Source organism: Pantoea sp. PA1 (genome assembly GCF_056856975.1).
In genome coordinates, this window is record NZ_JBXGEE010000005.1 from 55,713 (window position 1) to 112,442 (window position 56,730).

General features: G+C 59.0%; 52 protein-coding genes (2 of these 52 running past the window's edge). 21 read left to right on the forward strand and 31 right to left on the reverse strand.

The genetic code is table 11. From position 1 onward, the window contains the following. Together envZ and ompR are read right to left on the reverse strand one after the other, a co-directional pair. Positions 1–398, reverse strand: the 5' end (the start) of a protein-coding gene (gene envZ, locus AC1V0D_RS17845) for a two-component system sensor histidine kinase EnvZ (RefSeq protein ID WP_009087704.1). The gene continues 973 nt to the left of window position 1, outside the view; 398 of the gene's 1,371 nt are visible here — the first part of the coding sequence; the start codon lies at positions 396–398; its stop codon lies beyond the left edge, outside the window. Continuing rightward, positions 395–1,114, reverse strand: coding sequence for an osmolarity response regulator transcription factor OmpR (gene ompR / locus AC1V0D_RS17850; protein WP_003853014.1), 720 nt, complete (start codon positions 1,112–1,114; stop codon positions 395–397). Before ompR ends, envZ begins: the two co-directional genes overlap by 4 nt. A gap of 536 nt (positions 1,115–1,650) precedes the next feature. Between ompR and yjbE the strand changes: the two genes are divergently transcribed. The 4 genes from yjbE to AC1V0D_RS17870 all read left to right on the forward strand — a co-directional run bounded on the left by yjbE (position 1,651) and on the right by AC1V0D_RS17870 (position 6,797). Next, the gene (gene yjbE / locus AC1V0D_RS17855) at positions 1,651–1,899 is read left to right on the forward strand and encodes an exopolysaccharide production protein YjbE (protein WP_009087705.1); all 249 of its coding nucleotides are present in this window, start codon (positions 1,651–1,653) and stop codon (positions 1,897–1,899) included. A gap of 179 nt (positions 1,900–2,078) precedes the next feature. Next, positions 2,079–2,552 carry a transcription elongation factor GreB gene (greB, locus tag AC1V0D_RS17860; RefSeq protein WP_009087707.1) on the forward strand — a complete coding sequence of 158 codons (474 nt, stop codon included), beginning with the start codon at positions 2,079–2,081 and terminating at the stop codon, positions 2,550–2,552. Positions 2,553–2,655: 103 nt separating this feature from the next. Then, entirely contained in the window at positions 2,656–4,983 is a 2,328-nt protein-coding gene (locus AC1V0D_RS17865) for a Tex family protein (RefSeq protein WP_482907834.1), read from the forward strand. Between the two features lie 128 nt (positions 4,984–5,111). Then, the gene (locus AC1V0D_RS17870; protein ID WP_482907835.1) at positions 5,112–6,797 is read left to right on the forward strand and encodes an alpha-amylase family glycosyl hydrolase; all 1,686 of its coding nucleotides are present in this window, start codon (positions 5,112–5,114) and stop codon (positions 6,795–6,797) included. Here AC1V0D_RS17870 and AC1V0D_RS17875 read toward each other — a convergent pair whose 3' ends face one another. Together AC1V0D_RS17875 and bioH are read right to left on the reverse strand one after the other, a co-directional pair. After that, the gene (locus tag AC1V0D_RS17875; RefSeq protein WP_009087712.1) at positions 6,798–7,067 is read right to left on the reverse strand and encodes a YdgH/BhsA/McbA-like domain containing protein; all 270 of its coding nucleotides are present in this window, start codon (positions 7,065–7,067) and stop codon (positions 6,798–6,800) included. 170 nt (positions 7,068–7,237) lie between these two features. Continuing rightward, positions 7,238–8,014, reverse strand: coding sequence for a pimeloyl-ACP methyl ester esterase BioH (gene bioH, locus AC1V0D_RS17880; RefSeq protein WP_482907836.1), 777 nt, complete (start codon positions 8,012–8,014; stop codon positions 7,238–7,240). A 34-nt stretch (positions 8,015–8,048) separates the two neighbouring features. Here bioH and gntX point away from each other — a divergent pair, with 34 nt between their 5' ends. Together gntX and nfuA are read left to right on the forward strand one after the other, a co-directional pair. Next, positions 8,049–8,729: a DNA utilization protein GntX gene (gene gntX, locus AC1V0D_RS17885; RefSeq protein ID WP_482907837.1), complete on the forward strand. Its 681-nt coding sequence runs from the start codon at positions 8,049–8,051 to the stop codon at positions 8,727–8,729. 58 nt (positions 8,730–8,787) lie between these two features. Further along, the gene (gene nfuA / locus AC1V0D_RS17890) at positions 8,788–9,363 is read left to right on the forward strand and encodes a Fe-S biogenesis protein NfuA (RefSeq protein WP_009087718.1); all 576 of its coding nucleotides are present in this window, start codon (positions 8,788–8,790) and stop codon (positions 9,361–9,363) included. Positions 9,364–9,411: 48 nt separating this feature from the next. Here the strand turns inward: nfuA and malQ are convergent, their stop codons facing one another. The 5 genes from malQ to glpE all read right to left on the reverse strand — a co-directional run bounded on the left by malQ (position 9,412) and on the right by glpE (position 16,029). After that, on the reverse strand, positions 9,412–11,493 hold the full coding sequence (malQ, locus tag AC1V0D_RS17895; RefSeq protein ID WP_482907838.1) for a 4-alpha-glucanotransferase: 2,082 nt from the start codon (positions 11,491–11,493) through the stop codon (positions 9,412–9,414). Positions 11,494–11,502: 9 nt separating this feature from the next. Then, positions 11,503–13,908: a maltodextrin phosphorylase gene (malP, locus tag AC1V0D_RS17900; RefSeq protein ID WP_426607743.1), complete on the reverse strand. Its 2,406-nt coding sequence runs from the start codon at positions 13,906–13,908 to the stop codon at positions 11,503–11,505. Between the two features lie 154 nt (positions 13,909–14,062). Next, positions 14,063–14,821 carry a DeoR/GlpR family transcriptional regulator gene (locus AC1V0D_RS17905; RefSeq protein WP_009087722.1) on the reverse strand — a complete coding sequence of 253 codons (759 nt, stop codon included), beginning with the start codon at positions 14,819–14,821 and terminating at the stop codon, positions 14,063–14,065. A 30-nt stretch (positions 14,822–14,851) separates the two neighbouring features. After that, complete coding sequence (glpG, locus tag AC1V0D_RS17910; protein WP_009087724.1) at positions 14,852–15,673, reverse strand: rhomboid family intramembrane serine protease GlpG; 822 nt, start codon at positions 15,671–15,673, stop codon at positions 14,852–14,854. Between the two features lie 29 nt (positions 15,674–15,702). Then, positions 15,703–16,029, reverse strand: a complete 327-nt coding sequence (glpE, locus tag AC1V0D_RS17915) for a thiosulfate sulfurtransferase GlpE (RefSeq protein ID WP_009087726.1) — start codon at positions 16,027–16,029, stop codon at positions 15,703–15,705. A 225-nt stretch (positions 16,030–16,254) separates the two neighbouring features. Here glpE and glpD point away from each other — a divergent pair, with 225 nt between their 5' ends. The 9 genes from glpD to mdcH all read left to right on the forward strand — a co-directional run bounded on the left by glpD (position 16,255) and on the right by mdcH (position 25,121). Further along, positions 16,255–17,760: a glycerol-3-phosphate dehydrogenase gene (gene glpD / locus AC1V0D_RS17920; protein WP_009087728.1), complete on the forward strand. Its 1,506-nt coding sequence runs from the start codon at positions 16,255–16,257 to the stop codon at positions 17,758–17,760. Between the two features lie 301 nt (positions 17,761–18,061). Next, entirely contained in the window at positions 18,062–19,717 is a 1,656-nt protein-coding gene (gene mdcA, locus AC1V0D_RS17925) for a malonate decarboxylase subunit alpha (RefSeq protein ID WP_009087730.1), read from the forward strand. Then, on the forward strand, positions 19,718–20,578 hold the full coding sequence (locus AC1V0D_RS17930) for a triphosphoribosyl-dephospho-CoA synthase (protein WP_482907839.1): 861 nt from the start codon (positions 19,718–19,720) through the stop codon (positions 20,576–20,578). Between the two features lie 8 nt (positions 20,579–20,586). Continuing rightward, the gene (mdcC, locus tag AC1V0D_RS17935) at positions 20,587–20,886 is read left to right on the forward strand and encodes a malonate decarboxylase acyl carrier protein (protein ID WP_009087734.1); all 300 of its coding nucleotides are present in this window, start codon (positions 20,587–20,589) and stop codon (positions 20,884–20,886) included. After that, on the forward strand, positions 20,879–21,712 hold the full coding sequence (locus AC1V0D_RS17940) for a biotin-independent malonate decarboxylase subunit beta (protein WP_009087736.1): 834 nt from the start codon (positions 20,879–20,881) through the stop codon (positions 21,710–21,712). The genes mdcC and AC1V0D_RS17940 overlap by 8 nt, the downstream gene beginning before the upstream one ends. Next, positions 21,712–22,512, forward strand: coding sequence for a biotin-independent malonate decarboxylase subunit gamma (gene mdcE / locus AC1V0D_RS17945; RefSeq protein ID WP_167429074.1), 801 nt, complete (start codon positions 21,712–21,714; stop codon positions 22,510–22,512). The genes AC1V0D_RS17940 and mdcE overlap by 1 nt, the downstream gene beginning before the upstream one ends. A 131-nt stretch (positions 22,513–22,643) precedes the next feature. Next, entirely contained in the window at positions 22,644–23,603 is a 960-nt protein-coding gene (locus tag AC1V0D_RS17950) for an AEC family transporter (protein WP_312828601.1), read from the forward strand. Position 23,604: 1 nt separating this feature from the next. Further along, positions 23,605–24,222: a malonate decarboxylase holo-ACP synthase gene (locus AC1V0D_RS17955; protein ID WP_482907840.1), complete on the forward strand. Its 618-nt coding sequence runs from the start codon at positions 23,605–23,607 to the stop codon at positions 24,220–24,222. After that, on the forward strand, positions 24,219–25,121 hold the full coding sequence (gene mdcH / locus AC1V0D_RS17960) for a malonate decarboxylase subunit epsilon (protein WP_140925639.1): 903 nt from the start codon (positions 24,219–24,221) through the stop codon (positions 25,119–25,121). Before AC1V0D_RS17955 ends, mdcH begins: the two co-directional genes overlap by 4 nt. Here mdcH and AC1V0D_RS17965 read toward each other — a convergent pair. The 6 genes from AC1V0D_RS17965 to glgB all read right to left on the reverse strand — a co-directional run bounded on the left by AC1V0D_RS17965 (position 25,102) and on the right by glgB (position 35,666). Next, on the reverse strand, positions 25,102–26,037 hold the full coding sequence (locus AC1V0D_RS17965; RefSeq protein WP_009087744.1) for a LysR family transcriptional regulator: 936 nt from the start codon (positions 26,035–26,037) through the stop codon (positions 25,102–25,104). The genes mdcH and AC1V0D_RS17965 overlap by 20 nt on opposite strands. A gap of 199 nt (positions 26,038–26,236) precedes the next feature. Next, positions 26,237–28,684, reverse strand: coding sequence for a glycogen phosphorylase (glgP, locus tag AC1V0D_RS17970; RefSeq protein ID WP_009087747.1), 2,448 nt, complete (start codon positions 28,682–28,684; stop codon positions 26,237–26,239). Between the two features lie 19 nt (positions 28,685–28,703). Beyond that, positions 28,704–30,137 carry a glycogen synthase GlgA gene (gene glgA, locus AC1V0D_RS17975; protein WP_009087749.1) on the reverse strand — a complete coding sequence of 478 codons (1,434 nt, stop codon included), beginning with the start codon at positions 30,135–30,137 and terminating at the stop codon, positions 28,704–28,706. A 63-nt stretch (positions 30,138–30,200) separates the two neighbouring features. Next, positions 30,201–31,493: a glucose-1-phosphate adenylyltransferase gene (glgC, locus tag AC1V0D_RS17980; RefSeq protein ID WP_009087751.1), complete on the reverse strand. Its 1,293-nt coding sequence runs from the start codon at positions 31,491–31,493 to the stop codon at positions 30,201–30,203. A gap of 10 nt (positions 31,494–31,503) precedes the next feature. Beyond that, complete coding sequence (gene glgX, locus AC1V0D_RS17985) at positions 31,504–33,486, reverse strand: glycogen debranching protein GlgX (RefSeq protein WP_426607727.1); 1,983 nt, start codon at positions 33,484–33,486, stop codon at positions 31,504–31,506. Continuing rightward, positions 33,483–35,666, reverse strand: a complete 2,184-nt coding sequence (gene glgB, locus AC1V0D_RS17990) for a 1,4-alpha-glucan branching enzyme (RefSeq protein ID WP_009087753.1) — start codon at positions 35,664–35,666, stop codon at positions 33,483–33,485. Before glgB ends, glgX begins: the two co-directional genes overlap by 4 nt. Positions 35,667–35,784: 118 nt before the next feature. On the opposite strand from glgB, the gene AC1V0D_RS17995 reads away from it, so the two are divergent. Next, positions 35,785–35,925, forward strand: a complete 141-nt coding sequence (locus AC1V0D_RS17995) for a hypothetical protein (protein ID WP_160297543.1) — start codon at positions 35,785–35,787, stop codon at positions 35,923–35,925. Positions 35,926–36,026: 101 nt separating this feature from the next. On the opposite strand, the gene asd is transcribed toward AC1V0D_RS17995, so the two are convergent. Next, a complete protein-coding gene (gene asd / locus AC1V0D_RS18000) occupies positions 36,027–37,136 on the reverse strand; it encodes an aspartate-semialdehyde dehydrogenase (RefSeq protein ID WP_009087755.1) in 1,110 nt (369 codons plus the stop codon). Between the two features lie 217 nt (positions 37,137–37,353). On the opposite strand from asd, the gene AC1V0D_RS18005 reads away from it, so the two are divergent. Together AC1V0D_RS18005 and AC1V0D_RS18010 are read left to right on the forward strand one after the other, a co-directional pair. Continuing rightward, complete coding sequence (locus AC1V0D_RS18005; protein ID WP_009087757.1) at positions 37,354–37,947, forward strand: YhgN family NAAT transporter; 594 nt, start codon at positions 37,354–37,356, stop codon at positions 37,945–37,947. Between the two features lie 143 nt (positions 37,948–38,090). Further along, a complete protein-coding gene (locus AC1V0D_RS18010; RefSeq protein ID WP_482907841.1) occupies positions 38,091–38,600 on the forward strand; it encodes a hypothetical protein in 510 nt (169 codons plus the stop codon). Positions 38,601–38,790: 190 nt separating this feature from the next. Here AC1V0D_RS18010 and gntU read toward each other — a convergent pair whose 3' ends face one another. The 4 genes from gntU to AC1V0D_RS18030 form a co-directional block, all read right to left on the reverse strand. After that, the gene (gntU, locus tag AC1V0D_RS18015) at positions 38,791–40,131 is read right to left on the reverse strand and encodes a gluconate transporter (protein WP_058956969.1); all 1,341 of its coding nucleotides are present in this window, start codon (positions 40,129–40,131) and stop codon (positions 38,791–38,793) included. Positions 40,132–40,133: 2 nt separating this feature from the next. After that, complete coding sequence (gene gntK, locus AC1V0D_RS18020; RefSeq protein ID WP_009087761.1) at positions 40,134–40,670, reverse strand: gluconokinase; 537 nt, start codon at positions 40,668–40,670, stop codon at positions 40,134–40,136. 140 nt (positions 40,671–40,810) lie between these two features. After that, positions 40,811–41,806 (reverse strand): gluconate operon transcriptional repressor GntR, encoded by a 996-nt coding sequence (gntR, locus tag AC1V0D_RS18025; RefSeq protein ID WP_009087763.1) that lies wholly within the window; start codon positions 41,804–41,806, stop codon positions 40,811–40,813. 103 nt (positions 41,807–41,909) lie between these two features. After that, on the reverse strand, positions 41,910–42,605 hold the full coding sequence (locus AC1V0D_RS18030) for a pirin family protein (protein ID WP_009087765.1): 696 nt from the start codon (positions 42,603–42,605) through the stop codon (positions 41,910–41,912). A 350-nt stretch (positions 42,606–42,955) separates the two neighbouring features. On the opposite strand from AC1V0D_RS18030, the gene AC1V0D_RS18035 reads away from it, so the two are divergent. Further along, positions 42,956–43,450, forward strand: coding sequence for a GNAT family N-acetyltransferase (locus tag AC1V0D_RS18035; protein WP_482907842.1), 495 nt, complete (start codon positions 42,956–42,958; stop codon positions 43,448–43,450). A gap of 237 nt (positions 43,451–43,687) precedes the next feature. Here the strand turns inward: AC1V0D_RS18035 and ggt are convergent, their stop codons facing one another. Beyond that, complete coding sequence (gene ggt, locus AC1V0D_RS18040; RefSeq protein WP_482907843.1) at positions 43,688–45,439, reverse strand: gamma-glutamyltransferase; 1,752 nt, start codon at positions 45,437–45,439, stop codon at positions 43,688–43,690. A 206-nt stretch (positions 45,440–45,645) separates the two neighbouring features. On the opposite strand from ggt, the gene AC1V0D_RS18045 reads away from it, so the two are divergent. Next, positions 45,646–45,933, forward strand: a complete 288-nt coding sequence (locus tag AC1V0D_RS18045; RefSeq protein WP_009087771.1) for a DUF2756 domain-containing protein — start codon at positions 45,646–45,648, stop codon at positions 45,931–45,933. On the opposite strand, the gene ugpQ is transcribed toward AC1V0D_RS18045, so the two are convergent. The 10 genes from ugpQ to AC1V0D_RS18095 all read right to left on the reverse strand — a co-directional run bounded on the left by ugpQ (position 45,930) and on the right by AC1V0D_RS18095 (position 56,173). Further along, on the reverse strand, positions 45,930–46,673 hold the full coding sequence (gene ugpQ / locus AC1V0D_RS18050; RefSeq protein WP_140925634.1) for a glycerophosphodiester phosphodiesterase: 744 nt from the start codon (positions 46,671–46,673) through the stop codon (positions 45,930–45,932). The genes AC1V0D_RS18045 and ugpQ overlap by 4 nt on opposite strands. Next, complete coding sequence (locus tag AC1V0D_RS18055; protein WP_325974866.1) at positions 46,670–47,743, reverse strand: sn-glycerol-3-phosphate import ATP-binding protein UgpC; 1,074 nt, start codon at positions 47,741–47,743, stop codon at positions 46,670–46,672. The genes ugpQ and AC1V0D_RS18055 overlap by 4 nt, the downstream gene beginning before the upstream one ends. 1 nt (position 47,744) lies before the next feature. Further along, positions 47,745–48,590 (reverse strand): sn-glycerol-3-phosphate ABC transporter permease UgpE, encoded by an 846-nt coding sequence (gene ugpE, locus AC1V0D_RS18060; protein WP_046100748.1) that lies wholly within the window; start codon positions 48,588–48,590, stop codon positions 47,745–47,747. Next, on the reverse strand, positions 48,587–49,474 hold the full coding sequence (gene ugpA / locus AC1V0D_RS18065; protein WP_009087778.1) for a sn-glycerol-3-phosphate ABC transporter permease UgpA: 888 nt from the start codon (positions 49,472–49,474) through the stop codon (positions 48,587–48,589). Before ugpA ends, ugpE begins: the two co-directional genes overlap by 4 nt. A gap of 57 nt (positions 49,475–49,531) precedes the next feature. Further along, on the reverse strand, positions 49,532–50,848 hold the full coding sequence (ugpB, locus tag AC1V0D_RS18070; RefSeq protein WP_482907844.1) for a sn-glycerol-3-phosphate ABC transporter substrate-binding protein UgpB: 1,317 nt from the start codon (positions 50,846–50,848) through the stop codon (positions 49,532–49,534). Between the two features lie 404 nt (positions 50,849–51,252). Beyond that, positions 51,253–51,966 (reverse strand): high-affinity branched-chain amino acid ABC transporter ATP-binding protein LivF, encoded by a 714-nt coding sequence (gene livF / locus AC1V0D_RS18075; RefSeq protein WP_033736083.1) that lies wholly within the window; start codon positions 51,964–51,966, stop codon positions 51,253–51,255. Between the two features lies 1 nt (position 51,967). Continuing rightward, positions 51,968–52,735 carry a high-affinity branched-chain amino acid ABC transporter ATP-binding protein LivG gene (gene livG, locus AC1V0D_RS18080; RefSeq protein WP_009087785.1) on the reverse strand — a complete coding sequence of 256 codons (768 nt, stop codon included), beginning with the start codon at positions 52,733–52,735 and terminating at the stop codon, positions 51,968–51,970. Continuing rightward, positions 52,732–54,003, reverse strand: coding sequence for a high-affinity branched-chain amino acid ABC transporter permease LivM (locus AC1V0D_RS18085; protein WP_009087787.1), 1,272 nt, complete (start codon positions 54,001–54,003; stop codon positions 52,732–52,734). Before AC1V0D_RS18085 ends, livG begins: the two co-directional genes overlap by 4 nt. Then, positions 54,000–54,926, reverse strand: a complete 927-nt coding sequence (gene livH, locus AC1V0D_RS18090) for a high-affinity branched-chain amino acid ABC transporter permease LivH (RefSeq protein ID WP_009087789.1) — start codon at positions 54,924–54,926, stop codon at positions 54,000–54,002. The genes AC1V0D_RS18085 and livH overlap by 4 nt, the downstream gene beginning before the upstream one ends. Before the next feature lie 134 nt (positions 54,927–55,060). Further along, positions 55,061–56,173: a branched-chain amino acid ABC transporter substrate-binding protein gene (locus AC1V0D_RS18095; RefSeq protein WP_009087791.1), complete on the reverse strand. Its 1,113-nt coding sequence runs from the start codon at positions 56,171–56,173 to the stop codon at positions 55,061–55,063. Between the two features lie 395 nt (positions 56,174–56,568). Here AC1V0D_RS18095 and panM point away from each other — a divergent pair, with 395 nt between their 5' ends. Further along, positions 56,569–56,730, forward strand: the 5' end (the start) of a protein-coding gene (panM, locus tag AC1V0D_RS18100; RefSeq protein ID WP_167429066.1) for an aspartate 1-decarboxylase autocleavage activator PanM. The gene runs 261 nt beyond the window's last position; only the first 162 of its 423 coding nucleotides appear in the window; its start codon is at positions 56,569–56,571; its stop codon lies off the right edge, out of view.

A 56,730-nucleotide genomic window follows, 5' to 3' on the forward strand; every position in this document is an offset into this window, starting at 1 on the left:
ACCACAGGCGAGTTTTTGTTGACCTCGACCCGCACATCGGTGGGCCCGCCCAGCTGCTGCCCCATCTGTTCACTCAGGAATTCATAGTGCTGCGCCCAACGCAATCCGCTCTCCTCTGCTGCTGCATTGGTGTAGAGCGAGATCCCCAGTTCGCGGTAGATTTCCCGGCGAAACGCCGGAGGCACTTCCAGCTGCGTGCCATCCTCCAGCTGCAGCCGGTCGGTCATCAGCATACGTACTTCGTATGCCAGCACCTTATTGAACTGCTGCAGGCTGGGAAGGATGGCAAAGTTCAGCACCACCAGATAGGTCGTGACCAGGCTGACAAACAGCAGGGTCACGATCAGCAGCAGGGTGCGCGCAAACGAACTGCGTGGCGAGAAGCGCAGTCGCCTCATGCTTTACTGCCGTCCGGCACGAAGACGTAGCCCAGACCCCAGACGGTCTGGATGTAGCGTGGATGTGCCGGGTCCTCCTCCACCATGCGACGCAGGCGGGAGATCTGAACGTCAATCGAACGTTCCATGGCACTGTATTCACGGCCACGCGCCAGGTTCATCAGCTTGTCGCGCGACAGCGGCTCACGCGGGTGGCTCACCAGGGCTTTCAGCACGGCGAACTCACCGCTGGTCAGCGGCATCGGCTCATCTTCACGGAACATCTCGCGGGTTCCGAGGTTAAGTTTGAATTTACCAAAGGCGATAATCGCCTCTTCCTGCGACGGTGCGCCTGGCAGTTCATTGGCCTGACGACGCAGCACCGCGCGGATACGCGCCAGCAGTTCGCGCGGGTTAAAGGGTTTAGGAATGTAGTCGTCCGCGCCGATCTCCAGCCCGACGATACGATCGACCTCTTCACCCTTGGCCGTCACCATAATGATAGGCATCGGGTTGCTCTGACTGCGCAGACGACGGCAGATAGAGAGGCCATCTTCACCTGGCAGCATCAGGTCGAGCACCATCAGATGAAAGGATTCACGGGTTAACAGACGATCCATCTGCTCGGCATTAGCGACACTGCGCACCTGAAAGCCCTGCTCGGTGAGATAGCGTTCAAGCAGAGCACGCAGACGCATATCATCATCGACGACCAGAATTTTGTAGTTCTCTTGCATTTTCAACTCCCAAAGGCGCTATTGCCTGAGCCAACATTGTTAAAAAAAGATGCCTTATAGTGACAGTCATTAATGGTTTATATTCTAGCCAAAATTGTTACAAAGCATATTAAACAGGAGCTTATATTTAATTTCGGGCCAGTTTCGGGGCCAGGCTCACCCTTTTTACCGGCGACAGGGCAGGATACGGCAAATCTGAAAAAACGGCCCTGTTTCTCAGAATCGCTGGCGTCAGAAGCGGACCGGCATTTATTCGATTAAGAAATTCAGCGGCTTAGCAGTTAATTTGGCTTAAAACCGAGTCATCATTATGGATAAGCTCCAGATAATCTACCCTGCCCGCATTCAGACAGCATAATATTCCAGCAAAAGCGTCCGGGACGCCATCCTCATCTCGGATTAATTTCAGTGCTTCTCACAGCAAGGCCAGTTGAAATTAAAGTCCGATAAATCAATCAGTAAAGCCAACTTTTCGCCTTCTCCGTTTTCAACCAGACTGCTCAGGCACCATTCGACGTCTCAACGGGGATTACACTATGAAAAAAACGATTTTACTGCTGAGCGCGCTGGCATTAGGCAGCGTCAGCCCAGGTTATGCTGCCACAGCGACCGGTGAAGCGGCCGGTGCAGCGGCAACCTCAACCGCTAAAGGTAACTCTGACGCCATTGGCGTTGGCGCAGTCGCAGCCCTGCTGGGCGTTGCGCTGGCGACCATGGGCGGCGGCGGCGGTGACGGACATGGCACCGGCACCTCGACCACCACGGCGACTCACGCCGGAAAATAAGTCTGTTTTATTGGCCAGCGTCCTGTGACTGGCTCCAGATTACGCTTCAGCAGCACCCCTTTCGCCGCCGGGGAAGTCAACGCGGGTTTTTAGCTTTAAAAACCCCTTCCCCGACTCTTTTTTGCCGCGCCCTGTTTGCCTTACACTGTTTCTCTTTTGATTTGGCTGGCCGGATTAGCATGAAAACCCGACTGATTACCCGCGAAGGCTTCGATAAGCTGAAAGCGGAACTCGACTACCTCTGGCGTGAAGAGCGACCGGAAGTGACCAAAAAGGTGACCTGGGCTGCCAGCCTTGGCGATCGCAGTGAAAATGCCGACTATCAGTACAACAAGAAACGGCTGCGGGAAATTGACCGTCGCGTTCGCTATCTGACCAAAAGTCTTGAGCAGCTGCGCATCGTTGACTACTCGCCTCAGCAGGATGGCAAAGTCTTCTTCGGTGCCTGGGTGGAAATTGAAAACGATGCGGGTGACCTCAAACGCTTCCGCATCGTGGGCTACGATGAGATTTTTGGCCGCAAGGATTACATCTCCATCGACTCACCGATGGCGCGGGCGCTGCTGAAAAAAGAGGTGGGCGATGCCGCCACCGTCGAGACGCCAGTGGGTCCGGCGCTCTGGTATGTCAACGCGATTGATTACCCGCAATAACGTTTCAGATTATGGCTGAAAGCCGCCCGCGTCTCTGGCAATTTTGACCATCAATCCGTATAACTGTCCGCTATTTCTCAACCCGGAAAGCAAGACAGTCCTGATGATGAACGTTCTGAGCCAGATAATAGCCAGTGAGCTGCAGGCGCGTCCCGAACAGGTTGACGCCGCCGTTCGCCTGCTGGATGAAGGGAATACCGTGCCGTTTATCGCACGCTATCGTAAAGAGGTCACCGGCGGGCTGGATGATACCCAACTGCGCCAGCTGGAAACCCGCCTCAGCTATCTGCGTGAACTTGAAGAGCGACGCCAGTCGATTCTGAAGTCGATTGACGAGCAGGGAAAACTCACCGACGACCTCGCCCGCGCGATCAACACCACCCTCAGCAAAACCGAGCTGGAAGACCTCTACCTGCCCTACAAACAGAAGCGCCGTACGCGTGGACAGATCGCGATTGAAGCGGGTCTTGAGCCGCTGGCGGACACCCTGTGGCAGGATCCGTCTCACACCCCTGAGCAGCTGGCTGCACAATATGTCGATGCCGACAAAGGGGTGGCTGACGTGCGTGCCGCGCTGGATGGCGCCCGCTACATTCTGATGGAGCGTTTCGCTGAAGATGCGGCGCTGCTGGCGAAAGTGCGTAACTATCTGTGGAAAAATGCCCACCTGGTGTCGCGCGTGGTGGAAGGGAAAGAGGAAGCGGGCGCGAAGTTCCGTGACTACTTTGACCACCATGAAGCGCTGAGCAGCGTGCCGTCACACCGTGCACTGGCGATGCTGCGCGGCCGTAACGAAGGCGTTCTGCAACTCTCGCTGAATGCCGACCCGCAGTTTGATGAAGCGCCGCGTGAAAGCCACGGCGAAACGCTGATTGCGGAACACCTGAACCTGCGCCTGAACAACGCCCCGGCAGACAGCTGGCGTAAAGCGGTCGTGAGCTGGACATGGCGCATCAAAGTGATGCTGCATCTGGAAACCGAGCTGATGGGCACGGTGCGCGAACGCGCAGAAGATGAAGCGATCAACGTGTTTGCCCGTAACCTGCACGACCTGCTGATGGCCGCGCCTGCGGGCATGCGGGCCACCATGGGACTGGACCCGGGCCTGCGCACCGGCGTTAAGGTCGCCGTCGTTGATGCCACCGGCAAGGTGGTCGCGACCGATACCGTCTATCCGCACACCGGTCAGGCTGCGAAAGCCGCCGCCGCCGTTGCGGCCCTCTGCGTTGAGCATCAGGTGGAGCTGGTGGCGATTGGTAACGGCACCGCATCCCGCGAAACCGAGCGCTTTTTCCTCGATCTGCAGAAGCAGTTCCCGCAGGTCACGGCGCAGAAAGTGATTGTCAGTGAGGCGGGCGCGTCCGTCTACTCCGCCTCTGAACTGGCGGCGCAGGAGTTCCCGGATCTGGATGTCTCTCTGCGCGGCGCGGTGTCGATTGCCCGACGTCTGCAGGACCCGCTGGCTGAGCTGGTGAAAATCGATCCGAAATCGATCGGTGTCGGTCAGTATCAGCATGATGTCAGCCAGAGCCAGCTGGCGAAGAAACTCGACGCGGTGGTGGAAGACTGTGTGAACGCCGTCGGCGTGGATCTGAATACCGCCTCGGTGCCGCTGCTGACCCGCGTCGCGGGCCTGACGCGCATGATGGCGCAGAACATTGTCGGCTGGCGGGATGAAAATGGCCGCTTCCGCAACCGCCAGCAGCTGCTGAAAGTGAGCCGTCTGGGACCAAAAGCCTTTGAACAGTGCGCGGGCTTCCTGCGTATCAATCACGGCGATAACCCGCTCGACGCCTCCACGGTCCACCCGGAAGCCTATCCGGTGGTCGAGCGCATTCTGGCCGCTACCGAACAGGCGCTGAGCGACCTGATGGGTAATGCGGGCAGCCTGCGCAATCTCAGCCCGCGCGATTTCATTGATGACCGCTTTGGTCTGCCGACCGTAACCGACATCATGAAAGAGCTGGAGAAGCCGGGCCGCGATCCGCGTCCTGAGTTTAAGACGGCGCAGTTTGCCGAAGGCGTCGAGACGCTGAGTGACCTGACGCCGGGCCTGATTCTGGAAGGCAGCGTTACCAACGTCACTAACTTCGGGGCGTTTGTGGACATCGGCGTGCATCAGGATGGCCTGGTGCATATCTCCTCGCTCTCTGACCGCTTCGTGGAAGATCCTCATCAGGTGGTAAAAGCGGGCGATATCGTCAAAGTCAAAGTGATGGAAGTCGATCTGCAGCGCAAACGTATTGCCCTGACCATGCGTCTCGATGAGCAGCCAGGCGAAGGCAATGCGCGTGGCGGCGCGAAAAATGGCGCGCCGCGTGACGAGAAACGTCCGGCTGCCGCGAAAGGCCGTCCGCGTCCGGTCAGCGCCTCTGCGGGTAACAGCGCAATGGGTGATGCCCTGGCCGCCGCGTTCGGTAAAAAACGCTAAGCTTATCAGGGGGCCGCACGCTGGCCCCCTGTTCCCGCCGCTTTCCCCGGTTGAAAATCCCCGCCATAACGCTACGCTAAAAAGACGCCTGTCATAAAAACAACATCTGCTGTGGCATCCAACTCACGATGGAAACGATCACCGATCTGATTGATAAGATTTATGCCGGCACCTTTCCCCAGGCTACCCTGACGCGCCTGCTGAGTGAGATCGCCACCGCCCGCGACGCCATCAAGCTGCCGCGCAAGGCGCACTGGGACGAGCAGGATGTGGTGCTCATCACCTATGCCGATCAGTTTCGGGAAACCGGCAAGCCCACGCTCACGACCTTTTCCCGCTTCTATCAGCAGCATCTGCAATCCCTCTTTCCGCTGGTTCACCTGCTGCCTTTCTTTCCCTGGTCGTCTGACGACGGCTTTTCTGTCATTGATTACCATCAGGTTGATCCGCTGTGCGGTGACTGGCAGGATGTTGCCCGCCTGCATCAGGAAACCCGCCTGATGTTCGATTTTGTCTGCAACCATATGTCGTCACGGAGCGCCTGGTTCCGCCACTTTCTGGCGCAGGACCCCGGCTGGGACGATTTCTTTATCAGCATGCCGCCCGCCACTGACCTCAGCGCCGTCACCCGTCCGCGAACCTCGCCGCTGCTGACCCCTTTTCAGATGGCCGATGGCGACACCCGCTTTATCTGGACCACCTTCAGCGCCGATCAGATCGACCTGAACTTTGCCAATCCTGAGGTGCTGCTGCGCATGGTCGGGGTCCTGCTCGACTACCTGATACGCGGCGCGGATTACGTGCGGCTTGATGCGGTCGGCTACATGTGGAAAACGCCCGGCACGCGCTGTATTCACCTGGAAAAAACCCATCAGCTGGTGAAGCTGTTTCGCGCGATTGCTGACCAGGTCGCCCCTGGCACGGTGATTATCACGGAGACTAACGTGCCACATCGGGACAACATCAGTTACCTGGGCAACGGCCACGATGAGGCGCAGATGGTTTATCAGTTTTCGCTGCCGCCGCTGGTGCTGCATGCGATTCACACCGGCTCGGCGCGCGCGCTGCGGCAGTGGGCCAGCTCGCTGGATCTCAGCAGCAATGACACCACCTTTTTTAACTTTCTGGCGTCCCACGATGGTATCGGCCTGAATCCGGCGCGCGGAATTTTGTCGGAGGTGGAGATTGTGGCGCTGGTGCGCGACCTGGCGCTGGAGGGTGCGCTGGTCTCCTACAAAAATAATCCGGACGGCACCACCAGCCCGTATGAAATCAACGTCACCTATCTGGATGCGTTAAACCGTGAGGCGGACGACGACGCCACGCGGCTGAAACGTTTTTTACTGGCCCATGCCATTCTGCTGGTGTTCCCTGGCGTGCCGGCCATCTATATCCAGAGCATTGTGGGCGGGCGAAATGATTACGATGGGGTACGTGCCGCCGGACACAACCGGGCGATTAATCGCCAGAAGTATGATCTGCAGACGATAGAAGCGGCGCTGGCGGGGGAAGAGTGGCTGCGTCAGCAGATCTATACCCGGCTCGGTCAGCTGATCCAGCTGCGCCGTCGCCAGCCTGCTTTTCATCCCGATAATCCGATGACGATCTCAGAGAGCGAAAATGCCCTGCTGGTGCTCAGACGTTATTCGCCGGACAGCAATGAAGGGTTGCTCTGCGTGTTTAATCTCAGTGGACGGCCGGTGGAGACACCGTTACCTGAGGCACGTATGTGGCAGGATCTGATAAGCGGAGAGAAGATGGATGGCACCCAGCCGGTTAAGCTGGATGCCTGGCAGTTCATGTGGCTACGCTGATTACTTGTAGACTTCAGCGGTGGCGCTGAATTTACCGTGTTCGCGACCCGCGATCACCAGGTAGTATTTACCGCCTTTCTCGTCAGCAAGCTGAGACAGCACTTTTTTAGCATCCATTGGCGAGGTGGTTTCCGCTGTGGTGTTAACAGTGCCAATCTTCTGCAGGTTCATTGATTTAACTTCTTCTTTGGTGACTTCCTTCGCTGCCATCGCAGAAAATGAAATCGCGCCCATCATCATTGAAGCCACAACCCATTTAAAAACCTTCATTATGTTTACCCTCATTCATGATCCATTGTGAGATGTAAGCAGCCGCTAAACGCGTAAGGCAGTATGGAACGGCATAGTCATTTCCGTGACTAATCACATAAATTTGCAGCGGCCTTGCTCACAGAGAGAAGTATTGCTGCTGCCAGCGATTTTGCCAACTTAAAGCCTCATTATCCCGGCAAATCACTGATAAAGTTAATAATATGCTGACAAAAGATGTCTGGATGGGAAATAAAAGGTGCATGTGCTGCCTTATCGATAACGACTGAAGGCGAGGCTGGCAACATTTCATCAATCTCTGCAGCAATCCGGCGCGGCACCAGCCCATCGAGTGCGCCATAGAGACGCAGGAACGGCAGCCCGATCTGCGGTAACGCGCTGCGCAGATCGACCTGGCGCAGAATCTCCAGTCCGGCATCCAGCACCGCCACTTCCGGCATCGGTTGCGACAGCACCACCTCTTTCAGCTGCCGTGCATCGGCGCGCGCCGTTTCGGTGCCCAGCGTCTGCAGCGCCAGAAAGCGTTCCACCGTGCGCTGAAAATCGTTGCTGAGCATCTGCTGAAAGTTCTGCAGCGTCTCGGGTTTAATGCCGGGCCAGTGCTCTGTGGCGGTGAAACAGGGTGACGATGCAACGGTAATCAGTGCAGCCAGCTTTTCTGGCGCGGTCAGCGCCAGCTGTGTCGCCACCAGTCCGCCCAGAGACCACCCCATGACGATCGCCTGTGCGGGCAGCGCAGGCAGCAGCGCCTCTGCCATCTGTGTCAGCGTCAGGGCACCCGCATCCTGACTGCGGCCATAACCCGGCAGATCGACCAGATGCAGGCGGTAATGCGGGCTGAGTCGCGGAATAATGCTTTGCCAGACTTCGGCATTCAGCCCCCATCCGTGCAGCAGCACAAGATCGCGTTTTCCTTCTCCGCAGGTGTGCCAGTAGAGCGACGTCATCAGTTACTATCCCGAAAATGATAAGGAGGTCGCTATGCTAGCAATGCCTGCCCTGTGTTGGCTATGCCAGATGCCGTTACAGATCGCCCGTCACGGTCTGTGCAGCTTATGTCTGCGTGGATTACCGCCGCTGCCCCTGCTCTGTCCACGCTGCGGATTGCCCGCCGGGACGACGCGGGTCGCCTGTGGCCGCTGCCAGCGCAAACCGCCCGCCTGGCAGACGCTGGTCTGCGTCAATGACTATCGCCCGCCGTTCAGTGAGTGGGTTAATCAGCTTAAGTTTTCTCACATAACCGCACTCAGGGTGATGCTGGCGCGGCTGCTTTTGCTAAGCTGGCTGGATGTCTGGCGGCACGGTCGTGTGGTGCGTCCCGACCTGCTGCTGCCGGTGCCGCTGCACTGGCGGCGACGCTGGCGGCGTGGTTACAACCAGAGCGCCCTGCTGGCCGCCCCGCTGGCGCACTGGCTGCGGTGCGAATGGCGTGACGGCCTCTCCCGCCAGCGAAGGGGAGCGTTGCAGCATCAGCTCACTGCCCGCCAGCGCCGCACCAACTTACGGGATGCCTTCCGCCTTGAAATGGCGGTGCAGGGTCGCCATATCGCCCTGCTGGATGACGTCATCACCACCGGCAGTACGGTCGACGAAATCAGTCGTCTGTTACTGGCGCAGGGCGCGGCCAGCGTGCAGGTCTGGTGCCTGTGCCGTACCTTGTAGAGCGTCATTGATGGGCGTATTATAACCAACTAAATTAGTCAACTATTGAGCAATCGACATGATCCGAATTACTGATTCTGCCCAGGAACATTTTTCTAAACTGCTATCCAAACAAGAAGATGGCACCCAGATTCGCGTATTCGTGATTAACCCGGGTACGCCAACAGCGGAGTGCGGCGTCTCTTACTGTCCGCCTGATGCCGTTGAAGCGACTGACACCGAGCTGAAGTTCGAAAAGCTCTCTGCGTATGTTGATGAACTGAGCAAGCCTTATCTGGAAGATGCGGAAATCGACTTCGTGACCGACAATCTCGGCTCACAGCTGACGCTGAAAGCGCCGAACGCCAAAATGCGGAAAGTGTCTGACGATGCGCCGATGGTGGAGCGCGTGGAGTATCTGCTGCAGGCGCAGATCAACCCACAGCTGGCCGGTCACGGCGGACGCGTGTCACTGATGGAGATCACCGATGACGGTTACGCCATTCTGCAGTTTGGCGGCGGCTGTAACGGCTGTTCGATGATCGACGTCACCCTGAAAGATGGTATCGAGAAAGAGCTGCTGGCTGCCTTCCCGGAACTGAAAGGCGTGCGGGATATTACCGAGCATCAGCGCGGCGAACACTCCTTCTACTGATGTTAACGCACAGGATAAGAGCGCGGCAGTCAGACTGCCGCGCTCTTGTTACTTCTCTTTCCTGCCTGACTGACGCTGCTGGCTGACCACCTTCAGCAGTGCATTCACTTCCCTGTCGGCAAAGATCGCCTCCAGCGTTTTGCTCAGCTTACGTCGCCAGTTGGGATATTGATCTACCGTGCCCGGCACGTTGACCGGCGTGGTCATGCCGAGCCAGTCCTCCGGTTGCAGCCCCAGCAGCGCACTGTCGGTGTCGGCCAGAAAACGGTGGATTGCCCGGTTCAGTGCAGGCGTCATCGCCAGCTTCTCCGCCTTTTTCTGACTGCGAGCCGGCAGGGCCCCCGCCTGATGCAGGGCATCCAGCAGCGCCTGCTTCTGCGTCGCCCGCTGCTCATGCAGTGCCTTCACCGCGTCGCCCGGATAGAGGCCCAGTTTCTCGCCCAGCGCCAGGTCGCCCTGCTCCCAGAAACCGGTGAGGGTGGGCAGATCGTGCGTGCTGGCACTGGCAATCGACTGACGCGGATAGTCCTGCGGCGCGCGATAGCGCTGATCTTTCTCCTGCTCGAACCAGAGCACCTTCCATGAAAAGACGCCGCTTTTGCGCAGCAGGCTGACTATCGCCTCCGGCACGGTGCCCAGGTCCTCGCCAATCACCATGCAGCGCAGCCGGTGGCTCTCCAGCGCCAGAATCCCCAGCAGATCGTCGACCGGATAAGCGACATAAGCGCCTTTATCCGCCGTCTCTCCGGCGGGCACCCACCACAGACGCAGCAGCGACATCACATGATCGATGCGCAATGCACCGCAGTCACGCATGTTGGCTCGCAGCATGTCGATGAAGGGCTGATAGCCGCGCGCCTGCATCACATGCGGGTCCATTGGTGGCAGGCCCCAGTTCTGCCCCAGCGGACCGAGGCGGTCGGGTGGTGCGCCGACAGAGGCTTTAAGGCGGTAGAGCTCCGGGTCGTGCCAGGTTTCGGCGCTGCCTTCCGCCACGCCAACCGCCAGGTCACGGTAGAGACCCACGCTCATGCCCAGCGCCTGGCTGTGCGCCCAGCAGCCTGAGAACTGCTGCTGCGCCAGCCATTGCAGCCACTGCCAGAAGGCGATCTCCTCTTCGTGCTCCTTACACCACTGCTGCACCTCCGGCTGCTGACTGTTGCGCCACCCTTCCGGCCACGCGGGCCAGCCCCACTGTTTTGCATTCTCAGCCCATCGGGCCTGCTGTATGCCGTCGTAGGCCGCCTGATAACGCAGGCTGTCACCGCCTTCACGCACAAACTCAGCCCAGGATTGCTGCTCGTCGCTGGCGCGGTCACGGGCCTGAAAGTGTGCCCAGGCGTGGCGCAGTGCGGCGAGCTTCAGCGCCATCACCGCTGCGTAATCGACATGCTCCGCCTCGCGGGCTTTAGCCAGCGCCTTCTGCGTTCTGGCACTTTTCCACCACTTCTGTGCCGCCGCGCTTTGCTGAAAATCGGCCACCTGGCTGACATCGATATAGATGATGTTCAGCCAGCGGCGTGATGACGGACTGTAAGGACTGGCGAAATCGGCGCTGGCGGGATAGAGCGCATGCAGCGGATTCAGCCCGACGAAATCGCCTCCGCGTGCGGCCAGCTGCACCAGCAGCTGGTCGAGATCGCCGAAGTCACCGATGCCCCAGTTCTGTTCAGACCGTACGGTATAGAGCTGCACCAGTGCGCCCCAGCGTTTCTCTCCCGCCTCCAGCGCCGGCGGCAGATAGCAGCGGCGCGGGGCAACAATGACCCGCGTCTGCCAGCTTTTCTTCCCTTTGCTGAGCGTCAGCTGGTGATACCCCTGAGCCAGCGGCGTGGGCAACGTAAAGGGTTCGCCCGCGGTTAACTCGCCGCTGAGCAGTCTGCCCTTCTCTGTCTGCAGCTGCCAGCGATAGACGCCACGGCCCTGCGGCGTCAGCTGACGCCTGCCTCTGCCGCTGAAGACGGCGACCGGCGGCAGCGGCGATTTACCCGCCTCCTGCGGATCGCCCATCACCGCCAGCAGCGCACGTTTGGTTTCGTCGCTGATCGCCTCTTTCTCGCCGTTAACGTTGATGTAATCCAGTGAAATACCCGCAGCACGGGCGGCCTGATCAAGTGAATCCTGTTTCATTGCTGCTCCTTAGCGGGGTGCCTGCCAGATACGTTGCTGATAGTCACGAATGGACCGGTCCGAACTGAACATGCCGGTCCGGGCCGTGTTGAGGATGGCGGCGCGGGTCCAGCCTTCCGGGTCGCGCCACAGGGCTTCCACCCGTTGCTGCGCCTCGATGTAAGGCTGGAAATCGGCCAGCACCAGCCAGGGATCGCCGTGTTTCGTCAGGCTCTCCAGCATCAGGTCAAACGCGTGCTTGTCCCCGTCGCTGAATTTGCCCTTCTCCAGCGCTTTCAGTAAATCATCCAGCGCCTTGTTCTGCCTGCGCACCTTTTTCGGGTTGTAGCCTTTGGCCTTCAGCGCTTTCACCTCCTCCACGGTGTGACCGAAGATAAAGATATTCTCCTCGCCCACCTGCTCAGCGATTTCGACATTGGCCCCGTCCAGCGTGCCGATGGTCAGCGCGCCGTTCAGCGCCAGCTTCATGTTGCCGGTGCCCGAGGCTTCATAACCGGCGGTAGAGATCTGCTCAGAGAGGTCGGCCGCCGGGATCATCATTTCGGCGACGGTGATGCGGTAGTCGGGGAGAAAAACCACTTTCAGCCGGTCGCCGATGCGGGGATCGTTGTTCACCACCTCCGCCACCCGGTTTATCGCGTAGATAATGTTTTTCGCCAGGTAGTAACCCGGTGCGGCTTTTGCCCCGAACAGGAAGACCCGCGGCGTGAAGGTGACATCCTCCGGGTTATTACAGAGCTGCTGATAGCAGTAGAGGATATGCAGCAGGCTGAGGTGCTGGCGTTTGTACTCATGCAGTCGCTTGATCTGCACATCGAACAGGGCCGCCGGGTTGACGATAATCCCGGTGTGCCGGGCGATATAGTCGGTCAGCTGCACTTTGTTCTGCTGCTTGATGCTGCGATAGCGCTGACGAAACGCCGGGTCATCGGCGTAAGGTTCCAGGCCGATCAGCGCGTCGAGATTGCTGGCCCATTCGGTTTTCAGCGTCTCATCAATCAGCCCGGCCAGCGCCGGATTGCACTGCTTCAGCCAGCGGCGCGGGGTAATGCCGTTGGTGACGTTATGGAATTTTTGCGGCCACAGCTGGTGATATTCCGGGAAGAGATCGCTGACCACCAGCCGGGAGTGCAGCGCCGCGACGCCGTTGACCGCAAACCCGCTGACGACGCAGAGATTCGCCATCCGCACCTGACCGTCCGCAATCACCGCCAGCTTATGCCACATCGCTTTGTCATCCGGCCAGCGCTGCTTCACCACCTTTTTCAGCCGCTGATTGATCGTTTTGATGATCAGCAGATGACGCGGCAGCAGCGAGCGCATCAGCTTCTCATCCCAGCGCTCCAGCGCCTCCGGCATCAGGGTGTGGTTGGTGTAAGCAAACAACCGGCTGGTGATCTGCCACGCCTCATCCCAGCCGAGCTGGTGCTCATCCAGCAGCACGCGCAGCATCTCCGGGATGGCGATGGTGGGATGGGTATCGTTGAGCTGAATCACTTCGAAGTCGGGCAGGCTGTGAATGCTGCGTCCCGCCTGATGGTGGCGGCGCAGAATATCGGCCACCGCACAGGCGCACTGAAAATATTGCTGCATCAGGCGCAGCCGCTTGCCCGCCTGATGATTGTCGTTGGGATAGAGCACTTTGGTCAGCTTTGCCGCCTCGATGCCGGGCTGCTCCGCCTGCAGGAAGTGACCGTCGTTAAACGCCGTCAGGTCAAAAGGGTGCGCACTCACCGCCTGCCACAGACGCAGCGGCAGTGTGACGCCATTGCGGTAGCCGGTGACCGGCAAATCCCAGGCTTCACCGCGCAGCGTAAACCCGGGCTGCCAGCGCACCTCGCCGTTCTCCTGCTTTTCGACCCGACCGCCCATCGCCACCTCCACATCCAGCGCCGCGTTGTGGCGGAACCAGGGATAGTGCTCGCGCTGCCAGTCGTCGGGCGCCTCCTTCTGCTGGCCCGCCTGAAAAGACTGGCGGAACAGGCCGTACTGGTAGTTAAGTCCGTGACCGGTTGCAGACTGACCGACCGTGGCCATCGAATCCATGTAGCAGGCAGCCAGTCGCCCCAGTCCGCCATTGCCGAGTGCCGGATCGACCTCCTGCTCCAGCAGCGCCGTTAAATCGAACTGCTGCTCTGCCAGCGCCGCCTGCACCTCGTCATACCAGCCGAGATTAAGCAGATTGTTGCCGGTCAGCCGGCCAATCAGAAACTCCATCGAGAGATAGTTAACGTGACGCTGCTGCTGCGCCGGACGCGGGGCCGGTTGCGCGGCCAGCAGTTCCGCCAGGGCCGCACTGACCGCCTGCCACGCCTGGTGCGGGGTCATCTGCTGAGCGGAAGAGAGGCCGAGATGTTGCCACTGGCGGGTAAAGGCGGCGTTAAAACGGGCTTTATTGAATTTCTGCTGTGGCATATCACTCCCTTCTGTTACGCAATGAGGTGAAGCAAAAATGGCAAGCGCACGGGCTGGCAGGCGGGGCCAGCAATCGTTAAGTAAAGACGGGAGTGGGGAAAAAAGCGACAGCAATCAAATAAAAACGCCAGCCCGGAGGCTGGCGTGGCAGGAATCAGCAGAGTTCGAGGTGCACCTCATGCTGCTCAATCACCTTCATGACGCTGGCGGGCGGCATCTTGTCGGTGTAGATGTAATCCAGCAGACTCATATTGCCGAGGTTAACCATGGCGTTGCGGCCAAACTTCGAGTGGTCCACGACCAGCAGCGCACAGCGGGAGTTTTCGATAATCGCGCGCTTGGTCCGCACTTCGTGATAGTCAAACTCCAGCAGCGAGCCATCCATATCGATGCCGCTGATGCCGAGAATGCCGTAATCCAGCCGGAACTGCGAAATGAAGTCGAGCGTCGCCTCTCCCATTACCGCCCCATCGCGGGTGCGCACTTCGCCCCCGGCAATAATCACCCGAAAATCGGGTTTGCCCATCAGCAGCATCGCCACGTTGAGATTGTTCGTCACCACACGCAGATCGCTGTGGTTGAGCAGCGCATGCGCCACCGCTTCCGGCGTGGTGCCGATGTCGATAAACAGCGTGGCCCCATCCGGGATCTGGCTGGCGACCCGCTGAGCAATGCGCGCTTTCTCCGCCGACCACATCATTTTACGATCGTGCCAGGCGGTGTTCTCAGAGCTGGAGGGGAGCGCCGCGCCGCCGTGGTGGCGCTGAATTTTGTTCTGATCGGCCAGATCGTTGAGATCGCGACGGATGGTCTGCGGGCTGACCTCAAAATGATCCACCAGCTCCTCAGTACTGACATATCCCTGACGACGGACCAAATCGATAATCGCGTCATGACGTTGCGTCTGCTTCACATTCCTCTCCTGTTAACCCGCAAAATCTCTTTACCGACGCGTAACGTTACGCGTATCCACCAGCGCCATCGCCAGCCCGACCAGCAGACCGGCGACGTGCGCTGCGTTGGCAATGGCCAGGCCAAAGACGCCGAACCAGCCAATCACCAGCCAGACCAGCGCAAAACCGATCAGGCCACGTTCAAGATAGACGCCGCTGTCGGGATCGCGCTCGCCGCGCAGCCAGCAGTAGCCCATCAGGGCATACACTACGCCCGACAGGCCGCCAAACCAGATGCCGCTGAATTTCGCCTGCAGCCAGCCGCTGAGCAGCGCGGAAATCAGCATAATGACAAAGAGTTTGCCGCTGCCGAGCCGCTTCTCAACCGCCCCGCCCAGATACCACCACCACATCAGGTTAAACAGAATGTGCAGCAGCGAGAAGTGCAGCAGCGCATGGCTGAACCAGCGCCAGACCTGAAAATGCTGGTCATCGTCCGGCCAGGCGAGCCAGGCCATCACGGTCTGATCGCCCATCACCTGCATCAGGATAAAGACGGCGATACAGAGCACCATCACTGTCATCGTCAGCGGCCCAGCACGCTCACGAATGTTTGCCCAGATGTTACTGCGCTCATAGCGCAGCCCGCTGTCGGTTTTGCCGCTGTGCCAGCTGGCCGCCTGATAGCGTGGGTGATTAGGGTCATGCAGAAACTGCTGAAGTTCGTTTTCGACCACGGAAAACTGGCTCTCATCATCCAGCATGATGACATAGTGCTGGTCATGCTCAATACGCAGCGTCACGCCGCGCGTTGCCATGTAGTCCACAAACGCCTGCGCCATGCGCGGCTGATTAAATTGGGTAATGCGCATCAGTAACTCTCCGTGTGACAGGCGGCCACTTACTCACTGCCCAGGGCAACCTGCTGCGGAAAGGCCGCGCGCCAGGCATCGAAACCGCCATCAATACTGTAGGCCGCACTGAAGCCCTGCCCCAGCAGATATTGTGCTGCACTTTTACTGCTGTTGCCGTGATAGCACATTACCAGCACCGGCAGGCTGTGGTCTGCACGACTGATAAAGTCGCTGAGGTTGGTGTTGGTCAGATGCAGCGCACCCGCCGCATGGCCCATCGCAAAGCTTTGCGGATCGCGGATGTCGACCAGCAATGCCCCCTGCGCCAGACGCGCCTGCGCCTGCTGCACATCAATACATTCGAACGTTTCCATGGGATCTCTCAAAGTCGTCACAATAGCGCGTAGTGTAACCCGAGAAGCCACGCCGATAACCTGACAATCGTTACGGGTATCTGTTTTTTTGGTGGACATAATGTTAGCTATATCACGCAAAAATGTTTTTAGCGGGTTAAAAGCTGGCGCTAATGTTGGTTTGCGACTATGATAATGCTCGAAAACGAACATTAGTGAACTATTCCGAACATCGGAGGAGATGACGTGGAAACCAAAGACCTGATCGTGATCGGCGGCGGCATCAACGGTGCCGGCATTGCAGCAGACGCTGCAGGACGCGGACTGTCGGTGTTAATGCTGGAGGCGCGGGATCTGGCTTGCGCGACCTCCTCTGCCAGCTCGAAACTGATTCACGGCGGCCTGCGCTACCTTGAACATTATGAATTCCGTCTGGTCAGCGAAGCGCTGGCTGAGCGCGAAGTCCTGCTGAAGATGGCGCCGCACCTGGCCTTCCCGATGCGCTTCCGTCTGCCGCACCGTCCGCACCTGCGTCCGGCGTGGATGATCCGCACCGGCCTGTTTATGTATGACCATCTGGGCAAACGCACCAGCCTGCCAGGCAGTAAAAGCCTGCGCTTTGGCGCGGATTCTGCCCTGAAGCCGGAGATTACGCGCGGATTCGAATATTCTGACTGCTGGGTCGATGACGCCCGTATGGTCGTGCTCAACGCGCAGGAAGTGGTGAAGCGCGGCGGCGAAGTGCGGACCCGCACCCGCGTGACCCGCGCCTGGCGTGAAGGCGGTCTGTGGAAGGTGGAAGCGGAAGATGTCGACAGCGGCAAAACCTACACCTGGCAGGCGAAAGGCCTGGTCAACGCTGCAGGCCCGTGGGTTAAGCAGCTGTTTGACGACAGCCTGAAGCTCAAATCCCCTTACGGTATCCGCCTGATCAAAGGCAGCCACATCGTGGTGCCGCGCGTGCACACCGAAAAGCAGGCTTACATCCTGCAGAACGAAGATAATCGCATCGTGTTTGTGATTCCGTGGATGGATGAGTTCTCCATCATCGGCACCACCGACGTGGAGTACAAAGGCGATCCGAAAAACGTCAACATCGATGACAGCGAAACTGACTACCTGCTGAAGGTGTTCAACGCCCACTTCAAAAAGCAGCTGACCGCTGACGACATCGTCTGGTCTTACTCCGGTGTGCGTCCTCTGTGTGATGATGAATCGGACTCACCGCAGGCGATCACCCGCGATTACACGCTGGATGTCCGTGATGACAACGGCCAGGCGCCGCTGCTGTCGGTGTTTGGCGGCAAGCTGACCACCTATCGCAAGCTGGCCGAGCACGCGCTGGAAAAACTGGCGAAGTACTATCCGAACGCCGGTCCGGCCTGGACGAAGAACTGCGTGTTACCGGGCGGGAACATCTCCGGCACACGTGAAGATTATGCGGCCAGCCTGCGTCGTCGCTATCCGTTCATCAGTGAAAACATGGCGCGTCACTTCTCACGCACCTACGGCAGCAGCACCGAAACCCTGTTAGCCGGAGCGAAAAGCCTGAACGATCTGGGTGAGAACTTCGGTCATGAGTTTTACGAGGCGGAGCTGCGCTACCTGGTGCAGCATGAGTGGGTTCGCGAGCTGGATGATGCTATCTGGCGTCGTACCAAACAGGGTATGTGGCTGACGAAAGAGCAGCAGGCCCGCGTGGCAGAGTGGCTGGCCGCGAAAGCAAAACCGGCACTCTCGCTGGCCTCTTAAGCAGGCCGCAGTAAGCAGAAAGCAGGCTCCGGCCTGCTTTTTTTATGGGTGGCTGACCGCGAACTGAACCGGTTAAACCGTGCCGCAGCCCTTCCCCTCGCACGCTCTCCCCCAGTCACCCTGCCGTTTCTCCCTCCCCGCCTGCCTGCGGCGCCTCGGGTTTCGCCTGCCGCCAGGCCGCTCACCATCGTTACCTTAAATCTAACGTTTCGCTTTTTTGCTTAATTGAACGCCCTATGCAGAACGCGCAGACTTTCTTCAGCAAAAACGTCAGTACAGCGATTCTAATCAGGAGGTTGAAATGAACACAGGCCAAACGCCTGCCCGGGAGTGGAACACACGCCGCAGTGAAAAAGCGCGTCGTATGGCCGCCTTCCCCCTTGATGGCAAAGTCATTCCTGTTGAACGAGCCACAGAAGCCCTCGAACACTTAATTGCCCCAGGCGATCGTGTGGTGCTGGAGGGGAATAACCAGAAACAGGCTGACTTCTTATCCCGCACCCTGGCGCAGGTAAATCCGGCAAAGATTCACGACCTGCACATGATTATGCCCAGCGTCGGCCGCAGTGAACATCTCGATATTTTTGAAAAAGGCATTGCCCGCAAACTCGACTTCTCTTTTTCCGGTCCGCAGAGTCTGCGCATGTCGCAGCTGCTGCAGGATGGCCAGCTGGAAATCGGCGCTATCCACACCTATATCGAACTCTACTCCCGCCTTTATGTTGACCTCTGCCCGAATGTGGCGCTGATTGCCGGTTACAAAGCTGACCGCAAAGGCAACCTCTACACCGGTCCGGGCACCGAAGATACCCCGGCGCTGGTGGAAGCCGCCGCGTTCCGTGACGGTATCGTGATAGCCCAGGTCAATGAACTGGTCGATGACGAAACCGACCTGCCGCGCGTCGATATTCCCGGCTCCTGGATCGACTACATCGTGGTGGCTGACAAACCGTTCTTTATCGAACCGCTGTTTACCCGCGATCCGCGCCTGATTAAGCAGGAACATATCCTGATGGCGATGATGGCGATTAAAGGCATCTACGCCGAACACCAGGTGCAGTCACTCAACCACGGCATCGGATTTAACACCGCCGCGATTGAGCTGCTGCTGCCCACCTACGGCGAACAGCTCGGCCTGAAAGGCAAAATCTGTAAACACTGGGCGCTGAACCCGCATCCGACGCTGATCCCGGCAATTGAGAGTGGCTGGGTGGAGAGCGTGCACTGCTTCGGCGGCGAGCTGGGGATGGAAGAGTATATCCGCGCCCGTCCCGACATCTTCTTTACCGGCAGCGACGGCTCGATGCGCTCTAACCGCGCCTTCTGTCAGCTGGCCGGCCAGTACGCAGTCGACATGTTTATCGGGGCCACCCTGCAGGTGGACGGGCTGGCCAACTCCTCGACCGTGACCCGTGGCCGCCTCTCCGGCTTTGGTGGCGCCCCGAATATGGGCCACGATCCGCACGGCCGCCGCCACGCAACCCCCGCCTGGCTGAACATGATCACCGAGCCAGACCCGATGCAGCGCGGGAAAAAACTGGTGGTGCAGATGGTCGAAACCTTCCAGGCCGGCGCAAAACCCACCTTCGTTGAAACCCTTGATGCGGTTGATGTCGCCAAATCCGCCGGGATGCCGCTGGCTCCGGTGATGATCTACGGCGATGACGTCACCCACGTGCTGACCGAGGAGGGCATCGCCTATCTCTATCGCGCAGAGAGCCTGGAAGAGCGTCGCGCTATGGTCGCCGCCGTGGCGGGCATTACCGACATCGGTCTGGGTGTGGATGCGGCGCGCGTCGCGGCCCTGCGTAAAAGCGGCAAAGTGGTCTACCCGGAAGATATGGGCATCCGCCGTTCCGACGCCACCCGTTCACTGCTGGCCGCGGGCAGCGTGGCTGACCTGGTCGAATGGTCAGGTGGTCTGTACAACCCGCCTGCTAAATTCCGGAGCTGGTAAATGAAACTCCTGTCCCAGACGCAGAGTGAGGCGCAGGCCAGCCAGCTGGCGACGATGGCGCGCGATTGCCTGATCGATGAAGCACGTCTGAGCCCCAAGCCGGGTCTGGTCGACAGTCGCGGAAACGGCGCGCATCACGATTTAACCCTGGCGCTGATGGAGCGCTCCGCTCACAGCCTGGCACCGACCTTTCTGGCGCTGGCCCGTCACAGCTGGCTGCGTCCCGCTGATATCGCCCTGCGCGAAACGGTCGGGCGCCTGGGCCGTGACGGCGAGCAGCAGATGATGGCGGCCACCGGTGGCGTGAATACCCATCGGGGAGCGATCTGGGCGCTGGGCTTACTGGTGAGTGCTGCGGCCATGCATGGCGGTGCTGCCAGTGCCGATCAGCTGACCCGCACCGCCGCCGCCCTGGCCAGCCTGCCCGACCGGGTAGCGCCGAAACTGTTCAGCAAAGGGTTAAAAGCGACGCACCGCTATCGGGTGCCCGGCGCACGCGAAGAGGCGCAACAGGCGTTTCCTCACGTGATGAAGCTGGCGCTGCCGCAGCTGCTGATCAGCCGGGCGGTGGGGGCCAGCGAAAGCGAAGCCCGCCTGGATGCGCTGATGGCGATCATGACCTCACTCAGCGATACCTGCGTGCTGTCACGGGCAGGGATGGCGGGGCTGACGGCGATGCAGCACGGGGCACAGGCCGTACTGCTGGCGGGCGGCTGCCGCACCGCAGGCGGAAAGCTGGCGCTGGCGCAGCTTGATCGCCGGATGCTGGCGCTCAACGCCTCGCCGGGCGGGGCCGCCGATTTGCTCGCGGCGACGCTGTTTATCGATCGGGTCTGTTCGCCTGAACACACATATTTTTAGAGGCCATTATGGAACACATCACATTATCTTTACCCGCTAACCGCCTGCTCAGTGGCAGAGCGCTGGCCGGGGTCGTGGGTTCCGGTGATATGGAAGTACTGTACACCGCAACCCAGGGCGACACGCTGAACGTTGATATCACCACCTCACTGGATAACAGCGACGCCCGCTGGAAGGCGCTGTTTGACCGTCTGAATTTGATCAACGGCCTGCCGGCCGGCGAACTGATTATCCACGATTTCGGTGCCACACCGGGTGTGGCTCGTATCCGTCTTGAACAGGTTTTTGAAGAGGTGAGCCATGCGTAACGACGCCAGTTTTATTGAATTACGGGCGCGTGAACGCGCCCGTACGCTGCTGGATGCCGGCAGCTATCGCGAACTGCTGGATCCCTTTGAGGGCATCATGTCGCCATGGCTGGCCCCGCAGGGCGTGGTGCCGCAGTCCGATGACGGCATGGTCGTGGCACGCGGCACACTGAACGGTCAGCCTGCGGTGGTTATCGCCATCGAAGGCACCTTCCAGGGCGGCAGCATGGGCGAAGTCTCCGGGGCGAAAATGGCGGCGGCGCTGGAGCTGGCGGCGGAAGACAACCGCAACGGCATTCCGACGCAGGCGGTGCTCTGCCTGGAAACCGGTGGCGTGCGCTTACAGGAAGCGAATCTTGGCCTGGCGGCGATTGCGGATATTCATGCCGCGATTGTCGATCTGCGTCGCTACACCCCGGTAATCGGCATCATCAGCGGCACCGTTGGCTGCTTCGGCGGAATGTCGATTGCCGCCGCGCTGTGCAGCTACCTGATCGTGACACGGGAAGCGCGCCTGGGCCTGAACGGCCCGCAGGTCATTGAGCAGGAAGCGGGCATTGAAGAGTATGACTCGCGCGATCGGCCCTTTATCTGGAGCATGACCGGCGGCGAAATCCGCTACGCCAGCGGACTGGTGGATGCGCTGGTGAATGACGGCATCAACGCGGTAAAAACCGCCATGAATGACTTCATTGCCAGAGGCGTACCGGCGCAGCACCGCAGCGACAACTATGCCGACTTCCTGTCACGTCTGACGCAGTTCGACACCCGCCAGCAGGCGGACACCGCCCAGATCAAACAGCTTTTCGCCCGGGAGGAGAAATAATGACCCAGACAAGCAGCCGCGGTGCAACCTGGCTGGAAAAACTCGCACCCAATGCACAGCGTCTCAGTGGCCTGTGCGCCTCTGTTCAGGTGGCTGATGGCCAGCTGAATGGCGAAAACGTCCGTTTCATTGCCGTGGTGCCCGATGCTCAGAACCACTATCCGCGCGCCGCGCAGGGGGAAGTGGGTCTGCTGGAGGGCTGGACGCTGGCGAAAGTGGTGAATGAAACGCGGGAAGAGGATAAAAACAGCGCCGTGAAACGCCCGATTGTGGCGGTCATCGATGTGCCGAGTCAGGCCTATGGTCGCCGTGAAGAAGCATTTGGTATTCATCAGGCGCTGGCGGGCGCAGCGGGAGCCTATGCTAACGCGCGCCTGGCCGGCCATCCGGTCATCGGGCTGATTGTCGGCAAGGCGATGTCCGGTGCGTTCCTGGCACACGGCTATCAGGCTAACCGCCTGATTGCGCTTAACGATCAGGGCGTACTGGTTCACGCCATGGGCAAAGCATCGGCGGCGCGTATCACGCTGCGTTCGGTGGAGTCGCTGGAGAAACTGGCCGCCACCATCCCCCCCATGGCCTATGACGTGAGCAACTTCGCCACGCTGGGTCTGCTCTCCGATCTGCTGAACGTGGGCAATCCCGATGCCCCTTCTGATGCCGACGTGGCGATGGTTGAGATAGCGCTGCACAAGGCGATCGGCGATGCCCGTCAGGACCCGAGCCTGAAAAATCGTCTGGGTGCCTCCAACCGTCACAGCTCTTCCCTGGTGCGCGAGCGTATGCGCGCGACCTGGTAAACCGATAAAAAAAATAAACCTGCCGAATCCGGTCTGACGGGGCGTGTCACAGCGCCCCGGCGCAGTGGCCGTGTTCAGAATTATAAACATCGCTGTTTTTTGGAAAATTCTTTCTTAATAACAGGTGATTTATGATTTATATAATTGTGCATGCCCTTGCGCCTATCTTTGTCATTATGCTGCTGGGTTTCTGGGCCGGTAAGTGCGGAATGGTCAATAACAAAGACGTTTCGCTGCTGAATATTTTCGTGATGGATTTTGCGCTGCCCGCCGCGCTGTTCAGCGCCACGGTGCAGACACCCTGGTCGGGAATTGTGGCGCAGTCGCCGCTGATTGTGGTCCTGACCGGGGCGATGTGGATCACCTATGCGGCGATCTATTTCCTGGCCACCGGCGTATTTAAAAAGTCGCCACAGGATGCGGCGGTGCTGACGCTGACCGTCGCCTTACCCAATTACGCGGCGCTGGGCCTGCCGATTCTGGGCAGCGTGCTGGGCGAAGGCTCATCCACCTCGCTCTCGGTCGCTGTCTCTATCGCCTGCGGTTCGGTGCTGATGACGCCCTTCTGCCTGCTGATTCTGGAGCGGGAAAAAGCGCGCAGTGCAGGTGAGAATGTGGGGTCGACGCTGACCATGCTGCCGGTGCTTATGTGGCGCTCCGTTAAAAAACCGATCGTCTGGGGTCCGCTGCTGGGCGTGGTGCTTTCTGCGCTGGGCGTCAGAATGCCGGAGCTGGTGCTTTCGGCTATTAAGCCGCTGGGCCTGGCCGCCACCGCGGCGGCGCTGTTCCTGACCGGTGTGATCCTTTCTGCCCGTCAGCTGAAACTCAACGCCGTCGTGGGCGTGGGCACGGTGGCGAAACTGCTGATTCAGCCCGTGATTGCCTGGGGTCTGGTGCTGGCGCTGGGGCTGAACGGCTCAGTGGCGATCACCGCGATCCTGATGATTGCGCTGTCGGCCGGTTTCTTTGGTGTGGTGTTCGGCAACCGCTTTGGCGTTCAGTCGCCCGATGCTGAAGCCGTGCTGCTGTTAAGTTCGGTGCTCTCTATTCTGTCGTTGCCCCTGTTCATTACGCTGACATCAGGAATGTAATATGACCGCGCCCTGCCCCCACGATCTGCTCTGGCTGCGTGACCGCAGCGCATTAGCCACGATCTCAGCGTGCTGGGTCGGGACGTTCTGGCATCCCGGCCTGCCGGTGGTGGTGCGGCGCGATCATCGCGAATCCGGCCTGATCCCGATTGGGGTGCGCGGTGAACGGCGGGAGCAGCGTGCCGCCGGATGGATTCATCCGGACGATATTGTCCGGTTGATAACGCCGGAGAGGCTGGCCGATCGCACCCTGCTGCAGGCTTCCCCTTTCAGTGCCTTTGCCCCGGTTCGCGCGGCGATCGTGCTGAGTGAGGCGGAGTGGCCGTGGCGCTGGGGGATCACCGGCAGCACCGGTTATGCGCTGGCGACGCAGCAGCCCACGCTGCACGCCGCCAGCGATCTCGATCTGGTGATCCGCGCCCCGCAGCCTCTGGATCGGGCTGCGCTGCAACGGTGGCAGAACCAGACCGACGCGCTGGCGTGCCGGGCGGATACCCAGGTGGAAACGCCTGCCGGTGCGTTTGCCCTCAACGAGTGGCTGCGCGAGGGACAGGTGCTGCTGAAAACCGACACCGGCCCCCTGCTGACCGCTTCACCCTGGAGCAGAGAAACCTCATGAAAATACTCTTTACCTTTCCCGGCCAGGGCACCCAGCGAGCCGGCATGCTGCAGCATCTGCCTGACGGCGAGGCGCTGTTAGCCCGCGTGCGGGCGGTACTGGGCGACGAAACTGACAGGCTCGACAGCGACGACGCGCTGCAGCACACCCGCGCCGTCCAGCTCAGCCTGCTGATCAGTGGGGTCGCGTGGGCGCACGAGCTGATACGTCGCGGGGTGAAGCCGGATATCGTCAGCGGTCTGTCGATTGGCGCATTTCCGGCGGCAGTGGTGTCAGGTGCGCTCGATTTCAGCGACGCCCTGCGGCTGGTGGCATTGCGCGGCGACCTGATGGAGCAGGCTTATCCGCAGGGATATGGCCTGACGGCGATCACCGGTCTGACGCTGACGCATCTGGAAACGCTGCTGCCTGGCAGCCACACTTACATTGCCAATCTGAATGCCGAAACGCAGATAGTGATTGCCGGTCGTGATGAGGATATGGCACGGGTGGCGCAGAAGGCGCTGGAGGCAGGCGCCAGTAAGGCGATCAGACTGGCGGTGAGCGTGCCGTCGCACTGCGCGCTGCTGGACAAACCGGCGGCAGAACTGGCGCGTGCGTTTGAATCCGTGCGCCTCTCCCGTCCCGATTGTGCTTACCTCAGCGGCTCAACCGCACGGGTGATCCACGACCCGGAGAAGATCGCCGAGGATCTGGCGTTCAATATGGCGCGGACCGTGCAGTGGTATGACACCATGGTCTCGGCTAACCAGCGCGATGCCCGTCTGGCGATTGAGATGCCGCCAGGCAATGTGCTGACCGGCCTGACCCTGCAGGCGGGCTGGCAGGGCGATGCAATCAGCCTGGAACGCAACGGCGTCGATGTGGCAGGTCATCTGGCTAAACGGCTGGAACGGTAAGGTTACGGGCGTACATGCGCCCTTCTGCCGCCAGGGCCAGCAGGTCATTGTCGCGTTCGCGGCGATGCGAATAGACAATCGCAACCTGCTGCCGCATCTGGTAAGGCGCTGCGAGCGTCAGCAGCTGGATATTGTTTTCATAGACTTTCCGCATCCTTCCCGGAATCAGCGCCAGGCCGACGCCCGCCTGCACCAGACTGATCATGGAGAAGATGTCATTTACCTTCGTCACCATGCGTGGTTCAAATCCCGCGATCTGAAACGCCTCCTGCGAACCGGCATAGGTGGCAAACCCCTCGGCCAGTGAGACAAAATCGCGGTCGGCATAGTCACGCAGATCGACCGGCGCGTCGCCGCTGCCCGTTTCGCCAGCCGGTGCCGCCAGACAGATCGTGTCCTCGAACAGCGGGATCACATCAAACCTGGCCTCGCTGAGTTCGCCCTCATGGGTGGCAATCAGGATCGCGTCCAGCGCATCATCTTCCAGCATATTCAGCAGCATCTGGTTAGAGCCCATGGTCAGATCCAGCTCCAGCGTGGGCCGGCGCAGTTTCATGCCCATAATCAGCCGGGGAATGGTCTCCAGGGTCAGCGAGTAGAGTGTGCCAAGCCGCAGCCGTCCTCCACCGATACCCGCCACTTTGCGGGCCTCCTCAATGCCTTTGCCCATCAGGGCCGTGACGTCGCGACAATAGTCCAGCAGCGTCCAGGCGGCGGGCAGCGGCACCAGATTGCGCCCTTTGTGGATAAACAGCGGGCAGTCGATGCCCTCTTCCAGCGTGTGCAGCGCGCGGTGCACGCTGACGCTGCTCAGCTCCAGCGCTTCCGCCGTGCGGGCGATATTGCCTTTCGTCATAAACATCATGAAGACGCTGAGCTTCCGGAAGGTAATTTCCTGATTGATATTGTCACTCATGGGCTGCTGTTGCCTGTAAGGTCATTTTGCTTTTCCGCATAGTAGCGATTCTCCGCCAGCCTGTAATGATCTGGCTCGCAGCCGGATGATTTACTGCGGCTGAAGGCGGAATCTGCGGATGTCAGGGAGGAGCGGAACGGGCAGAAAAAAGTGCGGCCGGTTTCCCGGCCGCAGAGCAGATGAATTGACGGCGCGCGCCTTACAGCCTTATCGGTGAAATGTTCCAGATCTCATCGGCATACTCCTGAATCGTCCGGTCAGACGAGAAGTAACCCATGCCGGCGATATTTTTCGCCGCACGGCGCTGCCACTCTTCCGGCTTACGGTAGAGCGCATCCACCTTGTCCTGGGTATCCACATAGCTGCGATAATCGGCCAGTAACTGGTAGTGGTCGCCGAAGTTCACCAGCGAATCGAACAGGTTGCGGTAGCGACCCGGATCCTGCGGGCTGAAGACGCCCGACGCGATCTGCGTCAGCACCTGATGCAGCTCTTCATCGCCTTCGTAATAGTCACGCGGGTTGTAGCCGCCCTGACGCAGGGCTTCTACCTGCGGCGTGGTATTGCCGAAGATGAAGATGTTCTCTTCGCCGACGTGATCCAGCATCTCCACGTTGGCACCATCCAGCGTACCGATCGTCAGCGCGCCATTCAGGGCAAACTTCATGTTACTGGTGCCGGACGCTTCCGTTCCGGCGGTCGAGATCTGCTCAGAGAGATCGGCGGCCGGAATGATGATCTGTGCCAGACTCACGCTGTAGTTCGGGATGAAGACCACTTTCAGTTTGTTCTTCACCTGCGGGTCGTTGTTGATGATGTTGGCGACATCGTTGATCAGATGGATAATGTGTTTGGCAACGTAGTAGGCGGAGGCCGCTTTACCGGCAAAAATATTGACGCGCGGCACCCAGTCCGCCTGTGGATCGGCCTTGATACGGTTGTATCGGGTGATCACATGCAGCACGTTAAGCAGCTGACGCTTGTACTCGTGAATACGCTTGATCTGCACATCAAACAGCGCATTCGGGTCGAGCACCACATCCAGGTTTTTTGCCACCCACTCGGCCAGCCGGCGCTTGTTCTGATGCTTGGCAATCGCCACTTTCTCGATAAACGCCGGGTAGTCGATCTGCGCTTTCAGCTCATCCAGCTGGCTGAGGTCGGTGCGCCAGTTGCGGCCAATCTCCTCATCCAGCACCTCTGACAGCGCCGGGTTAGCCAGCGCCAGCCAGCGACGCGGAGTGACGCCGTTGGTTTTGTTGCAGAAGCGGCCCGGGAACAGGCGAGAGAAGTCTGCAAATAGCGACTGCACCATCAGGTTGGAGTGCAGCTCTGAAACGCCATTCACTTTATGGCTGACCACCACCGCCAGCCAGGCCATGCGTACCCGGCGACCGTCGTTCTCGTCGATGATCGAAATGCGCGACAGCAGATCCAGATCGTCAGGATAGTGATCCTGAATCGTCTTGAGGAAGAAGTCGTTAATTTCAAAAATAATGCTGAGATGACGCGGCAGGATCTTGCCGATCATATCCACCGGCCAGGTCTCCAGCGCTTCGGTCATCAGCGTATGGTTGGTATAGGAGAAGACCTGACAGCAGACGTCAAAGGCGCTGTCCCAGCTGAATTTATGCTCGTCGATCAGCAGGCGCATCAGTTCGGGGATCGCCAGCACCGGGTGCGTGTCATTCAGGTGGATGGCGATCTTATCCGCCAGGTTGTCCCAGGTCTGATGCATGCGCCAGTGACGATTCAGAATGTCCTGCACCGTGGCGGATACCAGGAAGTACTCCTGACGCAGACGCAACTCGCGCCCGGAATAGGTGGAGTCATCGGGATAGAGGACGCGTGAAACGTTTTCGGAGTGGTTTTTATCTTCCACCGCCGCAAAGTAGTCGCCCTGGTTGAACTTACCGAGGTTGATTTCGTTACTGGCCTGCGCGCCCCAGAGGCGCAGTGTATTGGTGGCGTCGGTGTCGAAGCCCGGGATGATCTGGTCATAGGCCATCGCCAGGATCTCTTCGGTCTCCAGCCAGCGCACTTTGGCCCCTTCGTGCTGGACGCGGCCGCCGAAACGCACCTTGTAGCGGGTGTTGAATCGCTGAAATTCCCACGGATTGCCATACTCGAGCCAGTAATCGGGCGACTCTTTCTGCTCACCTTCCACAATGTTCTGTTTGAACATGCCGTAATCGTAACGGATGCCATAGCCGCGGCCCGGCATACCCAGCGTCGCCAGCGAATCGAGGAAACAGGCCGCCAGACGGCCCAGACCGCCGTTGCCCAGGCCCGGATCGTTCTCCTCCTCCATCAGCTCGGCCAGATCCAGCCCCATTTCGTCGAGGGCCTGGTTGAGATCGTCATAGATCCCCATCGCCAGCAGCGCATTCCCCAGAGTGCGCCCCATCAGGAACTCCATCGACAGGTAGTAAACCTGCCGCACATCCTGCGACAGCTGAGCGCGGCTGGAACGCAGCCAGCGCTCGACCATCCGATCGCGAACCGCCAGCAGTGCAGCGTTCAGCCACTCATGCTTGTTGGCAATAGAGGGGTCTTTGCCGATGGTAAACATCAGTTTGTACGCAATCGAATGCTTTAAAGCATCAACCGTCAGCGTGGGTGAAGCGTAAGTGAAAGGTGCATTCATATCCGGTTTTCCCCATCCGTTACATCAGACGCTGGTAGAGATCGCGGTAGGCCTGTGCGGCCACCTGCCAGCTGAAATCCATGCCCATCGCCTGTCGCTGAACATAACGCCACAGTGAAGGGCGAGACCACAACACAAACGCGCGGCGAATCGCCCGCAACAGCGACCAGGCGTTAGCATCTTCAAAGCTGAAGCCACTGGCAATCCCATCCGCCAGGTTTTCCAGCGAGCTGTCGTTAACCGTATCCGCCAGTCCGCCGGTGCGGCGCACCAGCGGCAGCGTGCCATATTTCAGGCCATACAGCTGCGTCAGGCCGCAGGGCTCAAAGCGGCTCGGCACCACGATCACATCGGCACCACCGACGATGCGGTGTGAAAACGCCTCGTGATAGCCAATCTGCACACCCACGCTGCCCGGATGCTCTGCTGCCGCGGCCAGGAAGCCCTGCTGCAGTTCGGCATCGCCCTGTCCCAGCAGCACCAGCTGACCGCCCTGCGCCAGCAGGCCAGGGAGCGCCTCCAGCACCAGGTCCAGGCCTTTCTGTTTGGTCAGGCGGCTGATCACGCAGAACACCGGCGCTTTGTCATCAACCTTCAGCCCCATCGCCACCTGCAGCTGCCGTTTGTTTTCCGCTTTGGCTTCCAGCGTGTCGCGGTTGTAGCGCGCGCTGAGCAGCAGGTCGTGGGCCGGGTCCCAGATGGTCGGGTCGACACCGTTGAGGATCCCGCTCAGCCGCCCTTCCCGCATCCGCTGCGCCAGCAGCGTTTCCATGCCGTAACCAAACTCCGCAGAGGTAATCTCATGGGCGTAGGTCGGGCTGACCGCCGTCACGTGATCGGCGTAGAAGAGTCCCGCCTTCAGGAAGGAGATCTGCCCGTAAAACTCCAGCCCATGCATGTTAAAGAACGACCACGGCAGGCCAATCTGATCCATGTGGTGCGCCGAGAACAGTCCCTGATAGGCCAGGTTGTGCACGGTAAACACCGATTTGGCCGGCCGGCCGCGCGCTTCCAGATAGGCGCAGGTAAGGCCTGCGTGCCAGTCATGGGCATGGACGATATCGGGACGCCACATCGAATCCATACCGCACGCCAGTTCGCAACCGACCCAGCCCAGCAGCGCGAAGCGCAGGTAGTTATCGACATAGGCAAACTGCGACTCGTCATGATAAGGGCTACCGGGACGGTCGTAGAGGTCAGGGGCATCGATCAGATAGATGCCCACACCGTTAAATTCACCATATAACAGACGTATATGACCGGCAAATGTCTCTCGCTCTGTCACCATCTGGAGATCAGGTATGCCTTTGCGCAATGCAGGAAACGCTGGCAGCAGCACCCGCGTGTCTGTGCCGCCCGCAATCTGCGCCTGAGGTAATGCCCCGACTACATCAGCCAGTCCGCCCGTTTTAAGCAGCGGGAAAAGTTCTGAACAGACATGTAAAACCTGCATCCTCGACCTCATTAAGTTATCCGGCACGCTCCGCGTGCCGATTGCGTAAGTTCCGCTTATCGCTTACAGCCCCGCTTTGGCCAGCCTGGCCAGCATGGCGCGGGTGACCAGTACGATCCCTTCATCCGAACGGTGAAACCGGCGACTGTCTTCATCCGGATTTTCACCAATCACCATGCCTTCCGGTAACTCACAGGCGCGATCAATCACGCAGCGGCGCAGACGACACGAGCGACCCACCACCACATCCGGCAGCAGAACGGTTGAATCAATATTGCAAAACGAGTTAACCCGAACCCGGGGGAACAGCACCGAGTTGACCACGACCGAACCGGAGATAATGCAGCCGCCCGACACCAGCGAGTTCATCGTCATCCCGTGACTGCCGGAACGATCCTGAACAAATTTCGCGGGGGGCAGCGGCTCCATGTGGGTACGGATAGGCCAGGTGACGTCATACATATCCAGCTCAGGCATCACCGAGGCCAGATCGAGATTGGCGCGCCAGTAAGCTTCCAGCGTCCCGACGTCGCGCCAGTAAGGCGGCGCGTTGTCATCGTTCTGGACGCAGGAGAGCGCAAAGGAGTGCGCATAACCTTCGCCGCTTGCCACCACTTTCGGCAGGATATCTTTGCCGAAGTCGTGGTTAGAGCCTGGCGTCTGCAGATCCGCTTCCAGCAGTTCATAGAGATAATCCGCGTTGAAGACGTAGATCCCCATGCTGGCGAGCGACTGCGTGTCATCACCTGGCATGGTGGGCGGTTTCGCGGGTTTCTCCACGAAGTCGATCACCATGTTCTCCTCATTCACCGCCATCACGCCAAATGCCGTGGCTTCATGCACCGGTACCGGTAAACAGGCGATGGTACATTTCGCCTCGTTCACCACGTGGTCCAGCAGCATGCGTGAATAATCCATCTTATAAATGTGGTCCCCGGCAAGGATCACGATGTACTGCGCCTGATAGCGGCGAATCACATCAAGGTTCTGCGTCACGGCATCGGCCGTGCCGCGATACCACTGTTCGGTCGAAAAGCGCTGCTGCGCTGGCAGCAAATCGACAAACTCATTCATCTCTTCATTGAAGATCGACCAGCCACGCTGGATATGCTGAGTCAGGGTATGGGACTGATACTGCGTAATGACGCCAATCCGCCGGATACCGGAGTTGACGCAGTTGGAGAGGGCAAAGTCGATAATGCGGAACTTGCCGCCGAAATGCACCGCCGGTTTGGCACGTTTGGCCGTTAAATCGACCAGCCGCGTGCCGCGTCCGCCGGCGAGGATCAGAGCAACCGTCTGTGTAGGGAGCTGGCGGGCCAGCATCAGGTGTTCTGTTCTATCTAACTTAACCATGTCTGACTCCTTATGATTGCTTTTGGAACACGCACACACCGTGTGCGGGACCATGCCAGACAGTTAGCAGGATGGGGTTGTCGTCCCCGGCGAAAGGAGGAAGGGCACGCCATTCTCCGTCTGGTAACACGATGTCATTCACCGTATCCGTGGCGTTTATTGTTATTAACCAGCGGCCAGACAGCAGGATCTGCAATCTGTGCAGCCCCTGTGCCCATTCATCGTGCTGCAGTGGCTGGCCACCGGCATTGAGCCACTGCACATTGCCATCACCCTCCTGCCACCAGCGATCCGCGGTCAGCGCCGGAATGCGCTGGCGCAGACGAATCAGTGCGGCGGTGAATCCGACCAATCCCTTCTCATCCGCCTGCCAGTCAAGCCAGCTGAGGGCGTTGTCCTGACAGTAAGCATTATTATTGCCGCGCTGCGTGTGGCCACGCTCATCGCCCGCCAGCAGCATCGGCGTGCCCTGTGACAGCAGCAGCGTGGTGAGCAGTGCCCGCACGCTACGGCGGCGACGTTCCGTGACGTCAAAACTGACGTTCAGCCCCTCTTTGCCGTGATTGTGGCTGTAGTTATCGCCGTGACCGTCGCGGTTATCTTCCCCGTTGGCTTCGTTGTGTTTGCGTTCGAAGCTCACCACGTCCCACAGCGTAAAGCCGTCATGCGCGGTGATCAGGTTAACCGTGGCGTGGGGCGGCCGGTCGTCGTGCTGGTAGAGATCGCTGGAGGCGGCAAAGCGACGGACAAACTCGCCGTTGCTGAGTGCGCCATGCAGCCAGTAGCGACGCGCGGTGTCGCGAAACTGATCGTTCCATTCGGCAAAGGGTGGCGGAAAACGGCCAACCTGATAGCCGTCAGGGCCGATATCCCAGGGTTCAGCAATCAGCTTGACCTGAGAGAGCAGCGGACAGGCGCGTATTGCATCGAAAAAAGGGGCATCACGCCGGTAATCGGGCGTGCGGCCCAGCACCGGCGCAAGGTCAAAGCGGAAGCCATCAACGTGACAGACCCGCACCCAGTAGCGCAGCGCCTCCAGGGTCCACGCCATCACCTGCGGATGGTGGATATTCAGCGTATTGCCGCAGCCGGTCCAGTTCTGATAGCCGCCCTGCTCATCCAGCCAGTAGTAGCTGGCGTTGTCGATGCCGCGCATCGAGATCGTCGGGCCAATCTCATCCAGTTCGGCGGTGTGGTTGAACACCACATCCAGCAGCACTTCGATACCGGCGGCGTGCAGGTTTTTTACCGCCTGCTGAAATTCCTGCAGCGGCGTGACGCCTGGCTGACCAGAGGCGTAACGCGGATCGACCGCCCAGAGCGCAAAGGGGTTGTAGCCCCAGTAGTTACTCAGGCCGAGCTGGAGCAGGCGCGGCTCGCTGGCAAAGTGGGCCACCGGCAGCAGTTCCAGCGCCGTGATGCCGAGATCGCGCAGGTAGTTCACCATAACAGGATGACCCAGCGCCGCGTAAGTCCCGCGCAGCGTTTCCGGAATTTCCGGATGCTGCTTCGTCAGCCCGCGAACGTGCGCTTCGTAAATCACCGTGTTACCCCACGGCGTGCGCGGGGCGACATCGTCCTGCCAGTCGAAATCTTCCGCCACCACCCGTGACTTCGGCGCGATGGCTGCGTTGTCATGCGGATCGGGCTGCGCCTCGCCGCCCTGAAACAGCGGGTCATCCGGGACGTCGCCCTCAACCGCGCGGGCGCAGGGATCGACCAGCAGCTTCGCCGGATTAAAGCGGTGTCCCTGCTGCGGCGCCCAGGGGCCATGCACCCGGTAGCCGTAACGCTGCCCCGGCTTCAGCGCCGGAACATAACCATGCCAGATATCCCCGCTGCGGCCAGGCAGATCAAGACGCTGTTCACGCCCCTCGTCATCAAACAGGCAGAGCTCGACGCGCCCGGCATGCTGAGAAAACAGGGTGAAATTGACGCCTTTGCCATCGTAACTGGCACCCAGCGGTTCGGGATCCCCGGCAGTAATGGTCATTCCCCCTCCCGCACCAGCCATACCGTTGCCAGCGGTGGCAGATTGAGGCTCAGCGACTGTGGTCGTCCGTGACTCTCCTGCTCATCGGTATGTACCCTGTGATTGCGCACATCACTGCCGTGATACTCATGCTGGTCGGTGTTCAGCACTTCGCGCCAGGTGCCAGGCTGATTGACCCCAAAGCGGTAGCCCGGACGCGGCACCGGCGTAAAGTTACTGACGACGATGATTTCGTTACCTTCGCGATCACGACGTACAAAGGCGAAGACCGAATGTTCCGCATCGTTGACCACCAGCCACTCAAAACCTGCCGGATCGAAGTCGAGCTGATGCAGCGGCGTGTAGTACTGATAGGTGTGGTTGAGATCGCGCACCAGACGCTGCACGCCGTGATGCCAGTTATCGCCGCCTTCCAGCAGATGCCAGTCCAGGCTGACATCGTGGTTCCACTCGCGGCCCTGAGCAAACTCGTTGCCCATAAACAGCAGTTTCTTGCCGGGGAAGCCCCACATCCAGCCGTAATAGGCGCGCAGATTGGCGAACTTCTGCCAGGCATCGCCCGGCATGCGGTCGAGGATGGAGCGCTTGCCGTGCACCACTTCGTCGTGCGACAGCGGCAGCACAAAGTTTTCGGTGTAGTTGTACATCATGCCGAAGCTCATCAGGTTGTGATGATGCTTGCGGTAGATAGGATCGACCTGCATGTAGTCGAGCGTGTCGTGCATCCAGCCCAGGTTCCATTTGAACCAGAAGCCCAGCCCGCCGCCCTCTGTCGGACGCGTTACACCAGGGTAGTCCGTCGACTCTTCCGCCATCGTGACCGCGCCGGACGCCACGGTACCGAGCGTGCGGTTGGTGTGTTGCAGGAACTCAATCGCCTCAAGGTTCTCGCGGCCACCATACTGATTCGGCACCCACTGCCCTTCGACGCGGCTGTAGTCGCGGTAGATCATGGAGGCGACGGCATCCACGCGCAGGCCATCGATGCCAAAGCGTTCTGTCCAGTAGAGCGCATTGCCCGACAGGTAGTTACTCACTTCCCGGCGGCCAAAGTTGTAGATCAGGGTGTTCCAGTCCTGATGGTAGCCTTCTCGCGGATCGCTGTGCTCATAGAGCTCGGTGCCGTCAAAGCGCGCCAGCCCGAAGTCATCGTTGGGGAAGTGACCCGGTACCCAGTCGAGCAGGACGTTGAGGCCGGCAGCATGGGCGCTGTCGATAAAGGCGCGGAAGTCGTCACGGGTTCCGAAACGGCGGGTCGGTGCATACATGCCCAGCGGCTGATAGCCCCAGCTGCCGTCAAACGGATGTTCGTTAATCGGCAGCAGTTCGATATGGGTAAAGCCCATCTCTTTGACGTAGGGCACCAGCTGTTCAGCCAGCTCTTTGTAGCTCAGCCAGAAATTGTTGTCGGTATGACGACGCCAGGAGCCCAGATGCACTTCATAGATGGAGATCGGCGCATCGAAACCGTTGGCAGCCTTGCGCTCCGCTTTCATCTCAACGGGCGCAGGCAGGCCGCAGATCATCGAGGCGCTTTCCGGGCGCATCTGCGCTTCGAAGGCGTAAGGGTCCGCTTTGATACGCAGATCGCCATTGGCGTCGATGATTTCATATTTGTAGAGCTGACCGTTGACCGCACCCGGCACAAACAGCTCCCAGATGCCCAGCTCCTGGCGCAGACGCATCGGGTGACGGCGGCCATCCCAGAAATTGAAATCGCCGACGACGGAAACACGACGGGCGTTGGGCGCCCAGACACAGAAGCGGGTGCCGGTCACGCCATCAATCACGTCACCATGCGCGCCCAGGGTTTCATACGGACGCAGGTGGGTGCCTTCCGCCAGCAGCCACAGATCCATCTCCTGCAGCAGCGGGCCAAAGCGATAGGCATCGTCGACCAGGTTTTGCTGGCCGTGCCAGTTCACCGCCAGCTGATAGCGGAACGGATTTTTGCGGCGGGGGATCACGCCGCTGAAGAAGCCGCGTGCGTCTTCACACGCCAGTTGAGCCAGCTTGCGCCCGGTAGAGGTCTCAATGACCCACACCTCAAGCGCTTCGGGGAGCAACGCCCTGACTTCAAGGCCTTGTGGCGTTCGGTGCATCCCTAGTAACGAAAAAGGATCGGCATAATTACCCGCAAACAGGGCATTGATCGCCTCGCGATCGGGAAGCTCTGACATGACTTTCTTCCTGTGATAACTGGCAGCCGAGATGCTCGCGACACGGCCTGTCGCGCGTCATCTGCGCTGCTCTTCATTGAGCCATACGTACGACGGCAAAAAATTGTCAGGCCATTCCATGGAAAAAGTGTTTTGCCGTGTACCACAACCATTTAATCCGGAAAGCAAAAGCGAAACCTGTGGCACATCATGGTTAAATCATAGCTTGGTCGCAGCAGTTGCCATGGCTGAAAGCAAAATATTCTTTGCCGGCCGCTAAAAAGGGGAAGCTGATCACTGAGTAAGCGAAACGGCAGGTTGTTTCACGTACTGCAAAGCAAAAAAAAGGCCGGATAAATCCGGCCTTTGGCGATATTTTTCTTAGTCGATTAACAACCGCAGCATGCGACGCAGCGGTTCGGCTGCGCCCCATAACAGCTGGTCGCCTACCGTGAAGGCGGAGAGATACTCCGGCCCCATATTCAGTTTGCGCAGACGGCCAACCGGCGTGGTCAGCGTACCGGTCACGGCCGCAGGGGTCAGTTCCCGCATCGTCAGCTCGCGGTCATTCGGCACCACTTTGACCCACTCGTTATGAGAGGCCAGCAGCTGTTCAATTTCAGACAGCGGCAGATCGCGCTTCAGCTTCAGGGTAAACGCCTGGCTGTGGCAGCGCAGTGCACCCACACGCACGCACAAGCCATCAACCGGAATGACGTTGCGGGTCGCGAGGATCTTGTTGGTCTCCGCCTGGCCTTTCCACTCTTCGCGGCTCTGGCCATTCTCCAGCTGTTTGTCGATCCACGGAATCAGACTGCCTGCCAGCGGCACGCCGAAGTTATCGGTCGGCAGAGTGCCGGAACGGGTGAAGTCGGTCACGCTGCGCTCGATGTCGAGAATTGCTGAGGCCGGATTCTGCAGCGCAGGCGCAACGTGGTCGTGCAGCATGCCCATCTGGGTCAGCAGTTCACGCATGTGGCGCGCGCCGCCGCCTGACGCCGCCTGATAGGTGGCGACAGAGGCCCACTCCACCAGGTCCTGCGCGAACAGGCCGCCCAGCGACATCAGCATCAGGCTGACGGTGCAGTTACCGCCGACGAAGGTTTTGATGCCCTGGTCGATGCCCTGACGGATCACCGCGTGGTTGACCGGATCGAGGATGATGATGGCATCGTCCTGCATGCGCAGCGTCGAGGCCGCATCGATCCAGTAGCCCTGCCAGCCGCTGGCGCGCAGCTTAGGATAGACATCGCTGGTGTAGTCGCCGCCCTGACAGGTGATAATGATGTCCAGCGCACGCAGCGCCTCAAGATCAAAGGCATCCTGCAGTGCGCCCTGCTGCTTGCCCGCAAACGACGGAGCCGCCTGACCATGCTGCGACGTCGAGAAGAAGACCGGATTGATTGCATCAAAATCGCGCTCTTCGCTCATGCGGGACATCAGCACGGAGCCGACCATACCGCGCCAACCAACAAAACCTACATTCTTCATGTCGTGTCCGTCTCAGGCAGATTTCACCTGCTTTCATTTCAGTGGAGAGAGCGGCGTGCTATGTTCACGCCGCTCTGCGTAATAATAGGATTTACCTCTGTCTGCTCACTCTACAAAATGCAGGCCTGGTGGCAAGTGAATTAATTCGATTACGCTAACTTTTTCAGCAGCGTAACTAATAACTCCGCTTTCTGGCGGACGGGATGGCGTTAAACCAATGACTGAAATGATTTCGGCGACAATATTATTGTTGTTAATTATGGATCCGCTGGGCAATCTGCCGATTTTTATGTCGGTTTTAAAGCATCTGGAGCCGAAACGGCGGCGGGTGGTGCTGATCCGCGAAATGCTGATCGCCCTGATTATCATGCTGCTGTTTCTGTTTACCGGCGAGCGCATTCTGGCCTTTTTAAATCTGCGCACCGAAACGGTGTCGATTTCCGGCGGCGTCATCCTGTTTCTTATCGCCATCAAGATGATTTTCCCGTCGGCCGAGAGCAGCAGCTCTGGTTTACCGGCAGGGGAAGAGCCGTTCCTGGTGCCGCTGGCGATTCCGCTGGTCGCCGGGCCGTCGCTGCTGGCGACGCTGATGCTGCTCTCGCATCAGTATCCACATCAGATGTCCCACCTGGTGGGCGCACTGTTGATCGCCTGGGGCGTGACGGTCGGCATTCTGCTGATGTCAGGTCTGTTCCTGCGTCTGCTGGGTGATAAAGGGGTCAACGCGCTGGAGCGTCTGATGGGGTTGATACTGATTATGCTGGCGACCCAGATGTTCCTGGACGGCATCCGCGCGTATCTGAAGTTATAAGCGCACCGTTATCCTTTACCCCCACAGGCCGACCATGCAACCTGTTCAGGCAGCGATTCCGGTCGGTCGTTATGGCCATTCAGATGCCCGTTTTGTAGTGTCTGAGGGCGATAAAGGTGACGCGATGGCCACCAGAAAGTACGATGCAAAAAGTAAACAGGGGTGAGGGTGCCCGGAAAAAAGCTGCCGCAGCGGATGCAGCATCTGAAAACCCGGAGGGAAATATCATGAGGTTGTTATTACAGTTTTTTTTCGGCGCGCTCTATCTGATAACGGGTTACGTCTCTTTTCAGGCTGTCCTGCACTATGCCAGCAGCGGCCATTCAGGGGTGATCACAGAGATGCGCAGTTATCTGGTTGCCCCGCTACTCTGCGCGCTGTTCTGGCTGCTGTTTTATCTGGTCGCCTGGTGGAGCTTCAGGAAAATTGCCTTGCTGTCCGTGGCTAAAGAAACCGCCTTTCAGTCGCTATTCTTTCTGGCAAATAGCGTTTGCTTAGCTGGCCTGACCTTATTCTCTGTCCCGGGCCGGAAAGCGGCGTTAAATACTGTGCAGTTGATGAAGATTGACGTCACTGATTTTGCCTGGATTTACCTGGCTTCCGCCGCCATCACGCTGGTTATTTTTGCTCTGATAAGAAGAAGGTGGGCATGAACCCGGTTTAATCCCGCTGCTGCTGTTTATTTTGCCGGTTTTTTCCTGCGCGGTGAGGAGAATAAATGACGCTGGCTATTCACGCGGCGTCATTCTCCTTCTGATGGTGGCGCCTTATCTGCTGTTCCCGTTTTTACTCTTCCCCTGCTCGCGCGAAAAAACCTGACGGGCAGAGAGCCCGTCAGGCTGGTCAGGAAAGCAGTGCGAAAGCAATCATACCGACGATAGCCCCGGTCGTGCCGAGAATCGTCTCCATCAGCGTCCATGTCTTCAGCGTTTCCGCTTCGCTGGCCCCGGTAAAGCGGCCAAACAGCCAGAAACCGGCATCGTTCACATGACTGATGATGATGGAGCCGCCGCCGATACAGATCGACAGCGCCGCCAGCTGCGCGCCGCTGTAGTGCAGCGGTTCAATCACCGGCATGATCAGCCCGACCGTGGTCAGACAGGCGACCGTTGCCGACCCCTGAATGACCCGTACCGCACCTGACAGGATAAAGCAGGCCAGCGCAATCGGCAGGCCCGCGCCGGTCAGCGCGTTACCCAGCACCGGACCCACACCGGAGTCCACCAGCACCTGCTTGAACACGCCGCCCGCGCCAATCACCAGCAGGATAATCCCCGCCGGTTGCAGCGCGCTGCCGCACACCTGCATCACCCGCTCTTTATCCATGCCCTGACGATAAGCCAGACCATAAATCGCCACCAGCAGCGCCAGCAGGATCGCGGTGAAAGGATGGCCGATAAATTCCAGCCACGCATACAGCGAGGTCCCTTCGGTGGTGAAGCGGGCGCCAATGGTTTTCAGGCCGACCAGCACCAGCGGAAACAGGATCAGAGAGAGGCTGAAGCCAAATGAGGGCAGCTGGTTCTCATCGACATCCGGCTGATGATCTTCCGGCGGGGCGCTGAAGGAGACGTGCTTCGCAATGAAATTGCCAAACAGCGGCCCGGCAATCAGCATCCCGGGGATCGCCGCACACAGCCCCAGCAGGATCATCCAGCCAAAGTCAGCGTGCATCTGTGAAGCCAGCAGCATCGGAGCCGGCCCCGGCAGCAGAAACGCGGCGGCGGCGGCCACCCCGGCAAAGAGCGGGATAACCAGCTTCACCAGATTGCCCCCGGTTCGCCGCGCCACGGCAAAAGCGATGCTGATCAACAGCACGACAGCCACCTCAAAGAAGAGCGGCAGCGCGCAGATCAGACCGGCAATCCCCATGGCGTAGTGGGCACGGCTCTGACCAAAGGTTTTCAGCATCCGGATAGCAATCTGATCCACGGCCCCGGTTTCATGCAGGATTTTGCCGAACATCGCGCCCAGCGCCACCACGATAGCGAGGAAGCCGAGCGTGCCGCCCATCCCCTTCTGCATGGTGTCCGCAATCTTATCCAGAGGCATGCCGGAGAACAGTCCGGCACCGATTGACACTAACATGAGTGCGACAAAGGCGTGCATACGCGCCTTCATCACCAGAAAAAGCAGCAGCAGGACGGAGCCTGCTGCGGTCAAAACGAGTGTTGCGGTATTCATCTCTAACCCTGACTGATAGCGTCCCGGATAGTCGCAACCGTAGCCGCCACAACCTCATCCAGTGAATGCGTGATATCCACTTCCAGTACATCCGGCTCGTCGCTGCCTGGCGCTTCCAGCGTTGCGAACTGCGTCACCAGCATCTGCGGCTTGAAGAAGTGCCCTTTGCGCGCTTTCAGGCGGGCTTCAATGGTGTCGAAGTCCCCTTTCAGGTAGATGAAACGCAGGTTGTCATTTCCCTGACGCAGAATGTCGCGATAACGTTTCTTCAGGGCCGAGCAGACAATGATGGAGATCGCCTGGGTGCGCTGCATGGCAAAAGCGGCATCGTTCAGGGCCTGTAACCACGGCTGACGATCGTTGTCATCCAGCGGGTGACCATCGGCCATCTTCAGAATGTTGGCACGGGGGTGGAGAAAATCGCCGTCAAGAAAGGCTGTATTCAGCTGGTGAGAGACCTGATTGGCGACGGCAGACTTTCCGCTGCCTGAAACGCCCATCAGGATAAAAACGTGATGCGACGGGGATTGCGTAGTCATTTTTCTGCTCCGGCAGGTGAGAATTTGCCAATGTTACCGATAACAATGTCGTTTCTTATTCTCCTGGCCGCTTAACAGCGTGGCAACCTTTTTACCCGGAAAAGCCTCAAAGTGTGAGCTGACTCATAAAAACGCCACAATCAGATGCTGCCGCCTTCACTGATCGCAAAACCGGTGTCGAGCATGCGCGTTTCGCGGCTTTCACCGGCGATGCGCGCCAGCAGCAGCGCTGCGGCTTCGCGCCCGATGCGATCACGCGGCGTCAGCACCGTAGCCAGCTGAGGCGTCACCACCTGACTGATATCGTGACCATGGAAACCGGCAATCGCCATCTGATCGGGCACCCGCAATCCCTGGCGCTGGCACTCAAACATCGCGCCGACCGCCAGGTCGTCGTTGGTACAGAAGAGGCTGTCGGTTTCAGGATAAAGACGCTGCGCCTCACGCAGCAGATCGCCACCGGCACTGAATGAAGAGGCATCTTCCATCATGACGCTGCGCGGCGTCAGCCCGGCTTCGCGCATCGCGATTTCGTAACCACGCTGCTTCTGCAGGGTACGCTCATCCAGGCGTGCGCCAAGATAAACGGTGTGGCGATGTCCTTTGCCGAGGATCGCCTGGGTCATCTGCCGGGCCGCTTCGACGTTATCAAAGCCGACCGCCATGTCCAGGCAGGGCGTAACGCTGTCCATCATCTCGATGACCGGGATGCCCGCCACTTCCAGCATGCGCAGCGTGCCCGGGGTATGGGTGCGTTCGGTAAGGATCACCCCATCAATGTTCCAGCCCAGCAGTGAGCGCAGTTGCAGCTCCTCTTTCTGTGGGTTGTAACCAAAGTGGGCGACGAGCGTCTGGTAGTTCGCTTCATCCGTGACGGCTTCAATGCCGCGCAGAACGTCAGCAAAGACCTGGTTGGTCAGTGACGGCAGCAGCACGCCAATCGCACGGCTGGTGGCGTTCGAAAGCATATCGGGGGCGCGATTAGGGATATAACCCAGCTCATCCAGTGCCACCGCGATCTTATCCCGCAGGGCAACAGAAACCTGCTCAGGATTGCGCAGGTAGCGGCTGACGGTCATCTTGGTAATGCCGACGCGATCGGCAACGTCCTGTAATACCGGTCTTTTCTTCTTCATCGTAGCGCCTGGGATCGCCCTGAAAGCTAAAGTACGATGAGTCTATCACTTTTCTGTCACAAAATTGCCAGCGGGGCGCACCGGGGTGCGCCCGTCAGTTTTCTCAGACCGGTGGCAGATCAAACAGCAGAACTTCTGCGGCCGTGCTGGCTTCCAGCGTAAGCGCGCTTTCATCCCAGATGGCGAGGGCATCGCTGGTGGTCACCGCGTTACCGTTTACGCTCACGTTGCCTTTGACGACCTGGATCCAGATGCGACGACCGGGCTCAATCGCCACGTTATCCTGTTCACCGGCACCCAGTACCCAGCGCGACAGAGTCATGTCCTGATAGACTTTCAGCGACCCTTCACGGGCATCCGGGCTGAGCACCAGCTGACGTCCCTGCACATCCGGGAAGCGGCGCTGATCGTAGCGCGGCTCAATGCCGGTACGCTCAGGAATGATCCAGATCTGATAGAGGTGCAACGGTTCGCTTTCGCTGGCGTTGTACTCCGAGTGACGCACGCCAGTACCGGCGCTCATGATCTGGAACTCCCCTGCCGGGATCTGCTCTTTGTTGCCCATGCTGTCCTGATGCTCAACCGTACCGGAGAGCACGTAGGTCAGGATTTCCATATCTTTATGCGGGTGGGTACCAAACCCCTGACCGCCGTCGATCACGTCTTCATTAATCACCCGCAGCGCGGAGAAGCCCATGAAGTTCGCGTCGTAATAGTTGGCGAATGAGAAGGTGTGCCAGCTATCGAGCCAGCCGTGGTTTGCGTGACCGCGTTCTTCAGCTTTGCGTACATAAATCATTTTCAGATCTCCTCAATGTTTTTTCATAGTCTGTGCCTGAGACGGTCTGATTGATAGCTGAAAAACTTCACTCCTCTGTTCAAAATAGTTGAACAAGGGTTGCGCAGTGGCTGAAAAAGGCTGAAGGAGAGCGGGCAAAAAAAAAGCCAGCGCCCTGGCTGGCTAAATAATACTGGAAGCAATGTGAGCAATGTCGTGCTTTCTCAGGCTGTCGGGCGACCTCCCGGGAACGCATGACAATAATAATCATTATCATTCGCGTCTGTAAAGCGGTTTTCGCACTTTTTCACTTGATTAACGGATTGAATACCTTGATGTTTAAAAGGTTTTTAACGGCGAAAGGAGCGACCATGAGTGAAATCGTTGTCCGGCACGTTATACCTGAAGATGCTGCTGCACTGCACCGGATTTACAGCCAGCCCGATACCCAGGCTGGCACCCTCCACCTGCCCCATTCATCCCTGCAGGGGTGGCATACCCGCCTCGCCACGCCTCAGCCCCATTCATACCTGCTGGCTGCCTGCATTGATGATGAGGTTGTCGGGCAAAGCGCGTTAAAAGTAGAAGAGCGCCCCAGACGCCGTCACGCCGCTTCACTGGGAATGGGGGTGGATGCGCGTTACCGGCAGCGGAGCGTCGGCAGCGCACTGATGCGTGAAATGGTCGCCATGTGTGATAACTGGCTTCAGGTGAACCGAATGGAGCTGACGGTGTTCGTCGACAATGCGCCGGCCATCGCCCTTTATCAGCGATTTGGTTTTGAGATTGAGGGAACGGCGCGCGAGTTCGCTATACGGCACGGTGAACTCATCGATGCGTACTACATGGCGCGGATTAAACCCTGACCTGTGATGATGAAAAAGGGCACCTGCTGGTGCCCTTTGTGCTGAAAACCCTGGCACGTTTCGCTGTCAGTCAGCGCCTGCACAGGAAACGGGGTCAGATCGGAAAGACGCAAAAGCCGTCATCCATGACACGCTCGGCCCGCGCCGTCCTGGCGCGGGACGCTTTCCTCTTCTGACCCCGCTCCCTGCGCGTTAAGCTTATTTATTGCTGTCAGATTCACCTGGGTCAGGTTTGTATCAGTAACCCGCACTTAAATCATCGATGCTGCGCGGGTCAGACGCGCCATACAGCATGCCATCCGGCCCAATCATGATGCTCTGGGTACTGCCCATCGCAGGCAGCACCTTCACATGCTGACCTCTGGCTTCCAGCAGACGCAGCGTGTCCGGACTGAAGCCCTTCTCTACCCGCAACTGGTCCGGCAGCCACTGATGGTGGAACCGCGGTGCGTTAGTCGCTTCCGCCACGTTCATGCCAAAATCGATGCTGTTAACCACCATCTGCAGCACGGTGGTGATAATGCGGCTGCCGCCCGGGCTGCCGGTCACCAGCCAGGTTTTGCCCCCTTTGGCCACGATAGTCGGCGACATCGACGACAGCGGGCGTTTCGCTGGCTGCACCGCATTCGCTTCACCGCCCACCAGCCCATAGACATTAGGCGTTCCGGGTTTAGCAGAGAAATCATCCATCTCGTTGTTCATCAGAATGCCGCTCTTGCCTGCCACAATGCCGCTGCCGAAATAGGTGTTCAGCGTATAGGTCACCGCAACCGCATTCCCCTGCTTATCCACCACCGAGAAGTGGGTGGTCTGGTTGCTTTCGTAGGGGTCGAGTTTACCCGGCTTGATCTCGCTTGAGGGGCGCGCTTTCGCCACATCGATCTGCTGCGCCAGCGTCTTAGCGTAGGCTTTACTGGTCAGCGCCTGCCACGGCACCTTCACGAAATCGGGATCGCCGAGATACTCTGAGCGGTCGGCGTAGGCATATTTTTCCGCTTCCGCCATCACCTGCATGGCATCCGCACTGCCAAAGCCCATCTTCGCCAGATCGAAATTCTCCAGAATATTGAGGATCTGCACGATGTGAATGCCCCCGGACGACGGCGGTGGCATGGAGAAGACCTCATAGCCACGGTAGGTGCCGCTAATCGGCTTGCGCTCGACGGCACGATAGGCCGCCAGATCCGCTTTGGTGATCAGCCCGCCGTGCTGAGCCATCTCTCCGGCGATCTCATCCGCAATTTCGCCTTTATAAAAGGCATCCGGCCCCTGACGGGCGATCAGTTGCAGGCTGTGAGCGAGATTCTTCTGCACCAGCCGATCGCCCTTCTGCCACGGTGTGCCGTCTGGCTTGTAGAAGATCGCCTTGCTGTTGGGATGGGTGATCAGCACCTCTTTGCCGTAGGTTTTCAGGTCATCGGCCAGCGCATCGTTAACCGGAATGCCATCCCGCGCCAGCCGGATAGCCGGTGCCAGCAGGGTGCTCAGCGGCAGAGTGCCATATTTGTGTGCGGCCAGCGCCAGACCCGCTACGGTGCCGGGGGTACCGGACGCGAGATGTGAGGTCAGCGACAGCTTGCTGTCGGCATTGCCCTGCTTATCCAGAAACATATCGCGCGATGCCCGACCCGGTGCCATTTCACGGAAATCGATGGCGGTGGCACGGCCCGAGGCGGTACGCAGCAGCATAAAGCCGCCTCCGCCAAGGTTGCCCGCCTGCGGGTGGGTGACCGCCAGCGCAAAACCCACGGCGACGGCGGCGTCAACGGCATTACCGCCCTGACGCAGAATCTCTACGCCGACCTGGGTCGCCATCGCGTCTACCGACGCCACCATGCCGTGCTGCGCTTTGACCGGGTGAAACGTGTCGCTGTCCACGCCATAGGAGACGGGCGGCGCCTGCGTCGGCGCGGCATTAGCGCCCGCCACGACGGTAAAACTCATCACCAGCGAGCAGCTAAGCTGACGCACCGTTTGCTGCATTTTCATCCTGTCACCATCCCGTGTTGTTATTTACATTTTTTTATCATTTCTGCAAGTGCTTACAAATACAGCAAAAGTGTCAGGGTTAAGTCAAATCAGGAATACATCTGAAGGTCAGGTCTGTGATATCGGGTAAACTTATGGTTGCGACCCAGAAGCCGGTGTGCGCCGTTGTGCACCCATAACCCTGTGGCGTTCAGAAAGGAGGAGTGATGAAAAAGTGGATGATTGTTTTAGCCGCCCTGCTGCCTTTCGCCAGCCAGGCGAATACGCTGAACAGCACTAATGACCCGAACCGGCCGGGCTATAATCCCAGCCAGCAGCGGATGCAGTCACAGATGCAGACCCAGCAGCAGCAGCAACAGCTGAAGCTGCGCCAGGATCAGCAGCGTCAGACTCAGGATATGCAGCGTAAAATGCAGGAACAGCGCGACAGCGCCCGGCAGCGGGTAATCACCACGCAGCCGGGGCAGCAGAATCAGAATTCAAATCAGAACTAACCGAAGTCGGGGCCGATGATGTCGATTGCGTCGGTACAGATGGCATCGACGCCCCATTTCAGTAACTCCCGCGCCCGATCCGGACTGTTCACGGTGTAGACCAGAATCTTCAGGTCCGCGCTTTTCAGCTCGGCAACCCGCTCCGCGGTCAGCACTTTATGGTTGAGGTGGATGGAGACGCACGCCAGCGCCGTGGTCTTTTCCCGCCACTGCGGGTCCCAGCTGTGCGACAGCAGCCCTCGCGGCAGCTGCGGCTCTGCCTGCATGGCGGCTTCCAGCGCCTCAAAAGAGAACGACGAGAGCAGCGGCGCGGTCTGATCCTGCCACAGCATTGCCGCGGCCTGCGCCACGGCACGGCCGGTTTCGGTCTCGCTGCCGGTGGTGGGTTTGATTTCGATGTTGGCCATCATCTGATGCTGACGGCAGCGCGCCGCCACCTGATCCAGCCGCGCCAGCTTTTCGCCCGAGAAGGCGTTGCCAAACCAGCCGCCCGCATCAAGCTGCGATAACTTTTCCCACGGCAGCTGACCCGCCACGCCCCAGCCGTTACTGGTGCGATCCAGCGTATCGTCGTGCAGCAGAAAAATCTGCGCATCGGCCGAGAGTTTGACATCAAATTCAATCATCTGATGTCCAAACTTCGCGCCGGTGTCGATGGCTGCCAGAGTATTTTCCGGTGCCAGTTTACCGCCGCCGCGGTGAGCGACGATGCGGGGATAGGGCCAGTGTTGTGTGCTCATTCCAGACGCTTTCCATGGGTTGAATCGAAGAAGTGTAACGCATCTGACGGCAGATGCAGCCACAGCGTCGTGCCGGGTTCCGGCCGTTCACTGTGGGCTAAGCGTACCACCAGCGGCGTGTCGCCGATGCGGCCATGGGCCAGATTATCGGCACCCAGCATCTCCAGTGTGTCCACCCGCAGCGGGATGCCGCCCTGCTCGCGGCTGCTTTGCCGGATATGCTCTGGCCGGATACCCAGCACCACCGGCCGGCCAGCCCATTTCGCCCTGCTCTCGCTCAGCGGCAGCGCGTGCGAGGCGTCGAGATTAAAGCGCGACCCGTCGCTGCTGAACTGCCCTTTCAGCAGGTTCATGGCAGGAGCGCCGATAAACGCGGCGACGAACTGGCTGGCGGGACGCTCATAGATCTCCACCGGGGTGCCAAGCTGCTCGACCACCCCTTTATTCATCACCATCACCCGCTGCGCCAGCGTCATCGCCTCAACCTGGTCGTGCGTCACATAGAGGCTGGTGGTCTGCAGGCGGCGATGCAGCTGCTGCAACTCCAGCCGCATCTGCACCCGCAGACGGGCGTCGAGATTCGACAGCGGCTCATCAAACAGAAAGACCGCCGGTTCGCGCACGATAGCGCGGCCCATCGCCACGCGCTGACGCTGTCCGCCGGAGAGCTCCCGCGGCCGCCGCGTCAGCAGATGATCCAGCTCCAGACTGCGCGCCGCGTCGAGCACCCGCTGACGAATCTGCTCTTTGCCCATGCCGCGAATTTTGAGGCCATACGCCATGTTCTCCTCTACCGACATGTGGGGATAGAGTGCATAGTTCTGGAACACCATCGCGATGCCACGATCTTTCGGCTCCTCCTGGGTGACGCGCCGGTTATCGATGTAGATATCGCCGGAGCTGACCCGCTCCAGACCGGCCACCATGCGCAGCAGGGTCGATTTTCCGCAGCCGGAAGGGCCGACCATCACCATAAATTCGCCGTCGTGGATGGTGACGTTCAGCGGCTGAATGATCTGATTTTTACCGTCATAGGATTTGGTCACTGCCTGAAGGGTTACGCCTGCCATCTTATTTCTCACTCTCAACCAGACCGCGCACAAAGGCACGCTGCATGACCAATACCACCACCAGCGGTGGGATCAGGGTTAATAACATTGCTGCCATCACTTCGTTCCACTGGGTCGGCGAACCGCTGCTGGAGATCATGCTTTTAATCCCCGCCACCGCCGTGCCGAGGCTGGCGTCATTGATAATCAGCAGCGGCCAGAGATACTGGTTCCAGCCGTAGATAAAGGTGATCACGAATAACGCCGCCAGATTGGTTCTGGAGAGCGGCAGCACGATGTCGATAAAGAAGCGCATCGCGCTGGCCCCATCAATGCGCGCCGCTTCGACCAGCTCATCCGGCAGCGACATAAAAAACTGACGAAACAGGAAGGTGGCGGTTGCTGAAGCCATCAGTGGCAGCGTCAGCCCGCTGTAGCTGTCGAGCAGATTGAGATCGGCAATCACCTGCACCGTCGGGAAAATACGCACCTCCACCGGCAGCATCAGGGTGATAAAGATCAGCCAGAAGAAGAGCGTGCGCAGCGGAAAGCGAAACCAGACCAGCGCAAACGCCGACAGCATCGACACGGTGATTTTGCCGAAGGTAATGCCGAGCGCCATGATCATGCTGTTAAGCAGCATCAGACCAAATGCCGGGCCGCTGCCGTTGACGCCGTGAGTCCAGATGCGTGAGACGTTCTCCCAGAGATGGGTGCCGGGCACCAGCGTCATCGGCACCTGATAGACCGCCTCGTTATCCAGCGTTGCGGCGACAAAGGCGACGTAGAGCGGAAACAGGATGGTGAGCACGCCCAGTACCAGCACGAGGTGGCTGAAGAGATCCAGCCCGCGTCGATTCTCAATCATTGGTATTGCACCTTACGTTCAACAAAGCGGAACTGGATGACCGTCAGCCCGATGACCAGCAGCATCAGCACCACCGACTGCGCCGCCGACGAGGAGAGGTCCAGACCGGTGAAGCCTTCGCGGTAGATTTTGTAGATCAGCGTGGTGGTCGCCTGCACCGGCCCGCCGCCGGTAGCCGCGTCGATCACCGGGAAGGTGTCGAAGAAGGCATAGATCAGATTCACCACCAGCAGAAAGAAGCTCACCGGCGCAATCAGCGGCAGGGAGAGGTTGAAGAAGCGTCGCACCGGCCCGGCACCGTCAATCGCGGCGGCTTCCACCAGCGATTTCGGGATCGACTGCAGAGCAGCGAAAAAGAACAGGAAGTTGTAGCTCATCTGCTGCCAGATCGACGCCAGAACAATCAGGAACATCGCCTGACCGCTGTTCTGCGCATAGTTCCACTCATAGCCGATGTGGTGCAGCAGGTAGCTGAAGAGGCCCAGACCGGGATTGAACAGAAACATCCACAGCACCGCGGCCACTACCGGCGCAACGGCGTAGGGCAGCAGCAGCAGGGTCTGATAGAGGCGGCGCAGCCGCACGACATAATCGACCAGCGCCGCCAGCAGCAGCGAAAACAGCATGCCGAACCCCGTGACCATGCCGCTGAATGTCAGGGTGGTCCAGAACGAATCGAGATAGTAGGGATCGGCAAACAGGCGTCTGAAGTTTTCCAGCCCGACAAAGCGGCTGGAGAGGCCAAAGGGATCGAGGCTTTGCAGCGAGTACCACAGCGCTTCACCGGCAGGCCAGAGAAAGAAGACCGCAGTGATCAGTAACTGCGGCAGTACCAGCAGATAAGGCAGCAGGCTGGTGCGAAAAACCGGGCGAGAAGAAGACATAGCGCACTCTGATTCAGAAAGAGAGAGGGCCAGCCTGCACTGGCCCTGTCGGGCAGATTACTTCACCTGCTGCTGGAAGCGACGCAGCAGTTCGTTGCCGCGTTTGACCGCGTTATCCAGCGCGCTTTGCGGCGACTGTTTACCGGTCCAGACGCTCTCCAGCTCTTCGTCAATCACGGCACGGATCTGCGGCATATTGCCCAGACGTATGCCTTTGGTGAACGGCAGCGGCGGTTTGTTCATCATCTGACGGGTGGCGATATCTGCACCCGGATTTTTGTCGTAGAAGCCCTGCTGTTTCGTCAGCTCATAGGCGGCAGTGGTAATCGGCAGGTAGCCAGTTTTCTGGTGCCATTCCGCCGCGATTTCCGGTTTCGCGAGGAACTGCATGAACTCCGCGACGCCTTTATACGTTGCTGCATCTTTGCCTTTCATCACCCACAGACTGGCTCCGCCAATCAGGGCGTTCTGCGGCGCACCTTTTACGGTGTCGTCATACGGCATCATGCCGACGCCGAAGTTGAATTTTGCGTAGTGACGGATATCGGCCAGCGAACCGGAGGAGGCGGTAGTGATGCCGCAGTCGCCGTTGTAGAACTTCGCCGTCGGCTCATCTTTGCGGCCAAAGTAGGTGAAGTCCCCTTTTTTGTTCATCGCTTCCAGCATTTCGATGTGACGCACCTGCACCGGTTTGTTGAACTCCAGCACCGCATCCAGGCCGTCAAAGCCGTTATTTTCCGTGGCGACGGGCAGCGCATGCCAGGCGCTGAAGTTTTCGATCTGAATCCAGCCCTGCCAGCCGCTGGCGTAGCCGCAGCTCATGCCCGACTTACGCAGCGCGGCGGCATCCGTGGCCAGCTCCTGCCAGGTTTTCGGGGGCTGATCGGGATTCAGACCCGCTTTCTTAAAGGCATCTTTGTTGTAGTAGAGCACCGGGGTGGAGCTGTTGAACGGCTGAGAGATCAGCTGGCCTTTGCTGTTGCTGTAGTAGCCCGCGACCGTTGGCACGAACTGCTTTTCATCAAAGGGGATACCGGCATCTTTGAAGACCTGATGCACCGGCACAATCGCCTGTGAAGCCATCATGGTGGCCGTGCCCACTTCATAAACCTGCAGCACCGCAGGCGCTTTGCCGCTGCGCACTGCCGCGATCCCGGCCGCCAGGCTCTGCTCGTAGTTACCTTTGTAGGTCGGAACGATTTTGTAATCGGGATGGGTCTGGTTAAAGCGCTGAGCCAGCGAATCGACTTCTTTGCCTAACTCGCCTTCCATGGAGTGCCAGAAAGGGATCTCGGTGGCGGCGATGGCATGGCCGCTGAGGGTCAGACCGAGCAGCGCGCTCATCAGGCTACGGCGAAAGGTAACGACGGACATAGAATTTTCCTGTGCAGGTAAATACGCGTGAAATCACGGATTTCTGGTTCGCGGAGTAACATGACACGGGAAAATGACGGATTAATAACAGGCAGATGACAGGCGGGTGACAGGCTTTATTGAGGAAAAGAGGACGCTGGCAGCGCGGCGGCAAAACGCCCATGCTGCCAGTTTTTAGTTACATAAATCCAGAGCGATTAGACGCTGAAAAGGCCTGACTGCGACTTTCACTTCACTGAAGCTGAAGGCCGTAGTCGGCACATTCCGCATCACTTTCAAAGGCCGTCGGCGGCGCAGGCAGGTTGCGGGCGGACAGCGCGCAGCCACCGGAGCGTACACGTAGTACGTGAGGATGGCGAGCACTGCCCAACCGGAACCTGGCAAGCCAGCCAGGCCGTGCCCCATCAGGCACCCAGGTACGCGCTGCGGACGGCTTCGTTGGAGAGTAATGCTGCACCAGTGTCTTCCAGCACCACATGCCCGTTCTCCAGCACATAGCCCCGGTCCGCCAGCTTCAGCGCCTGATTGGCATTCTGCTCCACCAGGAAGATGGTCATCCCCTCGCTGCGCAGCTGCTCAATGGTGTCGAAAATCTGCTGAATAATGATCGGTGCCAGTCCCAGCGACGGCTCATCCAGCAGCAGCAGGCGCGGCTGGCTCATCAGCGCACGGCCAATGGCCAGCATCTGCTGCTCACCGCCGGACATGGTGCCGGCGCGCTGGATTTTACGCTCCGCCAGACGCGGGAAGAGTTCATACACGCGCTTGATCCGCGACAGGTAGTCCGGACGGCTGGCAAAAAAGCCGCCCATCGCCAGATTCTCCTCCACCGTCATGCGCGAAAAGACCCGCCGCCCCTCTGGCACGATGGCAATCGCTTCACGCATGATGCGCGCCGTCTGCCAGTCGGTGATGGTTTTGCCATCAAAGGTAATGGTGCCCTGGGTCGCGCGCGGTTCGCCGCACAGCGTGCCGAGCAGCGTGGTTTTCCCGGCGCCGTTGGCACCAATCAGGGTGACGATTTCGCCCTGATTGATGTAAAGACTGACGTTGTGCAGCGCCTGAATTTTGCCGTAATGCGCACTGACGTTCTCAATGGTTAACATCGCATTTGCCATCTCAGGCCTCTCCTAAATAGGCGCGAATGACATCCGGGTTATTACGAATCTCTTCCGGCGTTCCGTTAGCCAGCGGCGTTCCCTGATTGACCACGTAAATGCGGTCAGAGATGCCCATTACCAGCTTCATATCATGTTCAATCAGCAGCACCGAAACCTTGTGTTCGCCACGCAGTTCCGCAATCAGCGCATCCAGCTCGTGGGTCTCTTTGGGGTTGAGGCCCGCAGCCGGCTCATCCAGCATCAGGATCTCCGGGCGCGTCACCATGCAGCGCGCGATCTCCAGCCGGCGCTGCTGACCATAGGCCAGATTGCCCGCCTGACGGTTAGCCAGGTCGAGTAAGCCGACCCGCTCCAGCCAGGTCGCCGCGCGATCCAGCGCTTCGCTCTCACTGCGGCGAAACGCGGGCGTTTTCAGCAGGCCGGAAAACAGGCCGCTCTTCAGGTGCTGATGCTGTGCCACCAGCAGGTTCTCAATCACCGTCATCTCACGGAACAGGCGTACGTGCTGGAAGGTTCGCACAATGCCCATGCGCGCAATCTTCTGACCCGGCAGGCCTTCCAGATGCTGGTCACGCAATGTGATGCTGCCGCCGGTTGGCTTGTAAAAGCCGGTCAGGCAGTTGAACACCGTGGTTTTCCCGGCACCGTTAGGGCCAATCAGCGAAACGATCTCCTGCGGACGCAGCTCCAGCGCCACATTGTTTACGGCTAACAGACCGCCGAAGCGCATCATCAGGCCTTCAACGGCTAATAAAGGCTGACTCATGCCTCTTCTCCTTGTTTACCGGTTCTGAGCTTCAGATGCGGACGCTTCATCGGCAGCAGGCCCTGCGGACGCCAGATCATCATCAGCACCATCAGGCCACCCAGCACCAGCATGCTGTACTCATTGAGATCGCGCATCAGCTCGCGGGAAACCACCAGCAGAATGGCAGCCAGAATCACCGCGAACTGCGATCCCATGCCACCCAGTACCACAATCGCCAGCACAAAGGCGGACTCGACAAAGGTAAAGGATTCCGGGCTGACAAAGCCCTGGCGCGCCGCGAACAGGCTGCCGGCGAATCCGGCAAAGGCGGCACTGATAGTAAAGGCGGTCAGCTTGATGCGGGTCGGGCTGAGTCCCAGAGAGCGACAGGCGATCTCATCTTCACGCAGGGCTTCCCAGGCGCGGCCCAGCGGCATCCGCAGCAGCCGGTTGATCACGAACAGCGTCACCACCACCAGCAGCAGCGCCACCAGATAGAGGAAGATGATACGGTCGCTGGGGTCGTACTTCAGGCCAAAGAAGTTGTGGAAGGTATCCCAGCCGCCTTCGCGCGGGGTACGCCCGAACTCCAGGCCAAACAGAGTCGGTTTAGGGATCTGGCTGATGCCGTTAGGTCCGCCGGTCAGCGCAGTATTGTTCAGCAGCAGGATACGCACAATCTCACCGAAGCCCAGCGTCACAATGGCCAGATAATCGCCGCGCAGTCGCAGCACCGGGAAGCCCAGCAGCAGACCAAACAGCGCAGCCACGATGCCGGAGAGCGGCAGACACTGCCAGAAGCCAAGGCCGTAGTAGTGGTTCAGCAGCGCAAAGGTGTAGGCACCGATGGCGTAGAAGCCACCGTAGCCCAGCACCAGCAGGCCCGACAGGCCCACCACCACATTCAAGCCCAGGCCGAGCATCACGTAGATCAGCGTCATCGTGGCGATATCCACGGTGCCGCGTGACACCAGGAAAGGCCAGGCGACTGCGGCGATAATCAGCACCGCCATCACCAGCTTCTGCTTCGGCGTTGAGCCATCAAAGCCCGGCAACACCAGCGACGGACCGGAGACTTTCTTCAGGCTGCTCTGCCAGACCGGACGCAGCAGCTGGAACAGAAACACCACCGCACAGCCTGCGGCGATCCAGTTCCAGCGCACGCTGCCCGCGTTCTGCACCACCAGATTTGTGCCATCCAGCGTCAGGCGCAGTCCCATAAAGAAGGTGGCCAGCACCAGCAGCATTACCGAGGCGATCAGGGCGTTGATAAACGAGGTCTTCATACTTTCTCAACCTCCGGACGACCCAGAATCCCGGTCGGCATCACCAGCAGCACCACAATCAGCAGGGCAAACGAAACCACATCTTTATATTCCGTGCTGAGATAGGCTGACGTCAGCGCTTCAGCGATACCCAGCACCAGTCCGCCAATCATCGCGCCCGGAATACTGCCGATCCCGCCCAGCACGGCGGCGGTAAACGCTTTCATCCCTGCCATAAAGCCGATGAAGGGGTTGATCGAGCCGTAGAACTGGCCCAGCAGCACGCCTGCTACCGCGGCCATCGCGGCCCCGATCACGAAGGTCAGCGAGATCACGCGGTCGGTGTTAATGCCCAGCAGGCTGGCCATTTTCAGATCTTCAGCGCAGGCGCGACAGGCGCGGCCCATGCGGGAGTAGCGGATAAAGGTGGTCAGCGCCAGCATCGCCAGGAAGGTCACCACCCAGATAACAATCTGCATGGTTGAGATGGTGGCGGCAAACCCGTTGCTCTCCCCCACCGTCCACTGTCCGGTGATCAGGCTCGGCAGCGCCAGGTCGCGTGAGCCCTGAGTCAGGCTGACGTAGTTTTGCAGGAAGATCGACATCCCGATGGCGGAGATGAGCGCAATCAGGCGCTTAGAGGAACGTACGGGCCGGTAGGCCACGCGTTCAATGCTCCAGCCGTAAGCGCTGGAGATAATGACTGCCATCACAAAGCCAGCCGCAATCATCAGCCAGGTGGTGTCGATGCCCATCATCATCAGGGCGGCAATCACGATAAAGGAGACATAGCTACCGATCATGTACACCTCGCCGTGGGCGAAGTTGATCATGCCGATAATGCCGTAAACCATGGTGTAACCGATGGCGATCAGCGCGTAGGTGCTCCCGAGGGTGACACCGTTAAACATCTGCTGAATGAAATAGAGGAACTGCTCGGACATACCTTAACCCTTACTTATCCGATCGCAGGCGATCGGGGTACAAAAAACGCCTGGCAGCGGTGTGCCAGGCGTTCGTGTCGCCGGTCAGTGGAGACCGCTTAGCTGGCCTCCGGCTCACCAGAAAACCGCCTGGTTTACTTCACTGCGGTCGAGGTACCATCGGCATGCCATTTGAAGATGCCGAATTCAAAGCCCTTGAGATCGCCCTTTTCATCCCAGTTCAGGTTGCCCATGACGGTTGGCACCGCAGCCCCTTCTTTGAGGTTCTTCACGATAGCGTCCGGCTCTTCGCTCTTGCTACGTTCCATGCCGGTGGTCAGCGATTGCAGCGCGGCATAGGTGGTCCAGACGAACGGACCGGTCGGATCAAGTTTCTTCGCCTTCAGCGCGTCAACGATCGGTTTGTTGGTTTCAACCTGATCGTAGCGTTTCGGCAGCGTGACCAGCATGCCCTCAGACGCCGCACCGGCAATGTTCGACAGGGAGGCGTTGCCCACCCCTTCTGGTCCCATAAACTGCGTTTTCAGACCGGCCGCCCGCGCCTGACGCAGGATCTGGCCCATCTCCGGGTAGTAGCCGCCGAAATAGACGAAATCGACGTTCTCTTTCTTAAAGCGCGCCACCAGCGTAGAGAAATCTTTGTCGCCTGCGGTGATCCCTTCAAACATGACGATGTTCGCGCCCTGCTTTTTCAGGCTCTCCTGTACGGAACGCGCCAGGCCTTCACCATATTGCTGTTTGTCGTGCACCACGGCGATACGCTGCGGCTTCAGCTCGCTCATAATGTATTTGGCTGCGGTCGGCCCCTGGTCAGAGTCCAGACCGGTGGTGCGCATGATCAGTTTATAGCCGCGGGAAGTCAGGTCAGGTGCGGTCGCCGCCGGGGTAATCATCAGCACGCCTTCATCTTCATAGATGTCAGACGCAGGCTGGGTCGAAGAGGAGCAGAGATGGCCGATAACATAACGGATACCGTCGTTAATCACCTTGTTCGCGACCGCAACGGCCTGTTTCGGGTCACAGGCGTCATCATATTTCACCGCAACCAGTTTGTTGCCGTTAACGCCGCCTTTGGCGTTGATATCTTCAATCGCCTGAGTAGCGCCCGCGAACTGCATGTCGCCGTACTGCGCCACCGGACCTGACATTGCGCCAACAATCGCCACTTTAATATCTTCAGCCAGCGCCGCATGGCTCATCGCCAGTGCTACACATCCCGCCAGTAATGCGCGACCTTTCATTTTCATCCTGACTACCCCATCTGTTTTGTCGTGTATGTTGTGAGTGCGTGCATTGCCAGATAAAGTCGAAAACTGATTGATCATGAAGGAGTTAGCGTACTTTTCTGGCATTTTTTAGTAATAAGGCTTTATTTTTCAGGTTATTAAACAGGATGTTTCTTCTGTAAATCAACTGACATATTCAGAATTGACTGAGTGAAACAGCATAATACACTGGAGGCAATGGCCGGTTTTTCACCACTTTGCCAGCGCATTATGCTGGGTTGATCGCAGGCTTAACCTGTTTACACCTATTATCCTGGCACCCAGGCCATCTTTTGACCTGTTTTATTGATGAAAATGTGGTGGCGCTCTGGTTGTATACTTTCGCTGCACTTTCCCCTTTTTTAGAGGTTTTTGTTATGAAGCTGACTATCCAGCGTTTAACCACGCTGACGCCGCAGGACCACATCGATCTGGGCAAGGTCTGGCCCGATCTGAACATTCAGGAACTGGAACAGCGGCTGGATGAGCGCCATCGTCTCTATGCGGCGCGCTTTAACGATCGGCTGCTGGCGGGGTTA

What these genes read in the sequence shown, in the direction of transcription:
- ompR (WP_003853014.1), bottom strand. Translation starts at nt 1,114, where the DNA reads ATGCAAGAGAACTACAAAATTCTGGTCGTCGATGATGATATGCGTCTG.
- yjbE (WP_009087705.1), top strand. Translation starts at nt 1,651, where the DNA reads ATGAAAAAAACGATTTTACTGCTGAGCGCGCTGGCATTAGGCAGCGTC.
- greB (WP_009087707.1), top strand. Translation starts at nt 2,079, where the DNA reads ATGAAAACCCGACTGATTACCCGCGAAGGCTTCGATAAGCTGAAAGCG.
- AC1V0D_RS17865 (WP_482907834.1), top strand. Translation starts at nt 2,656, where the DNA reads ATGATGAACGTTCTGAGCCAGATAATAGCCAGTGAGCTGCAGGCGCGT.
- AC1V0D_RS17870 (WP_482907835.1), top strand. Translation starts at nt 5,112, where the DNA reads ATGGAAACGATCACCGATCTGATTGATAAGATTTATGCCGGCACCTTT.
- AC1V0D_RS17875 (WP_009087712.1), bottom strand. Translation starts at nt 7,067, where the DNA reads ATGAAGGTTTTTAAATGGGTTGTGGCTTCAATGATGATGGGCGCGATT.
- bioH (WP_482907836.1), bottom strand. Translation starts at nt 8,014, where the DNA reads ATGACGTCGCTCTACTGGCACACCTGCGGAGAAGGAAAACGCGATCTT.
- gntX (WP_482907837.1), top strand. Translation starts at nt 8,049, where the DNA reads ATGCTAGCAATGCCTGCCCTGTGTTGGCTATGCCAGATGCCGTTACAG.
- nfuA (WP_009087718.1), top strand. Translation starts at nt 8,788, where the DNA reads ATGATCCGAATTACTGATTCTGCCCAGGAACATTTTTCTAAACTGCTA.
- malQ (WP_482907838.1), bottom strand. Translation starts at nt 11,493, where the DNA reads ATGAAACAGGATTCACTTGATCAGGCCGCCCGTGCTGCGGGTATTTCA.
- malP (WP_426607743.1), bottom strand. Translation starts at nt 13,908, where the DNA reads ATGCCACAGCAGAAATTCAATAAAGCCCGTTTTAACGCCGCCTTTACC.
- glpG (WP_009087724.1), bottom strand. Translation starts at nt 15,673, where the DNA reads ATGCGCATTACCCAATTTAATCAGCCGCGCATGGCGCAGGCGTTTGTG.
- glpE (WP_009087726.1), bottom strand. Translation starts at nt 16,029, where the DNA reads ATGGAAACGTTCGAATGTATTGATGTGCAGCAGGCGCAGGCGCGTCTG.
- mdcA (WP_009087730.1), top strand. Translation starts at nt 18,062, where the DNA reads ATGAACACAGGCCAAACGCCTGCCCGGGAGTGGAACACACGCCGCAGT.
- AC1V0D_RS17930 (WP_482907839.1), top strand. Translation starts at nt 19,718, where the DNA reads ATGAAACTCCTGTCCCAGACGCAGAGTGAGGCGCAGGCCAGCCAGCTG.
- mdcC (WP_009087734.1), top strand. Translation starts at nt 20,587, where the DNA reads ATGGAACACATCACATTATCTTTACCCGCTAACCGCCTGCTCAGTGGC.
- AC1V0D_RS17940 (WP_009087736.1), top strand. Translation starts at nt 20,879, where the DNA reads ATGCGTAACGACGCCAGTTTTATTGAATTACGGGCGCGTGAACGCGCC.
- mdcE (WP_167429074.1), top strand. Translation starts at nt 21,712, where the DNA reads ATGACCCAGACAAGCAGCCGCGGTGCAACCTGGCTGGAAAAACTCGCA.
- AC1V0D_RS17950 (WP_312828601.1), top strand. Translation starts at nt 22,644, where the DNA reads ATGATTTATATAATTGTGCATGCCCTTGCGCCTATCTTTGTCATTATG.
- AC1V0D_RS17955 (WP_482907840.1), top strand. Translation starts at nt 23,605, where the DNA reads ATGACCGCGCCCTGCCCCCACGATCTGCTCTGGCTGCGTGACCGCAGC.
- mdcH (WP_140925639.1), top strand. Translation starts at nt 24,219, where the DNA reads ATGAAAATACTCTTTACCTTTCCCGGCCAGGGCACCCAGCGAGCCGGC.
- AC1V0D_RS17965 (WP_009087744.1), bottom strand. Translation starts at nt 26,037, where the DNA reads ATGAGTGACAATATCAATCAGGAAATTACCTTCCGGAAGCTCAGCGTC.
- glgP (WP_009087747.1), bottom strand. Translation starts at nt 28,684, where the DNA reads ATGAATGCACCTTTCACTTACGCTTCACCCACGCTGACGGTTGATGCT.
- glgA (WP_009087749.1), bottom strand. Translation starts at nt 30,137, where the DNA reads ATGCAGGTTTTACATGTCTGTTCAGAACTTTTCCCGCTGCTTAAAACG.
- glgC (WP_009087751.1), bottom strand. Translation starts at nt 31,493, where the DNA reads ATGGTTAAGTTAGATAGAACAGAACACCTGATGCTGGCCCGCCAGCTC.
- glgX (WP_426607727.1), bottom strand. Translation starts at nt 33,486, where the DNA reads ATGACCATTACTGCCGGGGATCCCGAACCGCTGGGTGCCAGTTACGAT.
- glgB (WP_009087753.1), bottom strand. Translation starts at nt 35,666, where the DNA reads ATGTCAGAGCTTCCCGATCGCGAGGCGATCAATGCCCTGTTTGCGGGT.
- AC1V0D_RS17995 (WP_160297543.1), top strand. Translation starts at nt 35,785, where the DNA reads ATGGAAAAAGTGTTTTGCCGTGTACCACAACCATTTAATCCGGAAAGC.
- asd (WP_009087755.1), bottom strand. Translation starts at nt 37,136, where the DNA reads ATGAAGAATGTAGGTTTTGTTGGTTGGCGCGGTATGGTCGGCTCCGTG.
- AC1V0D_RS18005 (WP_009087757.1), top strand. Translation starts at nt 37,354, where the DNA reads ATGACTGAAATGATTTCGGCGACAATATTATTGTTGTTAATTATGGAT.
- AC1V0D_RS18010 (WP_482907841.1), top strand. Translation starts at nt 38,091, where the DNA reads ATGCAAAAAGTAAACAGGGGTGAGGGTGCCCGGAAAAAAGCTGCCGCA.
- gntU (WP_058956969.1), bottom strand. Translation starts at nt 40,131, where the DNA reads ATGAATACCGCAACACTCGTTTTGACCGCAGCAGGCTCCGTCCTGCTG.
- gntK (WP_009087761.1), bottom strand. Translation starts at nt 40,670, where the DNA reads ATGACTACGCAATCCCCGTCGCATCACGTTTTTATCCTGATGGGCGTT.
- gntR (WP_009087763.1), bottom strand. Translation starts at nt 41,806, where the DNA reads ATGAAGAAGAAAAGACCGGTATTACAGGACGTTGCCGATCGCGTCGGC.
- AC1V0D_RS18030 (WP_009087765.1), bottom strand. Translation starts at nt 42,605, where the DNA reads ATGATTTATGTACGCAAAGCTGAAGAACGCGGTCACGCAAACCACGGC.
- AC1V0D_RS18035 (WP_482907842.1), top strand. Translation starts at nt 42,956, where the DNA reads ATGAGTGAAATCGTTGTCCGGCACGTTATACCTGAAGATGCTGCTGCA.
- ggt (WP_482907843.1), bottom strand. Translation starts at nt 45,439, where the DNA reads ATGAAAATGCAGCAAACGGTGCGTCAGCTTAGCTGCTCGCTGGTGATG.
- AC1V0D_RS18045 (WP_009087771.1), top strand. Translation starts at nt 45,646, where the DNA reads ATGAAAAAGTGGATGATTGTTTTAGCCGCCCTGCTGCCTTTCGCCAGC.
- ugpQ (WP_140925634.1), bottom strand. Translation starts at nt 46,673, where the DNA reads ATGAGCACACAACACTGGCCCTATCCCCGCATCGTCGCTCACCGCGGC.
- AC1V0D_RS18055 (WP_325974866.1), bottom strand. Translation starts at nt 47,743, where the DNA reads ATGGCAGGCGTAACCCTTCAGGCAGTGACCAAATCCTATGACGGTAAA.
- ugpE (WP_046100748.1), bottom strand. Translation starts at nt 48,590, where the DNA reads ATGATTGAGAATCGACGCGGGCTGGATCTCTTCAGCCACCTCGTGCTG.
- ugpA (WP_009087778.1), bottom strand. Translation starts at nt 49,474, where the DNA reads ATGTCTTCTTCTCGCCCGGTTTTTCGCACCAGCCTGCTGCCTTATCTG.
- ugpB (WP_482907844.1), bottom strand. Translation starts at nt 50,848, where the DNA reads ATGTCCGTCGTTACCTTTCGCCGTAGCCTGATGAGCGCGCTGCTCGGT.
- livF (WP_033736083.1), bottom strand. Translation starts at nt 51,966, where the DNA reads ATGGCAAATGCGATGTTAACCATTGAGAACGTCAGTGCGCATTACGGC.
- livG (WP_009087785.1), bottom strand. Translation starts at nt 52,735, where the DNA reads ATGAGTCAGCCTTTATTAGCCGTTGAAGGCCTGATGATGCGCTTCGGC.
- AC1V0D_RS18085 (WP_009087787.1), bottom strand. Translation starts at nt 54,003, where the DNA reads ATGAAGACCTCGTTTATCAACGCCCTGATCGCCTCGGTAATGCTGCTG.
- livH (WP_009087789.1), bottom strand. Translation starts at nt 54,926, where the DNA reads ATGTCCGAGCAGTTCCTCTATTTCATTCAGCAGATGTTTAACGGTGTC.
- AC1V0D_RS18095 (WP_009087791.1), bottom strand. Translation starts at nt 56,173, where the DNA reads ATGAAAATGAAAGGTCGCGCATTACTGGCGGGATGTGTAGCACTGGCG.